The organism is Microcystis sp. (assembly GCF_048564745.1).
Lineage (GTDB): Bacteria > Cyanobacteriota > Cyanobacteriia > Cyanobacteriales > Microcystaceae > Microcystis > Microcystis ichthyoblabe_A.
Map to the genome: position 1 here is coordinate 1 of NZ_JBLZRT010000040.1, position 56,451 is coordinate 56,451.

Annotated in this window: 48 protein-coding genes and 1 tRNA gene; 18 read left to right on the plus strand and 31 right to left on the minus strand. The window is 43.2% G+C overall.

Annotation, left to right across the window (positions count from 1 at the left end; all coding sequences use genetic code 11):
* Positions 1-160 precede the first annotated feature (160 nt).
* Positions 161-805 (plus strand): TIGR02646 family protein, encoded by a 645-nt coding sequence (locus ACOCD9_RS06710; RefSeq protein WP_419546842.1) that lies wholly within the window; start codon positions 161-163, stop codon positions 803-805.
* Between the two features lie 587 nt (positions 806-1,392).
* On the opposite strand, the gene ACOCD9_RS06715 is transcribed toward ACOCD9_RS06710, so the two are convergent.
* The 5 genes from ACOCD9_RS06715 to ACOCD9_RS06735 all read right to left on the minus strand — a co-directional run bounded on the left by ACOCD9_RS06715 (position 1,393) and on the right by ACOCD9_RS06735 (position 8,025).
* On the minus strand, positions 1,393-2,688 hold the full coding sequence (locus tag ACOCD9_RS06715) for a CO2 hydration protein (protein ID WP_287700533.1): 1,296 nt from the start codon (positions 2,686-2,688) through the stop codon (positions 1,393-1,395).
* A gap of 57 nt (positions 2,689-2,745) precedes the next feature.
* The gene (locus ACOCD9_RS06720; protein ID WP_409876734.1) at positions 2,746-4,296 is read right to left on the minus strand and encodes an NADH-quinone oxidoreductase subunit M; all 1,551 of its coding nucleotides are present in this window, start codon (positions 4,294-4,296) and stop codon (positions 2,746-2,748) included.
* A 78-nt stretch (positions 4,297-4,374) separates the two neighbouring features.
* On the minus strand, positions 4,375-5,100 hold the full coding sequence (locus ACOCD9_RS06725) for a carbonic anhydrase (protein ID WP_419546843.1): 726 nt from the start codon (positions 5,098-5,100) through the stop codon (positions 4,375-4,377).
* Between the two features lie 80 nt (positions 5,101-5,180).
* Positions 5,181-7,034 carry an NAD(P)H-quinone oxidoreductase subunit F gene (locus ACOCD9_RS06730; RefSeq protein WP_419546844.1) on the minus strand — a complete coding sequence of 618 codons (1,854 nt, stop codon included), beginning with the start codon at positions 7,032-7,034 and terminating at the stop codon, positions 5,181-5,183.
* 46 nt (positions 7,035-7,080) lie between these two features.
* A complete protein-coding gene (locus ACOCD9_RS06735) occupies positions 7,081-8,025 on the minus strand; it encodes a LysR family transcriptional regulator (protein WP_104396428.1) in 945 nt (314 codons plus the stop codon).
* Positions 8,026-8,316: 291 nt separating this feature from the next.
* Here ACOCD9_RS06735 and ACOCD9_RS06740 point away from each other — a divergent pair, with 291 nt between their 5' ends.
* Complete coding sequence (locus ACOCD9_RS06740; RefSeq protein ID WP_287700524.1) at positions 8,317-9,027, plus strand: Uma2 family endonuclease; 711 nt, start codon at positions 8,317-8,319, stop codon at positions 9,025-9,027.
* Positions 9,028-9,138: 111 nt separating this feature from the next.
* Here the strand turns inward: ACOCD9_RS06740 and grrM are convergent, their stop codons facing one another.
* The 4 genes from grrM to ACOCD9_RS06760 all read right to left on the minus strand — a co-directional run bounded on the left by grrM (position 9,139) and on the right by ACOCD9_RS06760 (position 13,240).
* Positions 9,139-10,299, minus strand: a complete 1,161-nt coding sequence (gene grrM, locus ACOCD9_RS06745; protein WP_419546845.1) for a cyclophane-forming radical SAM/SPASM peptide maturase GrrM/OscB — start codon at positions 10,297-10,299, stop codon at positions 9,139-9,141.
* 78 nt (positions 10,300-10,377) lie between these two features.
* On the minus strand, positions 10,378-11,499 hold the full coding sequence (locus ACOCD9_RS06750; RefSeq protein WP_287700522.1) for a murein transglycosylase A: 1,122 nt from the start codon (positions 11,497-11,499) through the stop codon (positions 10,378-10,380).
* An 83-nt stretch (positions 11,500-11,582) separates the two neighbouring features.
* Positions 11,583-12,914, minus strand: coding sequence for a hemolysin family protein (locus tag ACOCD9_RS06755; protein WP_419546847.1), 1,332 nt, complete (start codon positions 12,912-12,914; stop codon positions 11,583-11,585).
* Between the two features lie 32 nt (positions 12,915-12,946).
* The gene (locus ACOCD9_RS06760) at positions 12,947-13,240 is read right to left on the minus strand and encodes a hypothetical protein (RefSeq protein ID WP_045361837.1); all 294 of its coding nucleotides are present in this window, start codon (positions 13,238-13,240) and stop codon (positions 12,947-12,949) included.
* Between the two features lie 64 nt (positions 13,241-13,304).
* On the opposite strand from ACOCD9_RS06760, the gene ACOCD9_RS06765 reads away from it, so the two are divergent.
* A tRNA-Ile gene (locus tag ACOCD9_RS06765) sits at positions 13,305-13,377 on the plus strand.
* 424 nt (positions 13,378-13,801) lie between these two features.
* Here ACOCD9_RS06765 and ACOCD9_RS06770 read toward each other — a convergent pair.
* On the minus strand, positions 13,802-14,068 hold the full coding sequence (locus ACOCD9_RS06770; RefSeq protein ID WP_287700518.1) for a hypothetical protein: 267 nt from the start codon (positions 14,066-14,068) through the stop codon (positions 13,802-13,804).
* A 254-nt stretch (positions 14,069-14,322) separates the two neighbouring features.
* Here ACOCD9_RS06770 and ACOCD9_RS06775 point away from each other — a divergent pair, with 254 nt between their 5' ends.
* Entirely contained in the window at positions 14,323-14,709 is a 387-nt protein-coding gene (locus tag ACOCD9_RS06775; RefSeq protein WP_287700516.1) for a hypothetical protein, read from the plus strand.
* Positions 14,709-14,894 carry a hypothetical protein gene (locus tag ACOCD9_RS06780; RefSeq protein WP_287700514.1) on the plus strand — a complete coding sequence of 62 codons (186 nt, stop codon included), beginning with the start codon at positions 14,709-14,711 and terminating at the stop codon, positions 14,892-14,894. The genes ACOCD9_RS06775 and ACOCD9_RS06780 overlap by 1 nt, the downstream gene beginning before the upstream one ends.
* 79 nt (positions 14,895-14,973) lie before the next feature.
* On the opposite strand, the gene pstB (ACOCD9_RS06785) is transcribed toward ACOCD9_RS06780, so the two are convergent.
* From pstB (ACOCD9_RS06785) to pstS, 5 genes are all read right to left on the minus strand, one after another.
* Complete coding sequence (pstB, locus tag ACOCD9_RS06785) at positions 14,974-15,771, minus strand: phosphate ABC transporter ATP-binding protein PstB (protein WP_149976845.1); 798 nt, start codon at positions 15,769-15,771, stop codon at positions 14,974-14,976.
* Between the two features lie 90 nt (positions 15,772-15,861).
* On the minus strand, positions 15,862-16,665 hold the full coding sequence (gene pstB, locus ACOCD9_RS06790) for a phosphate ABC transporter ATP-binding protein PstB (RefSeq protein ID WP_287700510.1): 804 nt from the start codon (positions 16,663-16,665) through the stop codon (positions 15,862-15,864).
* Between the two features lie 95 nt (positions 16,666-16,760).
* Complete coding sequence (gene pstA, locus ACOCD9_RS06795; protein ID WP_002749314.1) at positions 16,761-17,654, minus strand: phosphate ABC transporter permease PstA; 894 nt, start codon at positions 17,652-17,654, stop codon at positions 16,761-16,763.
* A 17-nt stretch (positions 17,655-17,671) separates the two neighbouring features.
* A complete protein-coding gene (gene pstC, locus ACOCD9_RS06800; RefSeq protein ID WP_045359649.1) occupies positions 17,672-18,631 on the minus strand; it encodes a phosphate ABC transporter permease subunit PstC in 960 nt (319 codons plus the stop codon).
* Between the two features lie 94 nt (positions 18,632-18,725).
* Positions 18,726-19,847 (minus strand): phosphate ABC transporter substrate-binding protein PstS, encoded by a 1,122-nt coding sequence (pstS, locus tag ACOCD9_RS06805; protein WP_419546851.1) that lies wholly within the window; start codon positions 19,845-19,847, stop codon positions 18,726-18,728.
* A gap of 375 nt (positions 19,848-20,222) precedes the next feature.
* On the opposite strand from pstS, the gene ACOCD9_RS06810 reads away from it, so the two are divergent.
* Positions 20,223-21,257 (plus strand): PstS family phosphate ABC transporter substrate-binding protein, encoded by a 1,035-nt coding sequence (locus ACOCD9_RS06810; RefSeq protein ID WP_419546852.1) that lies wholly within the window; start codon positions 20,223-20,225, stop codon positions 21,255-21,257.
* Between the two features lie 146 nt (positions 21,258-21,403).
* On the opposite strand, the gene ACOCD9_RS06815 is transcribed toward ACOCD9_RS06810, so the two are convergent.
* The 3 genes from ACOCD9_RS06815 to ACOCD9_RS06825 all read right to left on the minus strand — a co-directional run bounded on the left by ACOCD9_RS06815 (position 21,404) and on the right by ACOCD9_RS06825 (position 25,165).
* Positions 21,404-22,945: a ferredoxin--nitrite reductase gene (locus tag ACOCD9_RS06815; RefSeq protein ID WP_419546854.1), complete on the minus strand. Its 1,542-nt coding sequence runs from the start codon at positions 22,943-22,945 to the stop codon at positions 21,404-21,406.
* A gap of 402 nt (positions 22,946-23,347) precedes the next feature.
* Positions 23,348-24,382 carry an anthranilate phosphoribosyltransferase gene (gene trpD, locus ACOCD9_RS06820; protein ID WP_419546856.1) on the minus strand — a complete coding sequence of 345 codons (1,035 nt, stop codon included), beginning with the start codon at positions 24,380-24,382 and terminating at the stop codon, positions 23,348-23,350.
* Positions 24,383-24,637: 255 nt separating this feature from the next.
* Positions 24,638-25,165 (minus strand): GIY-YIG nuclease family protein, encoded by a 528-nt coding sequence (locus ACOCD9_RS06825; RefSeq protein WP_419546857.1) that lies wholly within the window; start codon positions 25,163-25,165, stop codon positions 24,638-24,640.
* 511 nt (positions 25,166-25,676) lie between these two features.
* Here ACOCD9_RS06825 and ACOCD9_RS06830 point away from each other — a divergent pair.
* The 4 genes from ACOCD9_RS06830 to ACOCD9_RS06845 all read left to right on the plus strand — a co-directional run bounded on the left by ACOCD9_RS06830 (position 25,677) and on the right by ACOCD9_RS06845 (position 29,109).
* Positions 25,677-26,267, plus strand: coding sequence for a DUF4433 domain-containing protein (locus ACOCD9_RS06830; protein ID WP_287665469.1), 591 nt, complete (start codon positions 25,677-25,679; stop codon positions 26,265-26,267).
* A 2-nt stretch (positions 26,268-26,269) separates the two neighbouring features.
* Positions 26,270-27,424: a macro domain-containing protein gene (locus tag ACOCD9_RS06835; protein ID WP_287665465.1), complete on the plus strand. Its 1,155-nt coding sequence runs from the start codon at positions 26,270-26,272 to the stop codon at positions 27,422-27,424.
* Positions 27,425-27,709: 285 nt separating this feature from the next.
* A complete protein-coding gene (locus ACOCD9_RS06840) occupies positions 27,710-28,297 on the plus strand; it encodes an L-threonylcarbamoyladenylate synthase (RefSeq protein WP_130757173.1) in 588 nt (195 codons plus the stop codon).
* Positions 28,252-29,109 (plus strand): sensor histidine kinase, encoded by an 858-nt coding sequence (locus tag ACOCD9_RS06845; protein ID WP_287700496.1) that lies wholly within the window; start codon positions 28,252-28,254, stop codon positions 29,107-29,109. Before ACOCD9_RS06840 ends, ACOCD9_RS06845 begins: the two co-directional genes overlap by 46 nt.
* Here the strand turns inward: ACOCD9_RS06845 and ACOCD9_RS06850 are convergent.
* The gene (locus ACOCD9_RS06850) at positions 29,045-29,515 is read right to left on the minus strand and encodes a GNAT family N-acetyltransferase (RefSeq protein WP_287700494.1); all 471 of its coding nucleotides are present in this window, start codon (positions 29,513-29,515) and stop codon (positions 29,045-29,047) included. The genes ACOCD9_RS06845 and ACOCD9_RS06850 overlap by 65 nt on opposite strands.
* A 560-nt stretch (positions 29,516-30,075) precedes the next feature.
* Here ACOCD9_RS06850 and ACOCD9_RS06855 point away from each other — a divergent pair.
* Complete coding sequence (locus tag ACOCD9_RS06855; protein ID WP_419546861.1) at positions 30,076-31,071, plus strand: carbohydrate kinase family protein; 996 nt, start codon at positions 30,076-30,078, stop codon at positions 31,069-31,071.
* 163 nt (positions 31,072-31,234) lie between these two features.
* Here ACOCD9_RS06855 and ACOCD9_RS06860 read toward each other — a convergent pair whose 3' ends face one another.
* The 4 genes from ACOCD9_RS06860 to ACOCD9_RS06875 form a co-directional block, all read right to left on the minus strand.
* On the minus strand, positions 31,235-32,305 hold the full coding sequence (locus tag ACOCD9_RS06860) for a YheT family hydrolase (RefSeq protein ID WP_419546872.1): 1,071 nt from the start codon (positions 32,303-32,305) through the stop codon (positions 31,235-31,237).
* A 65-nt stretch (positions 32,306-32,370) separates the two neighbouring features.
* Positions 32,371-32,739, minus strand: coding sequence for a DUF1818 family protein (locus ACOCD9_RS06865; protein ID WP_419546862.1), 369 nt, complete (start codon positions 32,737-32,739; stop codon positions 32,371-32,373).
* 6 nt (positions 32,740-32,745) lie between these two features.
* Entirely contained in the window at positions 32,746-33,321 is a 576-nt protein-coding gene (locus ACOCD9_RS06870; protein ID WP_419546863.1) for a hypothetical protein, read from the minus strand.
* An 88-nt stretch (positions 33,322-33,409) separates the two neighbouring features.
* On the minus strand, positions 33,410-33,640 hold the full coding sequence (locus ACOCD9_RS06875; RefSeq protein ID WP_419546864.1) for a hypothetical protein: 231 nt from the start codon (positions 33,638-33,640) through the stop codon (positions 33,410-33,412).
* A 115-nt stretch (positions 33,641-33,755) separates the two neighbouring features.
* On the opposite strand from ACOCD9_RS06875, the gene leuS reads away from it, so the two are divergent.
* Positions 33,756-36,308, plus strand: coding sequence for a leucine--tRNA ligase (gene leuS, locus ACOCD9_RS06880; RefSeq protein WP_002775659.1), 2,553 nt, complete (start codon positions 33,756-33,758; stop codon positions 36,306-36,308).
* 366 nt (positions 36,309-36,674) lie between these two features.
* Complete coding sequence (locus tag ACOCD9_RS06885; RefSeq protein WP_016516297.1) at positions 36,675-37,052, plus strand: hypothetical protein; 378 nt, start codon at positions 36,675-36,677, stop codon at positions 37,050-37,052.
* Position 37,053: 1 nt separating this feature from the next.
* Here the strand turns inward: ACOCD9_RS06885 and ACOCD9_RS06890 are convergent, their stop codons facing one another.
* Entirely contained in the window at positions 37,054-40,650 is a 3,597-nt protein-coding gene (locus tag ACOCD9_RS06890; protein ID WP_419546866.1) for a CHAT domain-containing protein, read from the minus strand.
* Entirely contained in the window at positions 40,647-41,978 is a 1,332-nt protein-coding gene (locus ACOCD9_RS06895) for an ATP-binding protein (RefSeq protein ID WP_272077882.1), read from the minus strand. Before ACOCD9_RS06895 ends, ACOCD9_RS06890 begins: the two co-directional genes overlap by 4 nt.
* 260 nt (positions 41,979-42,238) lie before the next feature.
* On the opposite strand from ACOCD9_RS06895, the gene ACOCD9_RS06900 reads away from it, so the two are divergent.
* From ACOCD9_RS06900 to ACOCD9_RS06910, 3 genes are all read left to right on the plus strand, one after another.
* A complete protein-coding gene (locus ACOCD9_RS06900) occupies positions 42,239-42,484 on the plus strand; it encodes a DUF1902 domain-containing protein (protein WP_008203482.1) in 246 nt (81 codons plus the stop codon).
* Positions 42,485-42,682, plus strand: a complete 198-nt coding sequence (locus ACOCD9_RS06905) for a type II toxin-antitoxin system HicA family toxin (RefSeq protein ID WP_002761284.1) — start codon at positions 42,485-42,487, stop codon at positions 42,680-42,682.
* Positions 42,683-43,547: 865 nt separating this feature from the next.
* Positions 43,548-44,276, plus strand: coding sequence for a carbonic anhydrase (locus ACOCD9_RS06910; RefSeq protein WP_419546873.1), 729 nt, complete (start codon positions 43,548-43,550; stop codon positions 44,274-44,276).
* A gap of 49 nt (positions 44,277-44,325) precedes the next feature.
* Here ACOCD9_RS06910 and ACOCD9_RS06915 read toward each other — a convergent pair whose 3' ends face one another.
* The 5 genes from ACOCD9_RS06915 to rimP form a co-directional block, all read right to left on the minus strand.
* Positions 44,326-44,895 (minus strand): low-complexity tail membrane protein, encoded by a 570-nt coding sequence (locus ACOCD9_RS06915; protein WP_419546868.1) that lies wholly within the window; start codon positions 44,893-44,895, stop codon positions 44,326-44,328.
* A 127-nt stretch (positions 44,896-45,022) separates the two neighbouring features.
* On the minus strand, positions 45,023-48,079 hold the full coding sequence (gene infB / locus ACOCD9_RS06920; protein ID WP_287704623.1) for a translation initiation factor IF-2: 3,057 nt from the start codon (positions 48,077-48,079) through the stop codon (positions 45,023-45,025).
* 111 nt (positions 48,080-48,190) lie between these two features.
* Complete coding sequence (locus tag ACOCD9_RS06925) at positions 48,191-48,472, minus strand: YlxR family protein (RefSeq protein WP_002738851.1); 282 nt, start codon at positions 48,470-48,472, stop codon at positions 48,191-48,193.
* Positions 48,469-49,665, minus strand: a complete 1,197-nt coding sequence (gene nusA / locus ACOCD9_RS06930) for a transcription termination factor NusA (RefSeq protein WP_287704621.1) — start codon at positions 49,663-49,665, stop codon at positions 48,469-48,471. Before nusA ends, ACOCD9_RS06925 begins: the two co-directional genes overlap by 4 nt.
* A 126-nt stretch (positions 49,666-49,791) precedes the next feature.
* Complete coding sequence (rimP, locus tag ACOCD9_RS06935; RefSeq protein ID WP_287704620.1) at positions 49,792-50,262, minus strand: ribosome maturation factor RimP; 471 nt, start codon at positions 50,260-50,262, stop codon at positions 49,792-49,794.
* Between the two features lie 213 nt (positions 50,263-50,475).
* On the opposite strand from rimP, the gene ftsH reads away from it, so the two are divergent.
* Positions 50,476-52,371 (plus strand): ATP-dependent zinc metalloprotease FtsH, encoded by a 1,896-nt coding sequence (ftsH, locus tag ACOCD9_RS06940; protein WP_419546870.1) that lies wholly within the window; start codon positions 50,476-50,478, stop codon positions 52,369-52,371.
* A gap of 85 nt (positions 52,372-52,456) precedes the next feature.
* Here ftsH and ACOCD9_RS06945 read toward each other — a convergent pair whose 3' ends face one another.
* Positions 52,457-53,245: a response regulator transcription factor gene (locus ACOCD9_RS06945; protein ID WP_287704616.1), complete on the minus strand. Its 789-nt coding sequence runs from the start codon at positions 53,243-53,245 to the stop codon at positions 52,457-52,459.
* A 1,269-nt stretch (positions 53,246-54,514) separates the two neighbouring features.
* Between ACOCD9_RS06945 and ACOCD9_RS06950 the strand changes: the two genes are divergently transcribed.
* Complete coding sequence (locus ACOCD9_RS06950; RefSeq protein ID WP_287704614.1) at positions 54,515-56,095, plus strand: S8 family serine peptidase; 1,581 nt, start codon at positions 54,515-54,517, stop codon at positions 56,093-56,095.
* The last annotated feature ends 356 nt before the right edge of the window (positions 56,096-56,451 follow it).

Genomic DNA, 56,451 nt, shown 5'->3' on the forward strand with positions numbered 1-56,451 from the left:
TAGACCTCTTGCAAAAGTCTTAAGTCGATCCTTGTACAGCAACATTTTTGAAGATTATCAACTACTAATAAATAATTAACTGAAAGTCCCTCCCATTATTGTTTCTATCGTTTGTTTTCGGATTTATGCAAGAGGTCTATTAGTAAAGGGGCTGAACCTTATGCGAACCATTAGTAAAGGGGCTGAACCTTGTTGTTTAACAGCTTGGAAGAGGAAGAACCCTTATGGGGCATACGATGATTTAGATAAAACAGAAGAAGGGAAAGTCGTTCGGGCAAAGATTCGAGACTATGCTCTTAATGAGCAGTTTTATCTTTGTGCCTATTGCTGCCAGCGAATCGAAAACATTAATGCTTGCCATAATGAGCATATAGAAGCTCAAAAGCTAAATCCTAAACGTACGCTCGACTTTTCAAATATTGTTGCTAGTTGTAATACCCCTAATCAATGCGGTGATGCACATAAATCTCAACACCTACCCCTAACTCCCCTGATGACAGAATGTGAAACAGAACTGCGATTCAAAATTAGTGGTCGGGTAGAAGGATTGAGCGATCGGGCAGCTGTGACGATTCGAGTTTTAAATTTGGGTGACCATGAAAAAAATAACCGTGCTTTGATCGAAAAACGGAAGCGGTTGTCTAATGTTTTATTATGGGAAAATGGCATAAATCCAGATGACGGCTTAGAGGATGATGAAATATTAAATATATTAATCGATGACCTATCACAACCTCAGCAAGATCAAATGGAACCTTTCACTCCAGTAGTAATTAATATCTTGAGAAGTTGGCTCCAAGCTTAAGAGCAACCCTCTTGATAAATCTGGCTCTTCGTTACTTGTTATGGTTCGATAGGGGGGCATAAATCGACTAAATCCTTATGGCAAGAGATTTAATTGATTAGTTCGCTCTAGCTCGAAAACAATTAACAAAAATCGCCAAATGTCTTTCTCTATAAGAGTTTCATGCCTTATAAACCTGTACGTTGCATAAGACAAACCGAAGAACCATAAATCTGCTCTAAATTAAAACCTAAAACAGACAAATAATACCATTTCTCTAAATGAAAACTACACATCGAATTTAAGTCACCCTTTTTAAGGGGGATTTAGGGGGATTAAATTTCTGTAGTCAGACTTTGGAGAATTGGTATAACAACTCATACTAAATCCGCTGAGTAACGCACAGAAAACGGGTTTCTCCGAGAAACCCGTTTTCTACTCATGCACTCATGCAAAAAGGGGAATAAATAATCAGTTTTTAATACCCAGATTTAGTATTAATTATCGATGATGGAAGAAGTGGTCATCTTTTTTGAGGTTGGGTGTCGGTTATCTCATAATCAAAAAAAGGTGGGCTATAAACCCACCAGAAAAGTAACCAAAAAACCTCAACGATAATTAGGACTTTGGATATCTCTAAGACGCGCTTCGGGGCGTTTAAATCTGTCCATTTGTGCCTCAAAGAATTGACGATTTTTCAGTAAATGTTTGGGATTAGGATCGTCGAGGGGATAGAGTAAAGCAGTGCGTAGAGCTTGAATAACTGCTGAAGTAACATTATACATTGATCGCTGGAAACTAATCCCCAATTGAATCAAAATATCATCTTCCCCCCGGCATTGTTGCTGATAGTAATCGATCAGATATTGGGGTAAAAAATGATACATATCATCCATTAACAAAGTGGGAGGAATTCCCGCAGTACCCACGGGGAAAACATCCGCATAAAGAATGCCATAGTGAAAGTCTTTTTGTTCGTCAGGAACCTGTTTTGCTTGGGCATTATAGGACTTTGTACCCCGGAAGGGAGCAGTACGATAAAAGACCGCTTCCACATAGGGTAAAGCCGCTTCATAAAGCCAAGTAAAAGCCTTTGATTTGGGGATAATTTCGTAGCATTGACCATCAATATAAACATGATGATAAATCGGCCGGCCAGCGATGGCAAAAATACCATTAACGAGGAAATTCATGGCATCGGGAACACCTTTAAACCCGCCTTCATCGTAGATATCAGACATCTCGAAAAATACCGGGGCCATCACTTCCCAGAATAGTCCTAAATTAGAGTAGTAGGACATCATCCGCACCTGTTCCAAAAACATATCGGGGAACAGGTCATAAAGTTTCATCATGACGGGATTTTTCTTGAAATAGGCCTTAATAGCGCGGTCGGCATTTTGGCGATATTCTTCTGAATCGAGATAGGCATCAAATAAACCCCAACCCATATCGCGGCCATGCCATAACATGGCTTGCATACAAGCTTCAGCAAATTCCATATTAACGCGGTCATGCCAAAGATGATGGATTAATCTGGGCATTTTTCTGGTTTTACCTTTATCCATGAATTCTAACAATTCAGGGTGAGCGGAACCCGTACCGCGCCAGATGCGTAAATCGGCATTATCGCCAGCGTAATGATTTTGTAGGTCTAGGTATTCTTGGGGTAGAAAATATTTAAAAAAGGGCAAAGGATCGAGGAAAACTCGTTCGGCAATGTAGAGCAGATCTCGCCAATAAAAATCCATTGGCACGGCATAAGCTTTATAAATGCCGATAATTTGCATCAGGTTTTCGGGAGTATCCGGCAACATGGATCCACCCGCTTCTAAACGATGGATAATGTCGGCGAATTCGTGATTAGAAGGGGGAATTTTGGCTTTGATTAATGTCCCAGTCATAGTTTTAGGTAAAGTAATTAGCAGCGGTTACAATAATTCGGAAACAGCAAGGGATAACTAACTATTACTCAAAAATTTACCCCGATTCAACCAGTTGGTTTTTGAGGACTTTTGCGGAGATTTTTTGAAGACAAAACTAGGTTTTGCTTCCCCCGATAAGCTGGCAACCATCGAGTTAGTGGTGGGTTCAATCCAACGGACTAAATAATTGGGTTGAATACCTAAAAAGACGATTAATACCATTAGGACAAAAGCGGGAATAGTTTCCGATTTCAGGACTTTGGGATAGTAGGCAAGTTTATTATCCAATTTGCCAAAACAGGTGCGATTAAGCAGGATAACAAAGTAAACCGCCGTTAAACCGGAAGCGATGATACAGAGAACCGTCTGCACGGGAAAACGGGAGAAACTACCCTGAAAAACGATAAATTCCGCCACAAATCCCACTAATCCGGGGATACCAGCACTGGCCATACCGGCGAGAATTAATAGAGCGCTAACCAGGGGTAAACCGCGAATTGGGTTCATTAAACCGTTTAAAACGTCTAAATCTCTAGTTCCGGCTTTGCGTTCGACGATGCCCACCAGATAGAATAAGAGGGCGAGAATGAGACCATGGCTAATCATTTGCGCGACGGCACCAAGGACGCTTAAACCCGTGCCGGCGGCGGCTGCTACCAGTATATAGCCCATGTGACCGATCGAACTGTAGGCCACCATGCGTTTAATGTCTTTTTGGGCAATAGCGCTCAATGCCCCGTAAATAACGCTAATAACGCCGACAATTGCCAGTCCGGGGGCGATTAAAGACCAAGTTTCCGGGAATAATTGCAGACCAAAGCGAACTAAGCCATAAGTACCGAGTTTAGCGAGGATACCACCTAATAAAATTGCTGTAGCGGGGGAAGCTTCCGTATAGGCATCCGGTAGCCAAGTATGGAGAGGTACGAGGGGGATTTTGATGCCAAATCCCACTAACAGCAGAGTTAAGAGCAGTAATTGGGTTTTTTGGGAGAAATCGGCGGTGGAGAGGGAGGAGTAGTCAAAAGTACCACCATTGAGGAAACCTATACCTAAAAATGCCGCTAGGACTAATAACCCAGAGACAGCAGTATAGAGAAGAAATTTAATCGAAGCATAGCCACGTTTTTCGCCTCCCCAGATAGCAATCATCAGATAAAAGGGGATTAATTCTAGTTCATAGAAAACGATGAACAGCAGCAGGTTTTTGGCCATTAATGCCCCAGAAACCCCGGCGTTAATCAGGAGGATTAGGATGTAATAAAGTCGGGGACGCTCTATTTTTTCTTCGCTACTATAGATAGCTATTCCTGTCAAGAAACAGCTTAAAATAATTAACGGTAAGGACAAACCATCGACTCCGAGGTTATAACTTAAACCGATTGGTTTTGCCCATTCGCGGTATTCAGAAAATTGAAAGCCATTACTGGTTAAGTTATATTGGGTCAGCAGATATAAAGACCACAAGAAGACGGCGGCAACAAAAAAGAGGGTAATTTGACGTAATTTTGCTGGGGCAAATTTATCGGGGAAAAGACCGACGATAATTGCTCCAATTATTGGCAACCAAAGCAGGGTACTGAGCATATTGGTATCGATCGAATTTATAATGACTGGGATGAGAAAAGGATTAGCCAACCGACACGATGACTAATCTAGAATTGACTAAATTAAACTCACTTTGCCGGTATCGAGATCGTAGTAGGCTCCAACAATTTTTAATTGTTTTTTATCTACTAAATCACCCATGACTGGGGACTTGCCTAATTTCTCTACTTGATAGACAACATTGGATTTAATGGCTCGCTCAAGTTTGTTGGAACCGGGTTGTTTTTCAGCCCGATCAACTCCCACCTGTAGGCCATCGATTAAACGACCGATTTGTCCGGGGAAACGACCCCCTTCAATGGTGGCTTTTACCGCTCCACAACGAGAATGACCAAGGACAACAATTACCTTGGCTCCTAACACCAACGTGCCGAATTCGAGGCTACCAATTTCTTCGGAAGTGGCTAAATTTCCCGCTACCCGACAAACAAATAGATCTCCTAATCCGCGATCAAAAACAATTTCTGCCGGCACGCGAGAATCGGCACAGCCCAAAATTGCCGCAAAAGGGGCTTGACTTTCGGCCACTTCTGTGAGCCGAGTTTGATCGCGGTTAGGACTTTTTTGTCTTCGTTCCCAGAAACGTTGATTGCCTTCCATGAGCATAGTTAAGGCCTGGTCTGGGTTCAATCCTTTATTTTGAGCCGTTAGCCATGGCTGGGAATTAACGGCGGTTTGGGCGTTAGTTTTGGACAACTGAGAACCCAAAACAGTGGCGGCTAGACCGGTTCCCAAAAAACCACCCCCATAACGGATTAATTGGCGACGAGAGGTATTGAACATAGGTAATTGTTTCCATTAATCAGGACAAATCCTATTGTCAGGGCCGGGGATGCTAAAGAAAAGCCTAAGTTATCAAATCTTTAACTGAAAACTAGAGAAATTTGTGATAGTAGGGGCCAGCAGATGATAATACCGATCAAAGCGACCCCCAAAATAATCGACAGAAAGTAAAATTGGGTCTGGCCCGAGACGTTATATTTCAAACTCTGACCACCAAAAACCGTGGCTAATCCCACCAGATTAACGATCCCATCCACCAGAAAGGTATCGATCCAGTTAATAATTTGCGAAATTAATCCGACGACAAAAACGATGGTGACTTTATACAATTTGGCTGTATAAAGGTCGTTGGCAAAGAAATCTTGAAGGGCTTTCGGTTGAAAAACGATCGGTTTGGAGATATTTTCATTCAGATAAATATAGGCTGCCGGAATTACGCCCCCAGCAGTGGAAAGCACCAAGAGAAAAGCCACTCCCAGATTTAAGTTACTTGGTAATAAATGCCATTGCGCCAATAAAATCGGCAGATGAAGGGCGAAACCCATGGTCACAGTCATGGGGATAACTAAGGGCCAAAGAGCTTCTGGAGAGCGCAGGGTCATCGGTTTGATTTTACCGCCAAAGAAAACGCAAAATTCTCTAGTGACACTAAAGGCAGTTAAGGCATTGACCAACAATAGCACTAATAACAGTAAACCACTGATTTCTGCGAGGCGATCGCCCATGCGGGCCAATGACCAAAAACCGCCAAAGGGAGGCAGTGCGACTAAACTAGCGGCACCGACGAGATAACAAATACCAGAAACGGGACGACGAGACCATAAACCGCCGTATTGGCTTAAATCTTGGCTGATATTATTCCAAACGATGTTACCCACCACCATGACTAACAGGGACATAGCGATCGCGTATGTAAAGAGTAACACTAAAGCGGTTTCCGTTTGTCCAGTGGCAACAGCGATAAAAATCAGTCCCATGTAGGCGCTGACGGAATAGGAAAGGGAGCGCTTGACATCGATCTGGGCGATCGCAATTAACCCCGCACCGATGGCAGTAACAGAGCCAACAATGATCATCACCTGTAAGGTTAAGGGCGATAATTGTAGCACCGGCTCTAATTTCACCAATAACCAAGCGCCAGTGGAAACGACGACGGTATTCCGCAGAATTGTCGCTGGCATCGGTCCTTCCATGGCCTCATCTAGCCATAAATGCAGGGGAAATTGAGCGCATTTGCCCATTGGACCGGCAATCAGGGCTAAACAGAGTAAATTAGCCACATTGGGGTTTAAATTGGCTGTAGCCGCCCATTCTGCCAATTGGTCAAAGTTCCAGGTTCCCGCCAGGGGTAAAAGGGCCACCACTCCCATCAAGAGGATTAAATCGCCAATCCGTTTGGTTAGAAAAGCATCCCGCGCCCCCGTTACCACCAGAGATTGATTAAACCAGAAACCAATCAGCAGATAAGTGCCGAGGGTGAGAACTTCTAGCACACAATAGCTGAAAAATAGCGAATTACAGATAACGAGGGCGCACATACCCCCTTCAAAGAGAGCGACGAGAGAATAAAACCTTGCCCAACCCCAATCCATTTCCAGATAGGCGATCGCATATACCTGCGCAGCGAGGTTTAAGCCGGTAATTAGCAGTAAAGCCCCGATATTAACGGCCGAAATCTGCACATCTAAAGATATGCTTAAATCTGCGGCATTTAGCCAATTAAATGCTATAGATTGGGGCGGACGACCCCAAACGGCGAGCAAAGCAAAAAGGCTATGCAAAAAAGCCCAGCAGGTCATGATCAAGTTCAGATAACCAGCCGGTCGCGGGCCAGTTTGCCGGATAATACCGGGAGACCAGGGTAGGGCGAGAAGTGCGCCCGCAAAGGCATAAAGAGGTACCAACCAGATAGTCTGGCTGAAGGACTCGAACATATAACCACCTCAAGAAGAAAAATGATCCTGAATTAAAGTTTAAGGTTTAATGGGTCACTAATAGGCTGTGGCCATTTTTTAACGGGGCATGAATCGGGATGGTTTGACTAGCCTCCAGCAGGTATTTTAAAAAAGCATCGGCAATCACGGAAAGTTGTTTTCCGGCCAGGTAACAAACGTACCAATTGCGCTGAATTGGAAACTGTTCCACGTCGAGGATGGCTAATTCTCCGTTTTCCCCTTCCGAGATGAGAGTATGCTTAGATAGTACCGATATTCCCAAACCGCCAGAAATAGCCTGTTTAATCGCCTCGTTACTGCCTAATTCCAAGCGCACCCTAACTTTAATATCGTGGAGATTAAATAATTTTTGTACCGCTTGGCGGGTTCCAGATCCCGATTCGCGCATAATAAAAGGTTGCTGGTTGAGGCACTCAAGGGGGAGATTTTTCTGTCCCACCAAAGGATGATCTCGTCGCGCCACCACCACTAGAGGATTTTCCAGAAAAGACTGAGAACAAAGTTCCACTTCTTCCGGCGGTTGACTGAGAATATAGAGGTCATCCTCGTTGTTTGACATTCGCTCTTGCAGTTTCTGATGATTAGTCACTTGCAGGGCAATGTCAATACCGGGATACTGTTGACAGAATGCCCCCAGTAATCGCGGCACAAAGTATTTAGCGGTAGTAATTACGCCTAAAGTCAGTTTTCCCTGTCTAGTTCCCTTAATATCGGCCACTTTCATCTGAAAGTTGTCCAATTTATTAAAAATCTCTTGACAGGTGAACAGTAATTCCTGACCCGCTTCGGTTAAAAATAAACGTTTGCCAATTTGCTCGAATAGCGGTAAACCCACGGCTTTTGTGAGTTGTTTGACTTGGGTTGAGACGGTAGGTTGAGTGATAAATAACTCCTCGGCCGCCTTGGTAAAGCTACTGTGTCGAGCGGTAGCCTCGAAAACCCTTAACTGGTGCAGGGTTGCCTGTATCAAGTTCTTATCCTCTTCTCAATAACAACTATTTGTCACCATCAATCCTAACGCCTTTATAGATTCTAGTCAATTAACTTTTTGATAAATATAGACTCTACTAGATATAACCGCAGCTTAAGACCTTTTGTCAGCCATCAGCTTTTTTCTCCCTCCTCCCCTCTCCCCCTCTCCCCCACTCCCCCATTACCCCATTCTCCCCACTCCCCAATTCATAATTCATAATTCATAATTCATCATTCATAATTATCTTGCTACAATCAGAAAACAACCATCTATTAAAATTAAAAGACAATGGTTAGTTATCTTGATATTGACGACGATCTTCTTTTCCCCGATAGCGATGGTCAACCGATGGCAGATAATACCGAACAATATGAGTGGATTGTTAAAATTAAGGAGAATTTAGAGATTATATTTGCCGATGACCCTAAGGTGTTTATTGCCGGAGATTTACTCTGGTATCCTCTGCGTTCTACTTTGGTTTCACCGGTTGCTCCCGATGTGATGGTAGCCTTTGGCCGTCCCAAAGGACGGAGGGGTTCCTATCGTCAATGGCAGGAAGAAAATATCGCTCCTCAAGTAGTTTTTGAAATTCTATCACCGAAGAATACAAAAGCAGAAATGAGTCGAAAATTAGAGTTTTATGACACCTATGGTGTAGAAGAATACTATTTATATAACCCGATGCGCTGTCGTTTACAAGGATGGCAAAGACAGGGAGAAAATTTAAGAGAAATTATCCCCATCAATGACTGGATAAGTCCCCGCTTAGGTATGCGTTTTATCTGGGATAAATCTAGTTTAGAATTGTATCGTCCCGATGGAGAGAAATTTTTAACAACTGTTGAGTTAGAGTCTCAAATGCGTCAAGAAAAGAAACGCGCCGATAAAGAAAAGAAACGTGCTGATAAAGAACAGAAACGCGCTGATAAAGAACAGAAACGTGCGGATCGACTAGCGGAACGCTTACAGGCGTTAGGATTAAGTTTAGAAGAAGAATAATACCATGCCATTACTTTGCAAAAATGGTATTTAGATCAAGTTTTTTTCATAAGTTATTAGTAAACAGTTATCAGTTTACTGATTACTGATAACTGATAGCTAAAAAAATCTTTAAACTTCTAATAAATTTTCTAGGCGATCGAGAACGATATCGGTGATACACTTAATCCGGTATAAACAGGCTTTAGTATCTGTGGAGTTGAAAGTGCCATTTTCCCAATATTTGTTACTACCGGCCCCCCCCCCACAAACCCCAAAATAATCGCATTTTTGGCGACATAAATCGACTCCACCGCGCATATCAGCGTAAATTTGTTGAAATTTCTCAGTTTCACAGATAGATTCCAGAGAATCGGTCAAAACATTACCAAAGATAAAATCACCGTAGGGTTGGGTTTTAATCGATAGTAATTCCGGATCAAAGGTGGAAAAATTACCTTGATTATCAAAATTGACAATCATAAAAGGTCGATTCATATCGGTATTTTCTAAGCGTTCATCCGTATAAATCAAACTACAGATCGATTCAAATTCTCGCAGCTTAAATTCTCCTTGTTTGGCCGTGACTAACTCCCAAAATCTGACAATAAACTGGCGATAACGTTGTTCAATACCTAATTTATCTAAGGAAGATTGTGAATGAATACCCTCAGTTTCTTCCATATTAAAAGCCACATCGGTAAGACCATGATCCCAAAAAAAGTTAAAAATTTCGTCGGGATAGTCGAGGGAATCTTCTGTTAAAACAGCGATGATACTGACATCAATTTCATGTTTTTGCAAGAAAGAAATCCCCCGCATTGTAGCAGCATGACTGCCAGTTCCCTTGCGGTTTTGCCGGTGGATATCGTGAATAAAAGCCGGTCCATCAAGACTGACTCCCACATAAACATCATGCTTTTTAAATAATTGACACCAAGCATCGTTAATATAAGTGGCGTTAGTTTGTACTGAATGACGAAAACAGTAACCCTGCTGATTATATTTCTCGCTAACTTCCGCAATTTTAGCAAAGGCACTTTCATAAAAACTGATGGGAACTGCTAAGGGTTCGCCGGCGTGCCAGCAAATGGTAAAATCATTTTGGAGAAAACGACTACTAAAAACCCTCTGAAAAATCGGCTCGATTAAATCTAAGGATAGGGTATTTTTTAAATGGCGATCGGGTAAATAACAGTAATCACAATTGAGATTACAAAAAGAAGTCGGCTGCACGACTACTAAAGTAATTGGACCACAATCCGACCAATCTATATTTCTGTTTTTTTCCATCATTCTATTTTTAATATTCTCACTTAAGTATAATAACTGATTTCGCGAAGTCTATCTTAATTCTACCTATACTATTTCCTATTCCCTCAATAATAAATAATATAATTGACCCGGAGTATTAATTAAACCGGCTCGCTCGCCAGCATTTTTTCCTGTTCCCATAAAAATATCTACCCTGCCGGCACCTTTAATCGCGCTGCCAGTATCTTGATCGAGAACATAGCGACTCACTAATTTTTTATTAAGATTTCCCTGGGGAATTTCTGTCTCAATTACTGCTAAAGCACCGGGGGGAAAAATACTTTTATCTGTAGCGATCGATCTTTCTGGTAAAACTGGAACTCCAATACTACCAGTGGGAGGCGCACCGTGGGTTTCTCGAAAGAAAATAAACCGATTATTGCGGGGGATATAATTCTTTAATTGCTCAGGATTACTTCTGAGAAAATCCAAAACAATTGGTAAGGTTAAACCCTCGGCGGGAAAAATACCATCGGCAATCATTTCTTTTCCCAGACTTGTGTAGGGATGCTCGGTGTTGCCATCAAAACCAATGCTCATAATTTGACCATTAGGTAAACGTAATTTCGCCGAACCTTGCACATGAACTAAATAAGCTTCTAAGCGATCTTTTAACCAGACTAATTCGTATCCCGCTAGACGGCTATTTTCCCCCAGTAAACCATCTTTTCCCTCTAATTCTACCCTAGCTGGATGGGGTTTAGACCAGCGAGAAAAGTTAGCAGGTCGGCGATAGAGAGGATATTTATACTCGGCGTTTTTTTGCCGACTTGCTTGATAAATTGGCTCAAAATAACCAGTAAATTTAACATTTCCCTGGCTATCATTACCCAAAGAACGATACCAAATAAATTCTTTTTTAACTGCCTTTTGTAGAGCTGCGGGAGTGGGATAATTCTGCACTAATTGACGAAAACGTACTAAGGAACGCTGCACTCGCTGACGAGTTATTTCAGGAATAGGATAATTTTGATAGGCGCGGATTGCTGCCGAGCTATTCAGATAACGTAAACTATGATCGATCGCTTGTAGTAGGTTTTTTTTGTCCGTTAGCAGTCGTTCATCGTATCCCGTAGATGTTCCCAATTGTGAGATTTCAAAACGTTCTAGGGGCAAATTTGCGGGGGTGAGGGCAATTAATCCCAAGCTGAGGGGGAGGATTGTCAAAAGGTGTTTCATGGTGACAGGAGTGGGCAGCTATTGACTCGATTAACAATCAAGCAAGAAGGATAAATGAGAAAAGTTATTTCTTGTTTATATACTTAGGATGGTTGTTGACGATAAATCTTAATTTGTTCCAGGCGAGGGCCGACCTTAGAAATGATGGTAAATTCTAAATTTTGGTAATATAGTTGTTCTCCCACCCTCGGTATTTTTTGCCAATGATGGAGGACAAAACCGGCTAGGGTTTGGTATTCATCGGCCAAGGGTAAGCTTAAATTTAATGCTTTGTTCACGTCCTCTAAATTCATTTGTGCTTGTACGAGAAAAGTCGATTCATCGAGGATTTGATATTCTACTGTTCCCGATTGATCCCTAGGGGAAAAAGTTCCCAGAATCTCACCGATTAAATCTTTCAGGGTTAATAAACCGGCTGTTCTGCCAAATTCATCCACAATGATAACCATCTTTAAGGATGATTCCCGCATCACTGTTAGTAATTCATTTAAGGGAGTGGTTTCGGGGAAAAAACGCACAGGTTTCAACCAAATTTTAATCGGGGTTGTTAAATTTAACTGACCTTCGGCAAGGGGTAAAGCTAAATCTTTAAAATCGATCAGACCACGGATATCATCGCTGGAATCTCCTTCCACAGGATAACAAGAATAGCCGCTGTTAACTACTTGTAGCAATAATTCCTGAAAAGTGGCAGTCGAGGGAATAGCTATTAAACGGTTATGGGGAACCATAATTTCTGAGGCAGTGATTTCGCCAAACTGGAAAACATTATTTAAAATTTTCCTTTCCGCCGCTTCTAATCCCGTTAATTCCCCTTCCATGCTGATAATTAATTGTAATTCCTCGGAAGTTACCCGACTAGAACGATGTAGATCCACTTCGGGAATACGGGTTAAAACCAATAAAAAACGAGTTGATTGGTTGAGAATACCGATAAAAGGCTTAAAAATCCTGGAAATAACCCCAATAGGTGCCGCTAATAATCGCGCCATCGGTTCGGCATAAATTAAAGCTAGGGATTTGGGATAAAGTTCCCCAAAAACTATCTGGAGATAGGCCACGATTAAAAAAGCTAAACAAAGAGAGAACCCATGGGAGAGAAGATTTTGCCAGTTTAAAGAAAAGGGTAAAAAACTCAGTAATTTCTTCACAAAAACGGTCATGGTACTCTCCCCGATCCAACCTAAAGCTAAACTAGAAAGGGTGATGCCTAATTGGGTAGTGGAAAGTAAGCGATCGAGACTTCTTTGTAGAGATTGGACCGTCTGCGCTGGCACATCTCCCGCAGCCACTAGCTGACTGATGCGGGTACGACGGACAGACACAAGCGAAAATTCCGCCGCTACGAAAAAAGCATTGAGGACGATTAGTAAAAAGACTAAAATTAAACGAGTCAATAAATCCTGATTATCCATAGCGAAAAGGCAAAATTCGCCTTTTTTAAAGCCTATCCTTTGGTTTCATCCTTTGATTGCGGTTTGTTTTTCTGTTGTTGCATATAAACTCTCACTCTTTTAATTACTTCTTCTTCTTTCACGGGGATAAAAGTTTGATTGCGACCATAACTGGTGCGATCGTTGGTAAACTTTTTAGCGGGGTTGATATCCGGTTGACTGACTCCCTTCAGGGAGGCGATTCCCAATTGATAGGCTACCCAACCGCTACCGAAGCCGGCGGCTACCATGGCTACCATCAAAAGGAGTCCTAACTGCAAGGAGGTACTGATTGCAAATTTTTTCATCTTGGTGGGGCTGGATTTTCACGTTCGGAGTGATTACCGATCTATAATGAGTTAATAGTATAACCCAGGGTTGGCCGAGCGGTTGAGGCAACGAACTCATAATTCGTGCTAGGCAGGTTCAACTCCTGCACCCTGGATAGTTTTAATGGCTTCAAGCGATCAGCTTTGACTGTACTAGAGTAAGTTATAGGTTAATCTTGTTCTTGTTAGTGCAGAATACAATCTTTTTGGGCTGCCGCATACTGATGAGCCTTTCTTTGTCAACTCTTGAGGTTGATGCTTTTCATTTTTGAATTGGCGGAGTTTTTGGGGGACACTCAAAATTCGATGTGACTTTAGCCGAATTGCTGCGCCAGAAAGCCAAGTTTTAGACGGTTAAAATGGGGTGAGATTGACTCACCCTATCAACTTTTATTTATGCCGTGGGAATAAAGCTAAAATACTTGAGTTTGCTTCCCTTTTCTTGAGAAGACGCATTGATCAGCGTTGTATAAAGAATTAATTAGGGTTGATCAAGCTTTTGGCTGGTGATTTGGCTAATATATACCCGTTGGCTGATCTTTACTCCTGATCTGGGGATTGTCCGAAAAGATGCTCTACGATTCGCTTAACTTCTGTACGGATGCCGGTGACTTCGTTGCGGAAAAACTGTTGATCGCTCTCAGCTTGAGTGATAAATTGATTTAAGCACTCGTTGGTTCGTTCAAGACTCCCTGCTATTGTCCTAACTTCACGGGTTAGCTGTGCTATATCTTCTCGATTCTGTTGCGTGAGGACAACGGTAGCCTGTAGTATGCTCTCGATCCGTTCTAATCTTTCATCCGTCATCGGTTACAATCCCTTTAGCGCTTTTTATCTGTCCCTTGCCAATAGTAGTCGTTAAGGGACTATTTTAATTATCGGGGATCAATCACGGAACATGAGGATTATTATGTCTCACGGTCGAGAAACTGTTAGTAACTCAAGGTCAAAATTCTTGCCAGAAGAAGAACATAAGCGATTGCAAAATTAGCCCTATTCCCATAATAACAGAAAAGGTTTGAGTTTGAGTTTGAGTTTAGTTTTATCTAGAAAATTTTGTCATGAAAAATCTTCAACAAACTATTAGATTTACTTTATTATATTTACTTCTTACTGCCAGAGTTCTTGCCGCACCACCTCCCACTCGTATTAATTATTGTTCTAACACTTTTATCCAAGAAATAACCACCGGATTTGATGACGAAGCTGATGCAGAAGCAGTTGTGGTTCTAACCAACGGAGTTGTTCTGTTTTTCTATGTGAAAATTGATGAAGTTCCAGCTTTAAAAACAGCTTTACCCGGCGATAAAGTAAAACTCTGTTTAACTCAAGTGCCAGATGATTGTCCACCGGGTGATGAACGAGGTAAAATTTATAGTGTGTTAAACTATAGAACTCAACAGTATTTTAAAGCGATGAATTCTTGGCATTACTGTGGGGGTGCTTAATGTTAGTAAGCTTATTTTTTGAAGCCATATTTAGTATTAGCCATCTCAAACAAACTAAAGTCTATCAAGAAGCAATAAAAGAAGGTAGAGAAGAAGGTCAACAACGGGGAAAAATACCAGCACAATTAGATTATATTACCCTCGCTACTGCCTTAGACTTAGACAACGTTTTTGCAATCAGTTAAGTTAATCGTTTTTCAATCATTCCAGATGGAAAAAATTAATCTATCCCTGAGTCGTAAATAACGATTAATTATTAATACTTTAACCAAAACGACCGCTAACATAATCTCTAGTGGACTCTTGAGCGGGATTTTGAAAGATAACCTCGGTGCGATCATATTCCACTAAATAACCCACTTTACCACCTTTTGGGGTCGGTTCAGCATTATAAAAAGCCGTTAAATCAGAAACCCGCGACGCTTGTTGCATATTGTGGGTGACAATAACTATAGTATATTGGGTTTTCAATTCGTGAATTAATTCCTCAATTTTTAGGGTAGAAATTGGATCGAGTGCCGCACAGGGTTCATCCATTAAAACAACTTCCGGTTTAACCGCAATAGCGCGAGCAATACATAACCTTTGTTGTTGTCCCCCCGATAAAGCTAAACCACTTTCCTTGAGTTTATCTTTAACATCATCCCAGAGAACGGCTTTTTTTAAAGATTCTTCCACTAATTGATCCATATCGCCGATGTAACCATTTAATCGCGCCCCAAAAGCGATATTTTCATAGATAGATTTAGGGAAAGGATTCGGTTTCTGAAAAACCATACCGATGCGACTGCGTAACCCGATAGGATTAACGGAATTACCATAAATATCTTGACCGCGAAAGGTAACTTTTCCTTCAATTTTGGCACTTTTAACCAGATCATTCATGCGATTAAAACAGCGCAAAACCGTACTTTTTCCGCAGCCAGAGGGACCAATAAAAGCGATCGCTTTTTTCTCAGGAATATCAAGGTTAACATCACGAACAGCGAGATTAGAACCATAGTAAACGTTTAAGTTTTTGGTTCTCAAAACCGCATCGGTAACAACATCTTTACTATACATAATTTTCAAAGGAATAGGTGTTGGGGAAAAGGGAAAAGGGAAAAGGGAGAGGGAAGAAAAAAGCTGATAACTGATAACTGATAACTGGATTTAGCCAAAACGTCCACTAACATAATCTTTAGTTGCTTGTTCTTGAGGATCACTGAAGATTTTGTCCGTATGATCAAACTCGACTAGATAACCAATTTTGCCACCTTTATCGGTGGCTTCAGCGTTATAAAAAGCCGTTAAATCTGCTACTCTGGTGGCTTGTTGCATATTGTGAGTAACAATAATAATTGTATAACGTTCTTTTAACTCGTGCATTAATTCCTCAACTTTTAAAGTTGAAATTGGATCCAGTGCCGAACAGGGTTCATCCATTAATAATACTTCTGGTTGAGCGGCAATAGCGCGAGCAATACATAATCTTTGTTGTTGTCCCCCAGATAGGGAAAAACCGCTTTCTTTCAGTTTATCTTTTACTTCTTCCCAGAGAGCTGCTCGACGCAAGGAAGTTTCTACTAATTCATCTAAATCACCTTTATAACCATTTAATCGCGCTCCGTAAACCACATTATCATAAATGGATTTGGGAAAAGGATTAGGGCGCTGGAACACCATACCGATGTATTTTCTTACTTCGACCGGATCTACCTCTTGAGAGTAAATATCTTGGTTATGATAAAAAACTTTGCCGTCAATACGAAAACCGTGAATTAAATCATTGAGACGATTAAAACACCTGAGAATGGTACTTTTTCCACAGCCAGAGGGTCCGATAAAAGCGGTGACTCTATTTTTGGGAATATCGATCGAAACGTCCCGCACTGCTCGATAATTACCATAGTAAATATTAGCCTTATCCACCTTTAAAACGGTTGCGGTTGATTGGGTAGTGCGATTAGTTAGCATAAATTATTTACCTTGAATTTGGATAATTGAGGAATTGCAAAGATAGATAGATTTTTACTTAAATATCCCTTTTTGCTTTTCACTTTTTCCCTGACTTAATAGGTTTTCTGGCGCGTGGCTAAACGGGATAAAATGTTAGTTACCAACACCAAAAGCACGAGAATTAAAGCACCTGCCCAAGCTAATTGCTGTTGAGGGGCAAAAGGGGCAGTAGCAAAGTTGAAAACTAGGACCGAAAGGGTGGCAATCGGTTCAAAGACACCCCGAGGCCAAAAGTTAGAGAATAATGCCGTAAAAATTAAAGAGGCCGTTTCTCCAGCAGCCCTAGCAATTGCTAAAGTCACACCGGTTAAAATAGCGGGAACAGCAGCAGGAAGGACGATTTTTAGGACGGTTTGGTAGTTATAGGCCCCTAAACCCATGGCCGCCCAGCGGATGTCTTGGGGAACGATTTTTAAAGCCTCATCGGTGGTTCTAATAATAGTGGGTAACATTAACACCGCTAAACCGATCGAACCGGCAAGGGCAGAAAAGCCTAAAAGGGCTGTTCCTTCGCCAAATAAGGGGGCAACTAGCAAACCGTAGGCGAAAACCCCGACAATAATCGAAGGGACACCCGCTAAAACGTTGGTAGCAAAGCGCACACCCTGGGCAAGTTTGTTATCACCGCTAAATTCCGAGAGATAAACCGCCGCTAAAACGCCGATGGGAACTGCGATCGCTGTGGCTAGGGCAACGACGATAATTGTGCCTAAAATGGCGTTAGCGATGCCTCCTCCTCCTAACCCCGGCGGTGGCGGTAATTTAGTAAAGAGATTAGCGTTTAAACGACCCACCCCTTGCACAAAAACAAAGCCTAGGACGGCAAAGAGGGGAATCACGGTGACAGCTAAACATAAAGCCGAGAGAACGGTCATAATTGTCCCCAATAGCGATCGAGGACTACTCGGTTTCTTTTTGAGATTATTGCCTAAATTCGCACTATCCATATCAGTTAAAAGATGGCTTAATACTTAGCTTTGACGCGATTAACGATTAATTCTGCGAAGATATTGACTACTAGGGTCAAAACCAAGAGAACAAAACCCGCATACATGAGTGCCGATACTTGCATTCCCGATGCTTCGGCGAATTGGTTAGCCAATAAGGAAGCGATCGTGTTAGCGGGGGCGAGAATAGAGGCACTAATGCGGTTAGAATTGCCGATAATCATCGTTACTGCCATGGTTTCCCCTAAAGCACGCCCTAAAGCTAACATAATCCCCCCGACAATCCCGGAAAAAGCGGCAGGAATTAAGACTCGAAAAATCGTTTCCCAACGGGTGGCCCCCAAACCTAGGGAAGCTTGTCGCAAATCCGGCGGTAAAGCGGCCAAAGAGTCACGAGAGATAGCGATAATAATCGGCAGGATCATAATTGCTAAAATAACCCCCGCCGGTAACATTCCAGGACCCCCTAAAGGAGTACTAAACAGAGGAATCCAACTAAAATTAGCATTTAACCAGTTACCAAGGGGTCTGAGGATAGGAATCAATACAAAGATACCCCATAATCCGTAAACAACACTGGGAATAGCGGCCAAAAGTTGTACGAGAAAAACCAAAATTGTCCGCGCATTTAAGGGAATAAAATCTTCGCTTAAAAAAATGGCTGAACCGATACCGAGGGGAACGGCAATCAGGAGGGCAATCAGAGAACTAACGAGAGTTCCGTAGATAACGGGCAGAACTCCGAATTCTTCCCGACCGCGCACGGGATTCCAAGCACTACTGGTCAAAAATCCCAGACCAAAGGTTTGAATCGCCGGTAAAGCCCGAATAAAAATAACTAGGGCAATTAGGAGCAAAATCAGCCCAATAGCGATGGCAAAGGCGGTGGTTAATCCAACAAAGCCTTTATCGAGGATTTTTTCCGATTCTGGACGTTCTTTAAAATTTGAGTCGGGTGAAACTGTGGGCGCACTCATGATTAGGGTTTAAATCCAGCTAGTTTGCGGTAGCTAAGGTCGAAATTGGCCTTTCTCCACTATTATTGTAACTTTGAATACATTTTTTCGGCGACTAATCCACCTTGATCGTGTAATCGGGATAGATGACATCGGCAGCGGCGGCTACTCGTTCCCGAACGTTTTTCGGTAGGGGAATATAACCAAGGGCGGCGGACTGTTCCTGTCCCTGATTGAGTCCAAATTCAATCATCGCCTCCATAGCTAAAGCTTTTTGGGGATCGTTGTATTTTTTATAAACCAACATCCAGGTATAGGTGACGATGGGATAGGAATTTTCCCCCGGCGGATCGACGATAAAAGCGCGTAAATTTTCAGGCAGTTCAACGTTAGCGAGGGTAGCAGCGGCGTTGGTTTCATCGGGAATGACAAATTTACCCGCCTGGTTTTGTAGAGCGGCCATCGGCAGGTTATTATTTTTAGCGAAACCGTACTCGATATAGCCAATCGAGCCTTGATTTTGTTGAATTAGGGCAGTTACACCTTCATTTCCTCTACCGCCGAGAAATTTACCTTTTTTGGTCGGCCATTGTACGGCTTTTCCTTCACCGATGCTTTTTTTCCATTCGGGACTAACGGCGCTTAAAAACTTGGTAAAAACTCCCGTTGTTCCGCTACCGTCTGCCCGGTGAACTACGGTAATTTCTTCATCGGGTAGTTTTAAATCGGGGTTATCGGCGGCAATTTTGGTATCGTTCCAACGGGTAATCGTGCCTAAAAAGATGCCTACATAGGCTTCCCTACTTAGTTTCAGCCCTTCTACTCCTGGCAAATTATAAGCCATAACGATGCTTCCCGCCGTCATCGGTAGCAGTAAAACCCCGCGGCTAACTCTGGCCATATCCTCGTCACTCATGGCCACATCGGAAGCGCCAAAATCGATCGTACCTTGGATAAATTGTTCGACTCCCGCCCCGCTACCGGTAGATTGATAGTTAATTAGTAGTTTGGAAAATAGTTGATTAATGGTGACAAACCAGTTTTGATATAGGGGTGCAGGAAAAGAAGCGCCCGCACCATTGAGGGCGACCTCTCCTTGCAGAGGAACCTGGGAGATTCTATTGCTTCCCTCTCCGCTGGTTCCCGCCGTATCGCCGCCACCACAAGCGGTTAAAGTCGCTGTTAGAGTCGCTAGGGATAAGGCTGTTAGTAAATTGGTCCTGTTTCTGCTGGGCATAGGATTAATTTTGATCCGTAAACTGCCTTAAATTTTACGCTAAAAGTTACCACTGCTTGGTAAAGAATAGGTTAAGAAGTGAATAAAAGAACGTAATGTATTGTCAAGAAAAATTTTCTCGATAACTAGACAAAAATCTCAACTTCTTTTACTATCTATTTTGACTGAACATTAGTTTTAAGTCGCGGGTAAAGCCGCTAACTTTTCCTGTCTAAATAGGGGTTTTTTCTTTCCCTACCATTATAGTGACGTAAAAACAACAAAGAAAAGATTAAGGTTTTTATCCATCATCCCCCAGCTTTTTTCTTCCCACTTCCCCACTGATAACTGAAAAGTCTCCCCAATATCCGTTTTTACTTTCTCCTTTTGACACCTATGCTAGAAATTTTTACTCAGCTATCTCGTCCCACCAAAGTAGTGGCAATTGTCCTGGGTACTGCCCTCATTTTACCCGCTTGTGCCAATATTTCCACTCAAGACCTAAAACCAATTAAAATCGATGGTTCGAGTACCGTAGCGCCAATTACCGATAAAGTTCTCGAAGATTTTAAAGCTAATACCCCTAACAAAGTTTTGGCTGATGTTAAAGTTGACGCTAATATTTCAGGAACCGGCGGCGGTTTTAGAAAATTTTGTGCGGGAGAAACAGATATTAATAATGCTTCTCGGCCAATTTCTGTGGAAGAATTAAAAGAATGTGATGCTAATAAGGTAAGATTTATCGAACTACCGATCGCTTTTGATGCTTTAACCGTGGTAGTTAATCCCCAAAATAACTGGGTTGATGATATTTCCACCACAGAATTAAGAACTATTTGGGAACCAGCGGCCGAGAATAAAATCAAACGTTGGAATCAAATTAATCCCGCTTGGCCCGACCAACCGATTACCCTTCACGGACCAGGTAAAGACTCTGGAACCTACGATTTTTTTAGTGATGTAATTAACACTAAAGATGCCAGTCGTGGGGACTTTAATTTTAGTGAAGATGACCAAGCTTTAGTTAATGCCGTCAGTCAAGATGCCAACGCTTTAGGCTATTTTGGCCATGCTTACTATGAACAAAATCGGGATAAATTAAAAGCTTTAAAAGTTAACGGTATTGAACCAACTCGCGGCAATGTCGAGGATAGTAAATATCAGCCTTTATCTCGTCCTTTGTTTATTTATGTTAATGCCCAAAAAGCCCAAGAGAATCCCGCTTTAGAGAAATTTGTCGAACATTATCTCGATCGAGTTCCCAATTTATTAGATAGTATTGGTTATATTCCCCTACCCGATGAGGCCTATCATTTGGCACGGGTACAGTTGCAAAAATTTGAGGTAGGAACGGTTTTTAATGGCCGACCTCAACCCAATTTAACCATCGGGGAATTACTTCGCAAACAAGCTCAATTTAAAGCTAAGTAACGATTCCCATCTGGAAGGAAAATATATAGGAATTTTCCTGCTCCTATCTGCCTCCTAATATAGCAAGAGGTTTGCCAATTTCACCCAACAGAGATACAGAAAAAAAAGAGGGGATAAACCCCCCAGCGTATCGAGAAACTTGTTAATTAACCTTTCGGTGTCGCCCCAAATTGTTCGATGAGGATAGAGGTTAACAGCGATTTTAGATCTTCACAGGGAATCCCTTTTTGTACACAGCTTCCCAGGTGAGCATCTTTACCCACTTTACCCCCCATGTAGAGGTCAACTCCCTCCACGGTTTTGCCGTCTTTGCGTGCTTTTGTCCCCATCAAACCGATATCGGCCACTTGGGGTTGTCCGCAGGAGTTAGGGCAACCAGTCCAATGGATCCGCACACCCCGGGGGATATTTAATTCAGCATCTAACTGACTAATCAAGTCCACAGCCTTATTTTTGGTTTCAATCAGGGCAAAATTGCAGAATTGCGCCCCCGTACAGGAAACGAGCGCTCGTTGTAAAGGAGTGGGATTGGGGGTAAACTTAGCCAGTAAAGGCTCGGTTAAAAGAGTCGGCATATTTTCAGCCGCTATATTGGGAATAATCACGTTTTGTTCCACGGTTAAACGTAATTCTCCGCTGCCATACACTTCGGCAATCCGGGCCAAATCGAACATATCATCGGCAAATAGACGACCAACGGGAACACAAAGACCGATATAGCTCAATCCCTCCTGTTTTTGGGGAAAAACTCCTAAATGATCTCGTTTTTCCCAGTCAATAGCGTCTTTTTCGGCTGCCGTTGCTAAGGGATAACCCAGGTGATTAGCCACCCGAGTGCGGAATTCCTCAATTCCCCACTCATCAATTAACCACATTAAACGGGATTTTTGACGATTGGCACGCAATCCGTTATCGCGGTAAACTTCCAAAATTCCTCGGCATAAATCCACCACCTCCTGATTCGGTCTCACCCAAACATTCATGGGAATTGCCGCTTCACAGCGTTTAGCCGAGAAAAAGCCACCTACTACGACATTAAAGCCTAATTCTCCCTCTTTATAGGCAGGAACAAAGGCAATATCGTTAATTTCCGCATGAACAGAGTTATCCCGGCCCCCTTCGATGGCAATATTAAATTTGCGGGGCAGATTGCTGAATTGATAATTACCTTGACCGTAGTTGGTAATCATATCTTGGACTTTTTGGACTAATTCCCTGGTGTCAATTAATTCATCTGCGTCTAGTCCCGCCATGGGTGAACCGGTAATATTTCTGACATTATCCATGCCCGATTGTACCGAAGTCATACCCACGGATTTTAGTCGTTGGAAAATATCAGGAATATCTTCGATACGAATACCGCGTAATTGTAGGTTCTGACGAGTAGTAATGTCGGCATTGCCATCATCGCCGTAACGCTGCACGATTTCCCCTAAAACGCGCATTTGCTCACTGCTGAGAATGCCGTTAGGAACCCGCAAACGCATCATGAATTTGCCCGGGGTGACGGGACGATAAAAAACTCCCACCCATTTTAAGCGATGTTCTAAATCGGTTTTATCCATCGCTTCCCAACCGATTTGGGCAAAATGCTCCAGTTCATCTTTAATGGCTAATCCGTCTTTCTCGGCTTTAAATTTCTCGAATTTATTGAGAGTTGTGCCATCTTTTTCAGCTGCTTGTACCACGAATCTATCTCCTTCTGGTTTGTGGGTGTAATTGTTCTAGTTGGTGCGGGTTAGAAATGAAGAAATCCGGATTTAACAATAAGTATTCTGTAAAATACTGTCGTCATTAGCAAAAATTTAGTAATTTACCTAGTCTCTATTTGTTATTTAATTCTTTTTAACTTGGGTGATTTTGTATTGTTTGTAACAGAAATCCTCTAACCATCGTGTTTAGGCATTTATATCATGCAGTAAGTGCATTGAGGTGGGGAGGTGGGGAAGTGGGGAGGTGGGGAAGTGAGGGTGTGGGGTGTGGGGAAGTAGGGAAGTGGGGAAGTGGGGTGTGGGGTGTGGGGAAGTGGGGAAGCTGTCTCATCACCCTATCACCCCAAAACCCTATCACCCTATCTCCTCTGAATTTTCTTAAGCGAGAAACTTAACCAACTCCTCTAATTTTTGCCAAGCTAACCCACTGGCTAAAATCTCGCGTGCGAGGGCGAAACCGGCAGCATGGTCGCCAAAAGTGACTTTTTCTGCCACCTGTAGGGCAAGAGAGGCATTAATCGCCACAGCATCCCGTTGAGCCGGCGTTCCCCCCCCTTGCAGGACATTTTTGAGGATTTCGGCATTTTCTGGCACTTCCCCGCCTTTAAGGGCATTTAAACTGGCTCTGGGGATAGCAATTGACAAGGGATCGATCGCCGCAGAAATCACCTCGCCATTATTTAATAAAGCCATATCGGTCAGATCTCCTAACCCTACCTCGTCGAGTTTTTCCCGGCCGTGAACAATAATCGCCTTTGGGGTTCCCATTTGTGCCAAAGCTGTGGCCATGGGGGTGAGAAATTGCTGGTCATAAACCCCGATAACTTGACCTGTGGGACGGAGAGGATTAACTAGAGGGCCCAGAAGATTAAAAACCGTGCGAACTTTCAGGGTTTTGCGGAGATTAGCCACACTTTTCAGGGCTGGATGCCAACCGGGGGCAAAAAGAAAGGTCACTCCCACCCCATCTAAAGCCGCCGCTACTTTCTCGCTAGGGGCGCTCAAATTAACCCCAAGATATTCTAGAACATCGGCCGAACCGACCTTGCTGGAGGCCGAGCGATTGCCGTGTTTAGCCACTTTTACGCCCCCGGCGGCCGCCACAAAAGCCACAGCAGTGGAAATATTAAAGGTTGAAGCCCCGTCACCGCCGGTGCCACAGGTATCGATAACGGGAGTGGTATGGGGTTTAGGGTCTTCTAAGCGAGATTGTTGCCGTAAAACTCCGGCCATTCCCGCTAATTCGGCGGCCGAGACTCCTTTTGCTTGCAAAGCCGCTAAAATCGCCCCCGATAAAACTTCCGGAATCTGGCCGTTTAACCATCCGGTCATTAATTCTTCAGCTTGGTTAAGGGAAAGGGATTTTTGATCGAGTAGTTGCTGCAGTAGGTTTGGCCAGTCTTGAGTGGTCATCGCTGTTCCATTGCTGTGGGGATGGGGCGATATACTATCATAGCGGTTTGTCTGGAGAATCGATCGCTCCTAGTAAGTAGCTGGTTATAATTAAATTAAAAATGAATTTTAGGTTCGATCCCCCCTGCCCCCCTTGATAAGGGGGGTGCCGATCCCCCCTTAATCCCCCCTTAATAAGGGGGGTGCCGATCCCCCCTTAATCCCCCCTTGATAAGGGGGGCATCTGATAACTTTTAACGCCTACCTACTTAATTTTTACTTTAAATCGAGCAAACCCTGTTCTTTTAACTTGGGATTAAAACGAATTTCCATCTGTACTCCCCGTTTTTCTAGAGTTGATAAAATATCGTTTTCTACTCGTCTGGATAGCTGTTTTAATAACTTGATTTGCCCTACTTCGTCAGCACTTTGATAAATTTCTTTTTCTGTCTCAGTCATGGCTAATTTAGCATCAATTGGTTCTGTCCAGAGTTTTTCATTGTCGATTACTGCCTGACTTTCTCTTAGCCAAGCTTGTTTAATCGATTCGAGAATAGTCCGATTGGGACGCTCAATCAACTGGATTTTTAGCCAATAACAAGCTTGAGGCTGTCGGGCAAGATGTTGTTTTAAACTGAGATAAATATCACGAGAATAGCCGACAAAATCTAGGACTTGCTCTCGATTAAAAATGGCATAAACCCCGATTTTTCCCTGGAAATCAGCAGAGATATTACCCGTGGTATCTAGGTAGGGAATATATTCTAATTGTTGGAGATTAGCAAAAGTATCAGGCTCATTCATAATTAATCGTCGCTCATTGGTTGGAGATAGCTAAATTATACCTAAGTAAGTAGTTATAATTAAATTGAAGATAGATTTTGCCTCTGATCCCCCCTTAGTCCCCCCTTGATAAGGGTAGGGTCGTTTCATTCTCTCTTATGTCATTCTCTAAAATCCTTATCTGGCAACGTTTTTAGTCGATTTCTCGGAAATACATAGCTGAAAATTTGTCAAAACGTCGTGCTTTGTAGGTTGATTCATGAATCAACCTACTATGAGAGCAAAAACCTGTACTTCCCTGCTCCCTAGCTTACCTCATAAGCGATTAAGGGTAGCAAAAAAAGAATTAGATTCGGAGAATGAATCAGTCCTACCTTGATAAGGGGGGTATCTGACAACTTTTAACACCTACCTACCTAAGTTTGAATTTTATATTGCGGGCTGTGGCTAACCTAGTATGGTAAACTAACAGTTGCCCTGCCGTTAGTCGCAGGGAACAATAAGCAAGTGAGCATAGCTGAGGTTCCTCCGTATGGATATCTTTCAGGAGTACGGTATTGAGTACCTGTACCACATGACTTATATAAATAACCTTACCTCTATCATTACGAATGGATTGTTGTCACATAATGAAGCCTATAGGAGAGGATTAATAGAAGTAGATATTTCTGATCCAGATGTTCAAGATAGAAGAGCTAATCGAAAAATTGACGAAATACCACTACATGAATATGTCCCGCTGTATTTTTCACCCAGAAATCCAATGCTGTATAGTAGGAAACAGCATCAAGATGACATTGTTATTTTGGGAATTGAGCCACAACTTTTATTAGAAACAAATGTTATCTTTTCTGATGGAAATGCAGCGGCAGGGGAGACTCGGTTCTATCGGGGTGCGCAAATGCTTAACCAGTTGCCGTGGAATGTAATCTGGGCGCAATACTGGAATGATTTCGAAGATGGCAAGCGCATGAAGTGTGCAGAGATACTTGTTTACCCGACGGTAGCGCCCAATAGGATCAAAGCAGTATTTTGCCGTTCCCAGAAGCACAGCAACGTTATCCTTGCAGCTATACAGAGAACTGATATTATAGGAATGGTAGGTCCAGGTTTATATTTCTAGTCATGCTACATTACACAGATACCACAGTTTTCAATGTCAACACGCAAACGATTGTTAACACAGTTAACTGCGTTGGTGTAATGGGTGCTGGCTTGGCTCTAGAGTTTCAGCTAAGATTTCCAGAAATGGAAAAAGACTATGTAGAGCGATGCAGGAAAAAAGAGGTTAAAACTGGAAAGCCTTATCTTTACAGAAATTATGGGAATGTTTGGATTCTTAACTTCCCGACAAAGGATCACTGGAAGTATCCCTCTAAAATTGAATGGATAGATGAGGGACTTAAGTATTTTTCCATTAACTATCAGAAAGGCGGCATTACTTCGATCGCTTTTCCTAAGTTGGGATGTAGTCATGGTGGACTTGATTGGGGTGATGTATCCCCTTTGATGGAAAAATATCTGGGAAACCTCGATATTGATGTATTTATTTGTTTAGATCAAGAAAAGGAAGCAACGGGTGTAGAGGGTTCAATGGTTAGTTTGGTCAATAATATTGAGAGCTTTGGATGGGATAAAGAACTTAATCTCAGAGCTGATATCAGAAAAAAAATAATTCATGCCTTACCAATTAGAAGATTTCGAGAGTTAGGAAAAATTGAAGGTGTTGGTAAGCAGACATATAATGATATGTTTAGCTTCTTATATCAATCCGTAAAGAAATTTGAGTTTGAGAAAGATAAGCCTAAATCTGCTAATACATTGCAACTTCAGATTCTGGACACAATTACTGAAGAAGAGAACTGGCAAGAATCTACCAATCAGTTAAGTTCTCAATTAGAAGCAGTAGGTTTTTATGAAGAACGCACTGAGATAAACACTACTCTTACTACAGAGGAGAATCTAGGGGCTTCTGCAAGTCAGTCAAGTTCTCCGTTACAAGCGGCATCTACTACTGAAGAACAGAGAATTATGGGTGCTTCTTGCAATGAAAATTATGATGCTTTCCTGATAATTCTGCCCTATATAGAACAAGCACTTAGTACAGAGCGCACAAAAGATGAAATTTCTGAAATGTTTAAGCTTCCTAAAAAGTTGGTAGGTGAGTGGTTGGAAGCGGCAGAAAAACTTGGTAAAGTTAAAAAGCTTACACGTCCTGTTAGGTATGTTGCCACATCGAATCAGTTGCAACGGCAATTAGAGTATGAGTTTGCGGTATAAGCTGTAAACAGGCTAATAACCGTGTTGCATAAGCTGTTAACTATCTATCTAAATTAATCGTTTACCGCAATATCAAATTGAGACAGATTCTGTTAAAACGACAGGTTGCGTCAACTGTGATGAATCGATCAAATTCCGATTCTGGAAGGGTAAGAAGTTGACCATTTTTGACAAGAGGCACTAGGAGCAAGTGTTAGTAAAATTAATCTTGATCAACTGCTTGCCCTTTAAAATTGTACCAAAAAGTTTTAGGCTAAATTAGTCCCCAAAAATGATCAATTCTCAATGCCTACTGCTTCTCTTAACGAAATTGTTCACGCGGCCCTCAGTGGTCAAGTGGTTTCTTTTCCCACGGATACAGTTCCCGCTTTAGCGGTTTCTCCCCCCTATGCTGCCTTAGTTTTTGCCGCTAAAAAACGGACTTTTGATAAACCCTTAATTCTCATGGCGGCCTCAGCAGCAGATTTATGGGATTATGTCAAGGGAAATCAGGAAGAAAGGGAAATTTGGCGGCAAATGACCGAAAAACACTGGCCCGGCTCCCTAACTTTGGTTTTACCTGCTTCTGAAAAAGTACCAAAAGTTCTTAACCCGAAGGATCCTAGCACGATCGGGATCCGAGTTCCCGCTCATGCGATCGCAAGAGAAATTCTCGGTCGAACTGGTGTTTTAGCGACCACAAGTGCTAATCTGTCAGGACAAGAGCCTTTATTAACTCCAGAGGCGATTATGACTACTTTTCCCTCGGTGACGGTCTTAGCACCCACAGAAAGGCAAGCATGGGGAATAATCAATAGTGGACAACCCTCCACCGTCGCACGTTGGCAATGTCAAAGATGGGATATCTTACGACAAGGGGCAGTTTTTCTGTAAATATGGACGATATTGACGCTTTAAAACGGGAATTACAGCAAACTCGCCTCGCTTATCACCTGGCCGTGGCAATTAATCACCTCAAAAGCAGTTTTTTAGGACGGGTTGCCCACGAATTGCGATCGCCATTGAGCAGTATGATCAGTCTCCATCAAATGATTCTGGCCGATCTTTGTGAAAGTCCGGCCGAGGAAAGGGAATTTATCGCCCAGGGACAACTGGCGGGCCGTAAACTGATGGCAATGCTCGATGAGATGATTAATCTCTCTAAACTAGAGTCTGGTACTATACCTCTCGATCAAGAAATTTTTTCTTTAACTAAACTCTGGCAAGATTGGGCAAGTTTAACCTATTTACAGGCAGCTAACCGCAATATTCAGCTTAAATTTAGCCCTTTAACCGATGATATTGCTATTATTGCCGATTATCAGCGTTTATACTCCGCTCTTGTCCTTCTAGTCGATGCAGCGATCACCAACTTAACGAGCGGCTCTATTTGTATATCGGTAAGCGCCCTTGGCGAGAAAAAAGTCACTATTGTCCTAGAATTTCCGGGGGAAATCGCTCTCTGGCAAATGCCAGAAATTTCCCCCTTGAGTTTAGAATCAAAGCCGGAAGAAGTCAAACAATTTACTCAAGCTCTCGGTCTTTCTCCCGGTCTTAAATTTCAGTTAGCGAAAGGCATTATCGAAGTCTCGGGGGGGGAAATGAGCTTAGATCAAATCGATAACAATAGTCAGGACAAGCTCACACGGATCGTTTTTTCTTTACCTCGATCGCCGGATAGGCAAACTCCTCGGGATAACGATTAAATAATACCATCGTCGTGGTGGCGTTGCTTTGGAAACCAATGCGCTGGTAAAAATTTTCTTGATTAGTAGTCATCAAATAGACTCTTTCCACCCGATTTATTCGGGGATGGGCCAAAACTGTTTCTACTAATTTACGCCCTAAACCGGCTCCCTGATAATCGGGATGAACGATCACATCCCAAATAGTGGCCCGATAAATGCCGTCAGAAATGGCGCGAGCAAAACCAATTAATTGCCGCTCATTCCACACCGTCACCACCGGATCACTATAGTCAATTGCGGTTTCTAAATCTTCTAAACGGCGATCAATTGCCCAAAATGCGGTTAAATTAAATAATTCTCGTAGTTGCAATAGATCTATCTTGCTTTTATCCTCGTCAAACTGAATCCGACTACAATCAACCATGATATTTCCTTAGTCTAAGACTAAAAAATAAAAGAGGATTCACGCTCGATCGGGCTGATTTATGAGCAATTTCCCCTAATCTATGTGTTTGATTATACTAAATGTCTAAGATAATCTCTAGTTTATTTATCGTGATTTCTTGACAAGTTATTAATCAGTGATCGGGAGTCAGGAGATAGGAGTCGGTCGTCAGGAGATTATTTTTATTTATTCTTCCCACACCCCACACCCGTTCGGCTGAGCTCACGGCCGAAGCCCACACCCCACACCCGTTCGGCTGAGCTCACGGCCGAAGCCCACTTCCCACACCCATTACCCCACACCCCACACCCCACATCCCCACACCCCACACCCCACACCCAAAACCCCTTCGGCTGAGCGCACGGCCGAAGCCCACACCCCACACCCGTTAGGCTGAGCTCACTTCATAAGCCCTCTTCACACACCCAATACCACACCCCCCACTCCCGACTTACCAACACGCCACACCCCACACCCAACACCCGTTCGGCTGAGCTCACGGCCGAAGCCCACACCCCACTTCCCCACACCCCACACCAATGCTTAACAATCAAAGATATTCGCCGGTGTCTGTCATTTGTTTAGGGGAAATCCTCTATGATCTAATTGCCGATCAAAGCGATCGCGCTATAGAGCAAGTAACTTCTTGGACAACCTACGCCGGGGGTGCGCCGGCAAACGTGGCCTGTGGATTGCGAAAATTGGGCATAAATTCGGCTTTTATCGGTTGTGTGGGCAAAGATCAACCCGGAGAACAGTTAATCGCCTTGCTAGACGCTCTCGGAGTCGATACCACTGGTGTACAGTATCATGCCACCCTACCCACCCGACAAGTTTATGTCACCCGCGATGCTGGGGGAGACAGACATTTTGCGGGTTTTGGCGGCATAAAAACGACGGATTTTGCTGATACTGCCCTTAATGCTGACCTATTGCCCGAAAATCTCTGGAAAAATGCCGATTATCTAGTGATGGGAACCCTAGGGTTAGCCTATCCCCTTTCCCGCTGGGCAATGCAACGCGCCCTCGAATTGGCTAAAATTTACGCGGTGAAAGTATTGATCGATATCAACTGGCGACCGGTTTTTTGGCCTAATCTTGAGGCTGCCCCTGATATCATTCGAGATTTTATCGTCCAGGCCGATTTGCTCAAATGTAGCGAGGAAGAAGCATCATGGTTATTTGGCACTGATACCCCTGGAGAAATATCATCACAATACCCCAATTTAGGGGCAATTCTGGTTACGCGCGGCGCAAAAGGTTGTAAATATCATTTAGGCGAAAATAGCGGCAATGTGGAGGCTTTTCCCGGGGAGGTGGTGGATACAACCGGGGCGGGGGATGGCTTTGTGGCGGGTTTTTTGGCTCGTGCCGGTCTTGTAGGCGATAAAATCGGAGAAAATGCCGATTTAGCGCGTAATGCGGTGATTTATGCCTGTGCGGTGGGGGCAATGGTGACAAGAAGAGCAGGCGCGATCGCATCCCAACCGACTCGGGAACAGGTGGAGGAGTTTCTAGCAGCCTTTGACTCCTAGAAACTAGCCCTTATATACTAAATCCAGTTATTAAAAACTGATTATCTATTTCTCTCTTTTGCCTCTTGCCTCTTGCCTTTTGCCTTTTGCCTTTTGGCTCTTGCCTCTTGCCTTTTGTCTTTTGCCTGTCCTGATATATAGCCTATACTCAACTGATTTAGTATTATTTGCCAGTTTTTTGGTCAAACCAGTCTAAAACCCGATTCCATGCCCACCAGCGATCGCTATCGCCCCACTGACGCTGACAGGATAAACTGCTGATATAACCCACATGACCGCCATGGTTGGTTAAGAGTAGATCCACGTGGGGATTATCGGCGATCGCTGCTTGCAGATCGGGAATAACTGCGGGGGAAAAGAGGGGATCATCGGCCGCGTAGAGGATAAAAGTGGGTTTAGTTAAATAGGGTTGAAAGGGCAAGGGACTACTAGCGGCATAATAGTCAAAAACTGTCTCAAATCCTAGCTTTTTAATCACTAATTCTCGATCGAATCCGGCAATCGTGGTGGCGCGAGTAATTGCTTCGGGATCGATATGATCGGGATGAGCTTGATGGATGCGTTTGGCTAACTTGCGTAATTCCCTGGCGATCGCTTTTTCCAGATGTTTCCCCCAGGGATCCCGGACGAGATAGGATAAGGAACGATTAGAGTCTAAATTAGGACAAATTACCGCCCCACCGCCGATATGGGCGGGATCGATCCCCATATCTTCCTGATTCTCTGCCGATTTAATTCCCCAGAGGGCCAATTGTCCCCCCAGAGAGTAACCTGTGAACCAAAAAGGAGCAGGACAGCCCATTTTTTGAGCTTGGGCGGCAATATGAATGAAATCTAGCCCTTCATAGATGCCATCGGAGGTGAGAGTCGGGGATAATTCGGCTGTCTTACCGTGGGCCCGCCAATCGAAGAGGACGACCGCGTAGTCTCTCGCTACGGCTTTTCTGCCTAAAATCCTTAAAAACCATTGATTATCTAAGTCTCCCGTGATGCCGTAGGTCCCGATAATTGTTCCTTTCGCTTGCGGGGGAATGGAAACAATCCCGTAGATGGGGACGGCATTGGCCCCGGTGAAAATGGTTTCTTGATAGACTGGTTCGGGAATAGCGATCGTATTTTGCCAGGTTTCTCGCGCTTTTAGGGACACATAGAGAGTCATGGCAAAACCGTTTTTCAGCAATGGGGGCGGGGTGTAGGTGAGATTATCGGTCTTCGTCCTCGGATGGGCAATCATGGCAGCACAGGGGAATCTAAAAGTCAAGAGGGGGAAACAAAAATTAACTTATGTCCACCGCTTTCTTAAAAATTGTAAAGCAAATTGTCCCAAGCGGCGAGCAACTCTGGCAGGGCAGTGGCTGACCAATTGCCCTCACAACCGCGACCTTGATAGAGAATCAATCGCAGGGAATAATTATCAGGAAATCCTGCCGCTTCTAACCATAAAAGCTCGCTTTCCGCTTCACAAGCAATACTTTCTTCATCCATTAATTCTGTGGCCATGGCCGCCATAGTTGCGGTCAATTGTGATAGTAACCGACGCAAATCTTGCCACTCGGCCTCGGTTAATTCCATCGCCCAATCATCGCCACCAATTAATCCTTTATAAACGGCTGCCGTAGGATTCCAACCCAGGCGCCAACCCGAACCATATTTTAGAATTTTTTCCATAATTTTCTAGAATTTTAATAGGTCAGCATCTCCCGGTTTTGATAATGATGGACGAGGGGGAGAGGGACTAGGAGAAGGACTAGGATTGGGGGTTTCTTGGGGGAGAATAGCGGGGTTATAAATTTCGACTAGAAGGGTGACTAACTGCTGCCGTTGACGACGATTAAGACTGTTCATCGCTTTGATATCGGCAGCCATGGGATTAACGGTAAGGGTTGCTTGTCCGGGATAGTTTTCTTCGCTGATTTTCTCGTTCACTCCTAGGTAATCCCCTAGGGTTAATTGCCAATCAAAACGGATGAGAGTAAATCTTTTTTTGGTATCTTGATGATAACGAAGGAAGCGACTGATTAAAGTATTATTCGGATCGATCGCTCCTGTCTCTCGACGGATATAGTTGTTTTCTTTCGGTAAATCTGGCATTGCTTGGTAAATTTGTTGGGCAACTGTTTCGGGTCGTTGAATTTGGCTCATCCCGGTGGATTGCCAGGATAACCACCAGACAAATACTCCTATTCCTAGGCAGAATACTAATAATATTAGTCGCTTAATTTTCAGGTTTTGAGGTAATTTTAATAGCATATTGATCAAGAATAAATTGAGCGGAACCTTTTTATAAATAGTGTCACACAAAGATTGCCATTCATCGCGGCTAGATTTTCCGAAACTTTTAGAACACTTGTACTAAGCTGTCCAGCCAAGTTTTCCACCATACTGTAATTCTTGGGCTGCCCATTTCTCCATTTTTTTGCTGACCTCCACCTTGATTCTTTCTTTCAAAACTATAGCTATCAATCGTTTCCCCTTTTTTTAAGTTTCTTCTCTTTTTGTTAAGAAAGATCTGACTAATCGATAGGGGGGATAGAACCCAAAATCTATCTTCATATTTAATTAGAACCACTTACTTAAAACCCAGAGGGTTTTTGCTAGGGTAGATAACCCCAAGACTGGCAATCGCCCCCAGCCGGCTGCTGTAAAATAGGAAGGATAGATAAAACTCAGGAGAAAAGACCCCAGTGCCGTACAACCCCGCAGAAATCGAACAGAAGTGGCAGAAGATTTGGCAGCAAATGGGATTGGACAAAACCCCAGAAAACGCCGATAAACCGAAATTTTACGCCCTCTCCATGTTCCCCTATCCATCAGGCAACCTGCACATGGGTCACGTTCGTAACTATACTATCACCGATGTGATTGCCCGTCTGAAAAGAATGCAGGGTTATCGCGTCCTGCATCCCATGGGGTGGGATGCTTTCGGATTACCCGCAGAAAATGCCGCTATTGAAAGGGGAGTTCCTCCGGCAAAATGGACTGATCAAAATATTGCCCAGATGAAACGGCAATTACAACAGTTAGGATTATCTATCGATTGGGAAAGAGAAGTTGCCACCTGTTCCCCGGAATATTATCGTTGGACCCAATGGCTATTTTTACAGTTTTTTGAATCGGGATTAGCCTACCAAAAAGAAGCGGCAGTGAATTGGGATCCTATCGATCAAACTGTCTTGGCCAATGAACAGGTAGATAGTGAAGGAAAATCTTGGCGATCGGGTGCTAAAGTAGAAAGAAAATTACTCCGGCAATGGTTCCTAAAAATCACCGATTATGCCGAACAATTACTCACTGATTTAGATAAACTTACCGGTTGGCCAGAACGGGTTAAAACCATGCAGGCCAACTGGATTGGTAAATCGGTAGGTGCTTATTTAGAATTTCCTCTTGTTAACTCCACAGAAAAAATTGCCGTTTTTACCACTCGTCCCGATACGGTTTATGGAGTCACTTATGTGGTACTTGCTCCCGAACATCCCTTAACTTTACAAGTTACCACTCCCGAACAAAAATCGGCCGTAGAAACTTTTATTCAAGAGATAGCCAGCGAAAGCGAATTAGAAAGAACTGCCGAAGATAAACCCAAACGCGGTATTAAAACCGGAGGACTGGCAATTAATCCTTTTACTGGTGAAGAAATTCCGATTTTAATTGCTGATTATGTCCTCTACGAATACGGTACTGGTGCAGTAATGGGAGTCCCGGCTCACGACAGTCGCGATTTTAAATTCGCTCAGGAAAATAACCTACCAATTAAGATAGTTATTACTCCAGAAAGTGGCGAAATTGAGTTAAAAGAGGCCTATACAGAAGCAGGAATTATGATTAATTCCGCTCAATTTAATGGACTGAATTCTACAGCAGGAAAAACCGCTATTATTGATTATGCCACTGCCCAAGGTTACGGCAAAGCTAGAATACAATATCGCCTCCGGGATTGGTTAATTTCCCGTCAAAGATATTGGGGTTGTCCGATTCCAGTTATCCACTGTCCTAACTGTGGAACCGTACCAGTACCTATCGATAATTTACCCGTTACTTTACCGGAAAATGTCGAATTTAGCGGTCGAGGTGCTTCTCCTTTAGCCAAATTAGAAGACTGGGTAAATGTGGATTGTCCTCGCTGTGGCACTCCCGCAAAACGGGAAACCGACACTATGGATACTTTCATCGATTCTAGTTGGTATTTCCTCCGTTATACCGATGCTAAAAATGAAGATATACCCTTTCAATTCGAGAAGGTTAATGATTGGATGCCCGTGGATCAATACGTCGGAGGAATCGAACACGCTATCCTACATTTACTCTATTCTCGTTTCTTTACCAAAGTTTTAAGAGACCGAGGTTTAGTTAATGTCGATGAACCTTTTAACCGTCTATTAACCCAGGGAATGGTACAGGGATTAACCTACAAAAATCCCGAAACTGGCAAATATGTCCCCGCAGAAAATGTTATCTATAAAGAGGATAAATATTGCGATAAAGACACGGGAGAAGTTCTATCTTTCTTCTTTGAAAAAATGTCTAAGTCGAAATATAACGGCGTTGATCCTCTGAAAGTCCTGGAAAAATATGGGGCCGATACTGCCCGAATGTTTATACTTTTTACTGCACCCCCAGAAAAAGATTTACAGTGGGATGATGCGGGGGTAGAAGGACAATTTCGCTTTCTTAATCGGGTGTGGCGTTTAGTCAGCGAATATATTGAAAATAAACCCAAGCAAGTCAAAAAAATAGAAACTTTCTCGAAAACTGACAAGGATTTAAGACGGGCAATTCACACCGCTATTAAAGAAATCTCCGAGGATTTAGAAGGAGATTATCAATTTAATACCGCCATTTCCGAATTGATGAAACTCAGTAACGCTTTAGGGGATAATAAGTGTTTTGCATCCCCCATTTATCGGGAAGGAATCGAAACCCTATTAATCTTACTTTCCCTCTTTGCTCCCCATCTTAGCGAAGAATTATGGCAAGCTTTAGGCCATAGCCAATCAATTCACCTGCAACCCTGGCCAAAAGTTGATCCTACTGCCCTGATTGTGGACGAGATTACCCTTGTCATCCAAATTTTGGGAAAAACCAGAGGCACGATACAAGTTCCCGCTAGTGCCGATAAAAGCACCCTAGAAACCCTCGCCCTGGAATCAGAAATCGCCCAACGTTATTTAGAGGGCAAGGAAATCAAAAAAGTGATTGTTGTCCCGGGCAAATTAGTTAATTTTGTCGTGGTTTAAATGACAGCAATTATCACAATGGTAGGGAATTAAGAACCTTTTCAGTTATCAGTAACCAGTTAGATTAACACTTTCTATTAAAAACTATCAATAGAGGGCAAAATAGAAACTATACAATTAGCATTGTCTGTAAATAGGGTTTGCTGAATAAATATGAAATGTAGGCGAGGTAAGGACTTTAGGGCCTTTCTCGCAAAACCTTGCACCTGTTTTGCGAGAATCGTGGTTCAAAACCTTGCCTCTTCATCAGCGATCCCATCCTGTAGGGGCGAAGCATTCGGATAGGAAATCTAAGGTTTCAGCGATAGGTTATTGCCCGAATGCTTCGCCCCTACTTTTTCAGCAAACCCTAAATAAGAACAACCTATGAATATTGAATCAACTAAAGTAACCCCCGAAGAAATTGCCCAGTTTCGCGCTGAATTGGCAGAGGATTCTAACGCATTAGGAGATATTGACGTGATTGAGCGTTGTGATGGCGATTTGGAGTATGCTGCTATTAGATTAGCAAGGCGTTCAAATATTGATACAGTGAGAGCAGATGAAGATAATTTTTGGCAACAAGCTATCACCCAAGCACGTCAATTAATATGTCATGACCGAGTTAAAGATGATTTAGCACCTAATATATTAGGCGGATTAGTTGGTTTACTTGCTACTTCTGGTAATCCAGTTTTGGTAGTGGTAGCAACTCCTCTCGCTATTCACGTTTTTAGGGAAACATTAGACAATTTTTGTGATTAGTTTAGATACCTGATGCGGTAAAAGCAGCCCAATAAAAAGGGTTATTGAACAGCTTATAATTAAGTTCAAACCCTTTTATTCTAATTTGTTCATCTTCAATCATATCCATCAATCGATTAAATTCTTTTGATGTGAATTTTTGTTGCATTGACTTGACAATTTTTAGGCAACTATCCAACTGATTAAAGTATTCTTGTACGGTTAAATTCTTTAACCAGTTTTGAGCTTGTTTTAAAGCAACTGGTACAGAAACTTGCTGATTCTCATCAAATAAAATCTCATATAATTTAATCATCAAGAAGGAAGTTGACAGGTCATTAAGTGTCCATAAACTACTGACAACACTGGGACTTCCTGCAAACAGAAAACCACTGGGTAAACCGATATATTCATCGCTGATAGAGTTTAAATCAATTAAGCCAGTTTCGCAGGCAGAAAGGGTGATAAGGCGACATTTATTCAAGCGCAGTTCAAAGATTTCGCCTAATGTTAGGGGTTCCTTATTGGCTAAAAATAAGGCGGATTCTAGGGGATTATCGGGGTTAAAGCTTCCATGACAGGAGAAGTGATAACAGTGGTTATCTGAGGATTTGAGATGGGGAAGAACAGCGTTTTTAGTGGCGTTATCTTTAGCGATAACTTGAGATTCAGTAAAGAAAGTTGAGAGGATATTAACTTCTAAGTCAGTGTAAAATAAGTCTTTGGTGGGGTTTTGAATGGCGAACAGTTTATTAAAGTCGGAATGGTGAGAAGTTTGGGTAATTTTTTGCAAGATTTGACAACTAGGGGCATATTGTATATTGTATTTGTCCTGCAAAATTTGGTTTTTGTTAATCGGGAAAGCGTGAATAGGGAGAATATGCAGAAACCAATGGGGGATAATAATTAAGCGTTGACAAGTATCGGGAATAAGGGCAAGAATATCATTAATATGCAGAGTATCAGCAAAAGTATGTAAGAGGTTAGACAGTTGATTTCTCCATTCTTGCTTGCCATTTTTGGAGTAGTAAAGCTGTCGATAATTATTGAATGTATCCAAGAATTGATTTTTATCATTTTCGGAAGATTGCCAAACTTTAACCTCTCCCTCAGCAGACACCACAAAAGCGAGTATTTTCTCCCCTGTAATGTACCATTGCAGCAGACAAGTTTCAGCATCAGTTAAAGCCTGAATCTCTGTAAATGGGATCGGCTCAACTTTTTGAGTGAGGCTAAAGAGAGGATCTTTAATTTCTCTTGCAATAAAATTATCTAAGTCTTGTTGATATTCTTTCAGATAACTATGATCTTGAACGTAGGGAGTTAGGTTATCACTACGCATTAAATTCTGATTAATGCTTTGATGTTGTAAGCGAATTTGTTCATTAACAACTCTTTGCTTTAATTCATTTAATTGGGCGATAATTTCTTGACTAACTCCTTCGGGGTGTAGATTTTTCTGGGTCATTAACTCCACCAGGTTACGCCCTTTACTGCGTTCGATATATTCTAAAGCTTTCTCAGGCTGATTGAGGTTAAGATGCGCTTGCACAATGCGATGGAAGACATCAATAGCATTAGATAAAACTTCTTGGCGACTTTGGGGGTTTAATGCTTCTAAGCGTGCATTTTCGACGGCTTCAATGGCGATATGATAGGCTTCTGTGGCAGGTTGCCATTGTTCTTCGTTGTAGTGTAGGTTGGCTAAATTGTTAGCAGTTTGTAAACAACCGAGAGGATCAGCTTCTTTTGTGCGGATTTTTAAGGCATTGTGATAAGAAGCGATCGCTTTTTCTAAATTCTCTGCTTTATTTCCTCTGATTCTATCTGAGTAAGCAGTAGCGAGATTATTTTGTGTCATTGCCCAATCCTGAGGAAAAGCATCAAAAGTATAAATTTTCAAGGCTTCTGTGTAGAAGGCGATCGCCCTTTCTAAATTTTCGGCTTTATCGCCTCTAATTCTGTCACGGTAAGCATTACCAAGATTGTTTAGAGTTTCTGCCCAATCATAAGAAAAAGCATCAAAAGTTCTCACTTTTAGCGCTTCTTGATAAAACATAATAGCTCTTTCTGAATTCTCAGCTTTCTCTCCTCTGATACGCTTAAGGTAAGCAGTAGCAAGATTATTTTGAGTTTCTGCCCAATCATAAGGAAAAGCGTCAAAAGTTCTCACTTTTAGTGCTTCTTGATAAAACATAATAGCTCTTTCTAAATTTTCAGCTTTATCTCCTCTAATTCTGTCAGTGTAAGCAGTACCAAGATTATTTTGTAAAGTTGCCCATTCTTGAGGAAAAGCTTCTAAAGTATAAACTGTTAAGGCTTTATAATAAAAAGTAATAGCTATTTCTAAATTCTCAGCTTTATCTCCTCTAATTCTGTTAATATAGGCAGACCCTAAGTTATTCATTGCTATTGCCCAATCATAAGGAAAAGTCTCAAAAGTTTTAACTTTTAGTGCTGCTTGACAATGATAAGTTGCCCTTTCTAAATTTTCAGCTTTATCTTCTCTAATTCTGTCAATGTAAACAGTAGCAAGATTATTTTGTAAAGTTGCCCATTCTTGAGGAAAAGCTTCTAAAGTATAAACTATTAAGGCTTGACAATAGAAATTAATAGCTATTTCTAAATTATCAGCTTTATCTCCCCTAATTCTTTGACTATAAACTATCCCTAGAAGGGTTTTAAGTCTTGCTGATCGTTCAGGGAACTGTTCAAAAGAATAAAATTCTAAGAGAGTAGTTAAACCAGCAAGAGCTATTTCTAAATTATCAGCAATGTTTCCCAAAGAAAATTGGCTTATATCAATGCAAAGATTTTCTACTAATCCACTAATTAAATCTTGTTCTTCTGGTTTTAGCCCCACAAAAATATGCAGAATCCATTGCTGAAGTAATTTAGCAAAATTCTCATCTAATCTACTAATTTTTTTTTGTAAAATAGAATGGATGAGAGCAGAATCGCTATTACTTTCAAATTCTGCCTCTAATATTTCTTGAAGAAAAGTTAAATAAGCTTCAGGTATTTCTGCTAACTCATAATTAGGAGTTTTGAATTCCGTTTCTTGATAAGAAAAAAGATTATCAGAACGTAATAAACCAATTTCTTTGCTAACAGGAAATTTAAAAACACCAGAACGCCAATCATAAAAATCAGGCGCATGACGAACTAAATATTTTAGAATGTAATCCCGGACTAAAAATACTAAACACAAGTTAAAATCATCTCTAAATCTTTCTCTTTGCCAATTAAGATGTGCTAATAATGGTGGAAAATAATAACATTTATGCGAATTTTTATGATTACTGATGATAAAATTAACATGATTTTTTAATGGTTCTTCTAATCCTTGTATTAATAAAATATCAATTTGCTTTTCTTGGGTTTTAAAAGCGATTAAATCATACAGATTATCAGTTGATTGTTTTATCTCTAAAATATCAATATTTTTTTTTATATCTTTTTTCAGTTTTTCAATAATCCAATTTTCTTGCAAAGGAGTACATTGGACAAATAAAATCCCAAAACCATCTCTCCATAGCAAATCTCTACAGAGAGTCAAATATACTTCTCGTTCATCTTCTCTAATATTTTTATCATACTGAGTTAATAACTTCGTCATGGCTTAATTATTTCTAATTTTTTGATAGCTTCTTGAAACTCAGAAGTTCCTTCTAACAAAGGATGGACATCATACCAACGAACAGGGTTTCTGTTTTGATCAAAATCTCGATATTCTAATATACAACGACGAAACAATAAACTTCTGTATTCCTCCTCGTTAGGGATATTTTTTGACTGAAAAACTTGTGCTAATTTTTGCCATTCATCAGAATCAACAGCACTTCGATAAGTAGCATCCATTGCTTCATTTGTAGCACGATTAACCGCTCTTTCTGTAATAGGTAAAATCCCAGATTGACGCATAGCAGTTTGCATCAAAAGCATCAGTTCACGAACATGACCGCCTGTCATCTTACAAAGATTAATACGAGTTTCTTTATTTTCAAAAACTTGATTATCTATATTAATATTAGAGTCAATTAAATGAACTCTTGCTTCAATAATTTCTTTGAGTTTATTTAAACCATTTCCATATAACTGATTATGGCGATCTTTAACCATAATCATCGGTAATATTTGGGGACTAGCATAGATATTGCGTAATTCTGTAGCTTGGCTAGAATATGCTAATGAAATAGGGACAGTATAAACGACATGACAATTTAGAGAGGTTAACTGACTACTGTAACCGATAAAAATTTCATCGTGATTAGTCTTACCCTTCCCTTTTTCAATAGGCACAATTCTATCTAAATTATCAGCAATTACGACTAATTTAGAATTATCATTGGGTAATTTTTTCTGAGCATCGCTAACAAACTCATTTAAGGCTTCAATTAAAGATATACTATGCAAATCAACTTGTTTTCTGATGGTTTCACGGGTACTAGGAATCCTTCTTAAACTAGCAGTTAATTTAGTAAAAATATTAATCTGAGATGTAATCGAAAGTTGACTAAATTCAACATCGGACAAAGCTAAATCTTTTAATTCTCCCCATCGAGATTGTAACCATTGTAATACCGAGTTCGGGGTAGAATAATTTTTAAGTTTTTCTAAAATATTACGGGTACAGGCTAATATAATATCAGTATAGTGAACATCTATTTCATCAATATCTCCTTCAGTTGCAGGGAAATAGATAACAGAACAACCATTTTGCTTTAAATATTCCTCAAGACGCAACAATTCTGTAGATTTCCCTACCCCTCTATGTCCTGTATAAAGTTGACAAGTGGGTTGATCTGAGAGCAAGATGGCATTACCAATCTCACTGAAAATATTTTCATCTCCTCTCACCTCACTACAACTCACATAGGCGCGATCACCGGCAGGCAATGGTTGAAATGGATGAAAAGCGTTATAAACTTTGTGAATCAGTGTCATAGAGGCTTCCTGCTATCTGAATGAATAAAAATCGAGAATCCAATATATCCATAGATTATACTCTGTCAAATGGGTTTAGATAAGCTTGGGTGCGTTGTTCATTCATAGCGTGGTAGATGGTGGCGGTTAATTCAGTTATAAGCGATTCATCGGCAATCATCAAGAGTTGGGGATTGGTGGTAAGATTGTCAGAAAAGCGATCGCACTGTATAATCTTGATTGATAGATAAGCTAATTCTACTCACTTGAACTAAATCATCATGAATCAAAAACCGTACCAAGTAGAAGCATTTTGGGATCGAGAGGCGCAAGTTTGGGTAGCAGAGAGTGAAGATATTCCTGGATTAGTCACCGAAGCTGATACCATCGAAGCTTTAACAGCTAAATTACGACAGATGATTCCAGAATTATTACAACTCAATCATCTAATTACTCTTGAACCTCAAGCACCGATAACTTTTGAACTAATTAGTCATCGTCAAGAATCAATTGAGTGCGCTGTTTAGATGGCTACTTCTTTAACACCTGCATTAAAAAAACTGCTCTCAGCAGCTGGATGTTATTTTGAACGTCAAGGTAAAGGAGATCATGAAATTTGGTATAGTCCTCTGACAGAAAGAAGATTTGTAGTTGATAATACTATTAAATCACGCCATACTGCCAATGCAGTTTTGAAACAAGCCGGATTATCTAAAGCCTTTTGAACGCTGTAGAATCTTCATCCATTAATTAAACTACATAGGATTCTATGCTTTTATCACCATTCTAGCATGGCCTAAACATTGGTCGGGGTAGGGGATTGAATGGGGAGATTATCAGAATTCTATCGCAGGGACGATAGCCGAAAAAAATAATAGTCAATCAAACAATCAAAAAAAATCATAGTTTAGACGGTATTGGGTGCGTTGTTCATTCATAGCGTGGCAGATGGGGAATTGATGGGTAGGGGCGAAGCATTGGGATATAAAATCTAGGGTTTCAGCGATAGATTATGCACGAATGCTTCGCCCGTACAGGGATTTAATGGGGAGATTATCGTAATTGTATCATCGGCATAATAGGCGAAGGTTATTGCCTAGAGTAGGGTCGTTTCATTCTCTCAAATGTCATTCTCTCAAATTCTTATCTGGCAACGTTTTTAGTCGATTTTTAGGAAATACATATCTGAAAATTTTTCCAAACGTCGTGCTTTGTAGGTTGATTCATGAATCAACCTACTATGAGAGTTGATTCATGAATCAACCTACTATGAGAGCAAAAACCTGTACTTCCCTGCTCCCTAGCTTATACCATTTCTCTAAATGAAAACTACACATCGAATTTAAGTCACCCTTTTTAAGGGGGATTTAGGGGTATTAAACTTCTGTAGTCAGACTTGGGAGAATTGGTATTACCTCATCAGCGATTAAGGGTAGCAAAAAAAAAGAATTAGATTCGGAGAATGAATCAACCCTACCCAGAAGCGGCACAATAGGAAGAAAGCCGCAAAATTAGCGGCTAAACTGCGGGAATTGGGCATAAATCCCCAAGAAAATTGCTAATTATCTGATGATTGCTGAATTTAATCCCATGTATAGACGAGAATTACTGCAATTTATAGGCTCTCATGCTCTTTTTGGAGCTATTAATCCAGAATTTGCTTGGAATTATCAAAATATTGACCATTGGGGCGAATTATCAAGGAATTATCGCCTCTGCAGCACGGGAAAGCAACAAACACCGATCGATCTGAGTATAGTGACTGAAAAAGAGCTATACCACCCCACCTTTAATTATCGTCCTGTACCCCTAAAAATTCGCCATAACGGTCGTACAATCTTAGTTCAGACCGAAAAAGGTGGAAATATGAGTTTTCACGGCGAAAACTGGGATTTATTGCAGTTCCATTTTCATCACCCCAGCGAACATCGGATTAAAGGTCAGTCTTTCCCTCTGGAAATTCATTTAGTGCATGGGAATGATAGGGGAAATTTAGCAGTTGTGGGTATCTTAGCCGAAATCGGGGCAAATAATCCCTATTTACAAACGATTTGGGATTATTTGCCCCGAGAACCTTCTCCTGAAATGATTATCCCCGATACTTGGGTCAATGCTGGGCTTTTACTGCCAGAAAATAGCGATTTTTATGAATATCGCGGGTCTTTGTCCACTCCTCCCTGTAGCGAGGATGTTCTCTGGTTAGTCTGGCAAAATGCGATCGAAATTTCTCCCCAACAACTGCAACAATTGGCCGCGATTTTTCCGCGTAATGCGAGGAATATTCAACCCTTAAACGGGCGATCAATCTGGCATTCCTAGTGGACGGTGAGCCTGTCGAACCGCAGAAATTGTCGGCATTTTGGCTAATTTAGATAATTTTATTAACTTTTAGACCAACAATGGTAAATAACTCAGGAATGCGCTCAATAACTAAAGCTTCGGTGGCTGTCCAGTCACTTTCCTTCGTGGCTAAAACCCCGAGAACACTCAGAGGAACCTGTAGAAATAGGTGACTTAAGAGGAGAGCGATCGCAGCGATGACTAAACCTAAAAGCCGCCATTGGGGGAGATAGGCGGCCACGGCAGCCGCTAGAGGGGCAAAATTATAGATGGGCCAAGCGATGAGAATTAGGAGGACGACTCCCAAAAGAGTAAGAAGACGATGGCGAGGACGTTTAAAAAGAGAGAGAATTTTTAACTGTTCGGGGGTGAGTTGACTAGGTTTTAGGGCAACCAACAAAAGACTAAAGATATCAAAAGGTTTTGTCCACTGCATCCAAAAGACGGGAATGATAGCGATCGCTCCCAGAAATAGCCATTCTAGCCAAAGAAAAGGCAAGGGATCGCCCACAGCTAAACCAATCCAAGCGATTTGTAAAAAGATTGGCAAACCCGCTAACCCTGCCAGATGAATCCACAAAAAAGGTTCTGATTTCATAGAGGGAAATGAGAATTATAAATTATAAATTATGAATTATGAATTATGAAGTGGGGAGATGGGGGAGTGGGGGAATTATGACTGATAACTGATAACTGACTCCCGACTCCTGACGGTTCAAGTGTAATTAACTGGATAAAGTGCGACGTTTCATGACCATTTCGTAGGCTTCGATAATATCGCCTTCTTTCCAGTCATTGAATTTAGAAACACCGACACCGCACTCGAAACCGGTGGCCACTTCCCGGGCATCTTCCTTCATCCGTTTGAGGGAATCGAGAACTCCCTGATAAACAATTTCCTTGCCGCGACGCACGCGCAGGAAGCGATTCCGCACCAGTTTACCAGATTGGACATAACAGCCCGCCACGGCCCCACGACCGACGGTGAAGACAGCACGCACTTCGGCGAAACCGAGGTGTTCTTCCACTTCTTCGGGGTCGAGAAGACCTTCCATCGCCCCTTGAATATCATCGAGAAGCTTGTAGATGATATTGTAATCGCGGATATCGACTCCTTCCCGATCAGCGGATGCTCTGGCTCCACTGGCAAGGGTGGTATTAAAGCCCACCACCACCGCACCACTAGCGGCGGCCAGATCCACATCGGTTTCGGTGATTTCCCCCGGAGAGGCGAGGAGAACCCGAATCTGCACTTCGTTTTGGGGTAACTGTTTGAGCGCACCGAGGATAGCCTCGACGGAACCTTGCACATCTGCCTTGAGGATGAGATTAAGTTCCTTGAGTTGTCCTTCTTGCGCTTGGATAGAGAGGGTGCTAAGGCTAACGCGACGGGAGGAGAGGGCCTGTTGTAAACGGGTGTTGCGTTGTTCGATCGCCCGTTGATCGGCAATTGATCGGGCCTCTTTCTCACTTTCATAGACATCGAATTCATCGCCGGCGGCTGGCACATCACTAAGACCGAGGATTTCCACGGCGAAGGAGGGGGTGGCCGCTTCGACTTTTTGACCGCGATCATCGATCATCGCCCGAATTTTGCCGAAAACGGAACCAGCGACGATGCTATCACCGACGCGGAGAGTGCCATTCTGGACGAGCAGGGTAGCCACGGGGCCTTTGGTGCGATCGAGGTTAGCTTCGATCACGGTTCCCTTAGCCAAGCGATCGGGGTTAGCGACCAATTCCTCCACTTCTGCCACCAAGAGGATCATTTCCAGCAGATTATCGAGATTTTCACCCCGCAGGGCGCTAACGGGAACCATAATCGTCTCACCGCCCCAATCTTCGGCCACCAGTCCCTGTTCGGTCAATTCCTGTTTAATCCGGTCGGGGTTAGCCGAGGGTTTATCGACTTTGTTAATCGCCACCACGATGGGGACTTCCGCGGCCCTGGCGTGACTGATTGCCTCTTTCGTTTGGGGTTGTACGCCGTCATCGGCGGCTACCACCAGCACCGCTATATCGGTGACTCTCGCCCCGCGGGCGCGCATAGCGGTAAAAGCTTCGTGGCCGGGGGTATCCAAAAAGACAATCTGTTCCGGTTTGCCGTTATGTTCCACATCGACGTGGTAAGCACCGATGTGCTGGGTGATGCCGCCGGCTTCCCCCTGGGCGACTTTGGTTTTGCGGATCGAGTCGAGGAGAGTGGTTTTACCGTGGTCAACGTGACCCATAATGGTGACGACGGGGGGACGACGCTGGAGACTTTCCCAGTCGGAGACATCGATCATTTCCGTGGTTTTGATCGCCGCCGACTGGGTGCTGGGGGTTTCCACGGCGATCTCGAAGTCCCTGGCGATCATTTCGATCGTGTCCACGTCGAGAGTTTGGGTGATATTAACCGCCATCCCTTTAAAAAATAGGGTTCTGATGATCTCGGTTTCGGGGACTTTCATCAATTCCGAGAGGTCGCGCACGGTGAGACTGCCAGTGACGACGATGCTTTCCGGACGTTTTTCCTCTTGGGGTTCTTGGCGCTCGCTTTTCGGGCTGCCGGTGTGGGCGGTTGGTTTACTGGGGCGCTTAACTTTGACTGCTGTTGGGGTGCCGGGGGTGGCAGCTTTAGCGCTGGGCGGTTTGGGGGGACGAGCGGTGGAAAGGGTAAAACTGGGGGTATTGATTAACCCGGATAGTTCCGATTCTAGATCATCGTCATCTTCAAAGAGGGCTTGGGTGCGGCGTTTGTTTTTGCCAGCAGTTTTGGCGGTTTTAGCCGCTTTTTTCTCTTCTTCTTCTTCTTCTTCCCAGGTAGATTTTTTGGCCATGCGAGGGGGCATGGTCGGTCGTTTGAGTTTTTTGGGCCCGTCTGCTCCGAGCAATCCGGTATCCGTATCGATTTCTGTGCCATCAACACCAGATTTCTTGGTGGTGTCGGTTTCTTCCTCGCCGGTAGCCGAGATTTTAGCGGGCATACCGGGGCGAACTGGGCGCTTCAATTCCACCGTCTCCCGCACTTCTCTAGCTGGTTCCCCCAGTTTCGGGCTTTTTCCGTCAGGTTTGCGGTGGAGGGTCGGTTTTTCTGGTTTAGCCAAGCCAGCCCTGCGCTCAGGATTAGGGGCGTTTTCGCTCTCGCCGCGCTCGCGTTTTTCCCCCCCCCTTCGACTTGGCTCAGGGCAAGGGGGCCTGTCGTTACTGCCGGGGGCATTTTTAGATCGGGGTTCTGGCCGGCCCGAGGCGCTTTCAGGGCGTGGTTTCGGGGTGAGGGAAGGTCGATTAGGTGGGGCGATTAAGGTGGAGGATGCTTCTGGCACTAGCGGGGTTTCGGTCGGGGTTTCTTTAAAACTGGCGGACTGAGATGGCATCTCTGCAGCGGTGGGGGGAGTTTTTTCGGCCGCACCGTCGCGCCCTGGGGCAGCAACGAGGGGTTTAACTGGGGGACGGGGAGGACTGATTAAAGTCGGTTTAGCTGAGGAACCAGCAGGCCCGGGATAGATTTCCCCTTCTTCGCCAGTTTCGGGGCGGTTGTGTTTATGCAGGGCTAAAATCTTTTGTTTTTTTTCTTCGGCAGGACTAACCGATTCTCGCTGACCCGTGCTATTTTTGCTGGTACTCGAAACAACTCCCTTCGCAGCAATTGCCTTGATGCGTTGGGCATCCTCTTCGCTGATCGTGCTACTGTGGCTCTTGTACTCGATGTTCAACTGGTCACAGATGTCCAAAATGTCTTTGTTGTCTAGATTCAATTCTTTTGATAAATCGTAAATTCTGACTTTCGCGTTACTCATCCATTATCCCCCGGCTAAAGTGTTAGTGATCCTATAAGTTGGCTGATTTTTTGATCCTGTCAGGACTGCCCCCTTTCCATGGTAACGATTTTGTGGCTATGATCGTCAATTTTAATCCTGATTTGGACGACCTTGCTTGGCAGTCCCGAGGCGCTCTTGCAAGGATTCATAGAGCGTTTCGGGAATATTGGCTTTTAGGGCCCGTCCGAGACGATTTTTTTGCCTGGCTAATTGCAGGCAGTTAGGTTGCGGACAGATATAGGCAGCTCTTCCCATTCCTTGATCTAATTGTATCTGTCCGGACGGGTGTAGTCGGACAATTCGCCAAAAAGATTCTTTCGGGGCGAAGAGACGGCAGCTAATACAGCGTCGATAATTGACGAAGGGGTTCATTCTTGGTCTAAATCCTGCGCTTCTGGGTCGGTTTCATCGGTTTTTACCTCTTGTTCTCCTTTATAAAGGGCGATATCCTTAATATCGATTTTCCAGCCCGTCAGACGGGCGGCTAGACGCACGTTCTGTCCTTCTTTGCCAATCGCTAAACTCAATTGATCCTGGGCAACCAGTACCAATGCTTGTCTTTCTTCGGCATTAGTGAACAAAACTTGGTCAATACGGGCGGGACTAAGGGCATTGGCGATGTAGGTGGCTGGATCCGGAGACCAGCGAATCACGTCGATTTTTTCTCCCCGCAATTCGTTCACCACGGCTTGAATCCGCGAACCTCTGGCCCCAATACAGGCCCCAACCGGATCCACGTCTCTTTCTAGGGTATCGACGGCGATTTTTGTGCGCGAACCAACGTGACGGGAGGGGGGATTGGCTTCTCGAGCGACGGCGACAATACGCACGATTTCCTCCTCGATTTCGGGAACTTCGTTAGCGAACAGATATACTACTAAGCCCGCCGCCGCTCTGGAAACGATTAATTGCGGGCCGCGGTGAGAACCTTCTAGGACTTTTTTGAGCAGCACTTTAAAGGTGGCGTTAGCCCGATAGTTATCGTTGGGCAGCTGTTCCCGTTTCGGTAGTTCTGCTTCCACTTCTGGTTGACCGTAGGTGCTTTGTACCATGACAATAGCGGCCTGTCTTTCAAAACGGACAACCCGGGCCTGTAAAACGGTTCCTTCCAGATCTTGGAACTCCTCTTGAATCAATTTACGTTGGTTATCCCGCAGTTTTTGCAGTAAAACCTGTTTAGTTTGAATCGCCGCCATGCGACCAAATTCTTTTTGGTCGGGGGTGACATCAAGAACTACTTCATCCCCTAACTGGGCCTCATCGGCTACTTCTTGCACTTCTTTGAGACCGATGTGATGGTCGGGATTGGTCACTTCTTCCACAATAGTTTTAGTCGAAAGGATGCGAAAGCCTTCTTCTTCTACGTCTAATTCCACATCAAAGTTATTGAAATAATCTTCATGAAATTGAGCAGCTTTTTCTAAACTTTGGGCGCGTCGATAACGTTCGTAACCCTTGATTAGGGCTTCACGCAAGGCTTCCTGTACGGCATTTTTGGGCAGATTATGTCGTTGGCTAATTTCTTCGAGCATTATTTTTAAACCGGGCAAATTAACAGTAGCCATAATTATTTTTTCTCCTTACTTTTGAGTTATTAGTTAGAACTTGGAATAGGCAATAAGGAACAGGCAATGGGCAATAGAGAGAATAAATAAAAGCAGTCTCCTGGCGACCGTCTCCTGTCCTTTTTTTTACTTTTGATCCCGCCGCTCATCTAAACGGACGCTGATGACGGTAGTGCGATCGATGGTCAGGGAGCGACCTTTTTGGTTAAGATAAATAGATTGCTGGTCTCTACCTTGCAGTTTTCCGCGCCATTCTTGCGGTTTTCCCTGGCTATCCTGGCCGGTAACGATGACGGGAAAACCTTTAAAAGACTGAAATTCGCGCTCACTGCTCAGTTGTCGAGAAATGCCGGGGCTAGATATTTCTAAAACGTAGGCCCCGGGTAAGATTTCTTGACTGTCGAGGGCGGTTTCTAAGGACCGACTCATCTGCTCACAGTCCTCTAAACCAGTATCTCCCGCAAGATTGCGAATATCGACGCGCAGGACGGGAGGCCTTTTATTGGTTTGGAAAACGATATCGACCACTTCTAGCCCCAAGTTTTCAGCGATAGGGGTGGCTAGGTGCAGCAGGTCGGGGATGAGCGGATGGGTCATGATTTAGACAATAAAAAAAGCGGGCGAAACCCACTTCCCTAAACTGTTAGTGATTGGGATAGGCAGTGGTTAGACTACCTAGCTGAATACAATATAGCAAAAAACCGTCATCACTATTTGCCCCCGGGGTTGTGCCTAAGGGAAACAGAACAGTGGTCACGATCGAGTCGATCTGTCACAATGAATACAGGGTAACTAGATATAGAGTCAATTATGGATCAAAAATCTCCACTCACCGTAGTTAGAGCCAAGTCAGCCAAGAATCGTGGTCATCGGCCAGTATGGAAAGGGATTGTCACCACTTGGATGATTCTGCAAACCTTTGGCCATGTCACTCCTGCTTGGAGTCAAAAAAACCAAAATACCCTCACCTACGGTGAATTGTTAGAGAAGATCGACCAAGGAAAGGTAAAAAAGGTGGAAATCAATCCTTCTTTGCAGCAGGCAGCAGTTACCCTCGTCGGTCAAACGGACAAGGATCCCCCGAAAGAAGTCAATTTATTTGACCAAAATCCCGAATTAATCAAGAAACTCGATGCTAAAAAAATTGAGTACGGCATTCTCCCCAGCACTGACAATTCAGCCTTGATCAATGTTCTCACTAACCTGTTAGTGATTATTATCGTCTTGGGATTATTGGTGTTTATTATCCGTCGTTCTGCTAATGCTTCCGGTCAAGCGATGAACTTCGGTAAATCAAGGGCGCGGTTTCAGATGGAGGCGAAAACCGGCATAGAATTCGATGATGTGGCGGGTGTGGATGAGGCCAAGGAAGATCTAGAGGAAGTGGTAACATTCCTCAAACAACCGGAAAAATTTACGGCTATTGGCGCGAAAATCCCCAAGGGAGTCCTGTTAATCGGGCCCCCAGGGACGGGGAAAACTTTACTGGCTAAAGCGATCGCAGGAGAGGCGGGAGTACCTTTTTTCAGCATCTCCGGGTCGGAATTTGTGGAGATGTTTGTCGGGGTTGGTGCGTCGCGAGTGCGAGATTTGTTCCGAAAAGCCCAGGAAAATGCCCCTTGTTTGGTTTTTATCGATGAAATTGATGCCGTTGGTCGTCAAAGAGGGATCGGTTATGGGGGAGGTAATGATGAACGGGAACAAACCCTGAACCAATTATTGACGGAAATGGACGGTTTTGAGGGAAATACTGGCATTATCGTCATTGCCGCCACCAACCGCCCTGATGTTTTGGATTCGGCCTTGCTGCGTCCGGGTCGTTTTGACCGACAGGTGGTGGTGGATTATCCAGATTCTAAGGGACGTTTGGCCATTTTGGAGGTCCATTCTCGCGATAAAAAGGTGGCTGCTGATGTGGCTCTGGATGCGATCGCCAGGCGCACCCCCGGTTTTACTGGGGCAGATTTGGCGAATATGCTCAACGAAGCGGCGATTTTTACCGCTAGACGGCGCAAAGAGGCGATTACTATGGAGGAGGTCAACGATGCGATCGATCGGATTGTGGCCGGTATGGAAGGGCGAGCTTTAGTGGATAGTAAAGCCAAGCGTTTGATCGCCTATCATGAAGTCGGCCATGCGATTGTCGGTACTCTCTGTCCCGGTCACGATCAAGTGGAAAAAGTCACCCTGATTCCCCGGGGGCAAGCGCAGGGGTTAACTTGGTTCACTCCTGATGAAGAACAGGGTTTAACCAGTCGTTCCCAGTTATTAGCCCGAATTGCGGGATTATTAGGGGGACGAGTGGCGGAGGAATGTGTCTTCGGTAAGGATGAAGTGACTACCGGGGCCGGTAATGATATTGAAAAAATCACCTATCTGGCCCGACAGATGGTAACGCGTCTGGGAATGTCGGAATTGGGATTGATTGCCCTAGAGGAGGATGGTAATTCCTATCTCGGTGGTGCTGGTGCTGGTTATCATGCCGACCATTCTTTCGCGATGATGGCGAAAATTGATGCACAAGTGCGGGAACTTGTCAAGCAATGCCACGATTTAGCAACAAAACTTATCCTTGACAATCGTGTGGCGATCGATCGCTTGGTGGATATACTGATTGAACAGGAAACCATTGACGGCGACGAATTCCGACGTTTATTGACGGAATTTCAGCAACAAGCAGATCGGTCAATGGTGACTACGGTTTAATTTGCCCTTCGTCTCCTCGCTTCGATTAAGTGGTTAGGAGACGATTTCAGCAAAAAATCGGCTAATCAGTCGGACAAAGCCAGAATTAACGACTAACATTGTGAGCAGGAATTTTACTAATGGAATGGCCGTTATGATTGCCTTTGGTGGGGGCAATAATATTAGCTTCTAAAGCTGAAGTCATCTCGGCCAACATTTCTAGATTGAAACGATAGCCGACGTTGCGGACGGTTTGAATTAAATTAGGTTGTCTGGGATCGGTTTCGATTTTTTTCCGCAGAGAGAGAACATGAGTATCGATTGTCCGGGGATTATCAATTTCCTCGGGCCAAGCGCGACGCAGTAAATCGGCCCTTGATAGGGGTGTTCCCTCCGCTTGGGCTAAAACGTAGAGTAGGCTAAATTCTTGGGGCGTTAATTCGATATATTCCCCGCGAAATTGTACCCGTCGTTGGGCTAAATCTATTTTTAATTCGCCATAATCCAAGTGTAGGGGAGCAGCCCTACTGCCTAAACGACGAGTTAACACTTCTACCCTAGCCATAAATTCTTGCATTCCAAAGGGCTTTCTCAGGTAGTCGTCGGCCCCCGCTTTTAAACCATTGACCACATCTTTTTCGCCATTACGGGCCGAGAGAATCAGTATTAAAGACTGTTTTTGTTGATAAAGCCAACGGCAGAGTTCGATTCCATCCCCATCTGGCAAATCGGAATCGATAATTGCTAAGGTTGGTTGACGATGAAGGAAAGCTTGACGCGCACTTTGCAGGGTTGCCGATTGATTGACCAAATAACCGGCCTGTTGCAGATGCCAAGCTAATAGCGATCGCAAGTGCGGGTTGCCCTCAACAATAGAAATATGGATCGATACCACTTGAGTTTCTGCCCCATTACTGCACAGATTGACACATTGTCAGGGTATCAGAATTAATGTCAAGATGTTGTAACAATCGTAACATTCGTTAGCTGTCAGACTTCGGCACAAGCTCAGTAGTTCGACAAGCTCACTAACACGAACGCTTTTTTCTCCCTTCTCCCTGCTTCCATCACCCCATCACCCCCCGCAATGGCTCGACTGAGCTTCGCCGAACGTCCGAACGTCGCGCACGAAGTGGTCTGCCCACTTCATAATTCATAATTTATCCCACTTTCCGCACTTCTTAACATTCAATTGGTAATTCTTACCAATATATTGCTTAAAATCCCTTGCCAGTAGTGACTATAGCTACAATAACGGATGTTGATCAAGGTGAAGAATTGTAATTTTTTTTCTCATAAAAAATCAATTATTGAAAATGTTCTCAATAGTAGTTTCTACAATCAAGGTTTTTCCTCAAAACATCTTGGGGAATGTAAAAATATATAAAAATATATGAAGATGTGCGGAATGTCGTTTACAATTTATGATTCATAATTTCATCACCCCACTCCCCACTTCATAATTCATAATTCATAATTTGTAGTTTGTAATTCATACTTACCCGAAAATGTCTTGACTATCAAACCCCATTTAAGGTATTCTATTGAATGATGTCAGAGGTGGTGGAATCTGGGAGCATCTCACCTTTGTAACCCCTAAATCAGGTTTTTATGTCAAGCTGTTTTGAAAGCCTTGCTAGAAACCAGTTTTATGGATAAGTATAATTACTGACTTGCATAAATGAGATGCTCCCGTGGAATCCAGATTTGAATTGGCGTACAAACTCGGACAGTAATGCAATTCAGATTTGAATTAGCCTACTCTTTGTGGGACTTACCCAAAAGCTCACAAATATTCTCTGTCTGCTCATATCTTCTTGATTGTTATCTCAGCCATCTAACCACTAAAAAACGACTAGAACACCATGATAGATAACTTTGTCGCCAACGACATCTATAACTATATAGATGGTCTAGATTCCTCATGTTTTGAGAAATTTTTGGCGGGGAATAAGTCATCAATTTTTCCCACCATAGCCACTAACTGCATAGCATTAGATCGCACCCCCAGTATATGTCAGTCAAAGTTTTCACCTGACTTATACACTATACGACGGTAAAGGGAGGGCGGAGATCGAAATAACCCCCAACTCCCCAGAAATAAGTATCGACAGTTAGGAACCAACCCCTGACCTCACATCTGAAGCACTCAAGGAGAAAAAATATGCTTGACCAAAGTTTCAACCTATCAGACAGCAATGTTTTAGATGATATCTTCCAGTTACCAACCCTTGGCGTGGGATCAGGTTTGGGACGCTCCGACTTGATTACCCCTGTTTTCCGCAAAAGTCTCCAGGGCATGGATTCTGGCTTTTTAAGCAATTCTGTGGAAGAATCCCAGCTAGGACTAGAAAATCGCTGGCAATCATCCCAATCCCTTTCCTCTTGGCTTAACGGCGATGATTTTTTAACGGGTCAAAGTAGTTTTGTGGGTCTTTCCAGTTCCGTTGACCTAGCCGGCAATACCCGCGCCAATGCCAGAGTGATTACCGTCGGTTCCAGCACCACCAGTTACACCGATTGGGTAGGAAGCACCGACACCAACGATTACTATCGTTTCACCCTCGCTAATTCTAGTAACTTTAATCTCGGTCTAACTGGAATGACCGCCGACGCGGACGTGCAACTGTTAAATAGTAGCGGTTCTCTCATTGCCTCCTCTATTAACGGTGGTACGACTTCTGAGAGCATTACCCGTCAGTTGAGTGCAGGCACCTACTACATTCGTGTCTATCCCTATAGTGGCAATACCAACTATAATCTCGCTGTTTCGGCTACCACAGCCCCAGTTGTACCCGGATATAGTGCCATTTCAGGATACGGTTTAGTTAATGCCGCGAAAGCCGTCGCTGGAGCCTTGAATCAAAGTCCTTTTGCCAACGTTCCCACTTTTGGTGGTGCTAATGACTGGGGGGTTAACTTAGTTAATGCTCCCGAAGCTTGGGCAAGAGGTTATACAGGACAAGGAGTAGTCGTTGCTGTACTAGATACAGGAGTTGACCGCAATCATGCCGACTTAGCGGGCAATATTTGGACGAATGCGGGCGAAATTGCCAATGATAGTCTTGATAACGATGGCAACGGTTACGTTGATGACGTTTATGGCTGGAACTTTGCCAATGGCAATAATAACACTTTAGATGGCAACCGCCATGGCACCCATGTGGCGGGAACCATTGCTGCCCGTAATAATGGTTTCGGAGCCACTGGTGTGGCCTACAATTCCAGAATTATGCCGGTGAAAGTTTTGAGCGATTCTGGTAGTGGCAGCTATAGTGGCGTTGCCCAAGGCATTCGCTATGCTGTAGACAACGGTGCTGATGTGATTAATATGAGTTTGGGCGGTGGTAGCACTGACAGCGCGGTTCAATCAGCCCTCCAGTATGCCAGCAGTCGTGGTGTTATCGTGGTTATGGCCGCCGGTAATGAGGGGGCAGCTCAACCCAGTTATCCCGCTTCCAGTGCCACCTCTTGGGGTCTTGCCGTAGGTGCCGTTAATAGTTCTAACCAGATGGCTTCCTTCTCCAATCGTGCCGGCTCCAATTCTTCGATGAGGTATGTCACCGCTCCAGGCGTGCAAGTGTATTCTACTCTCCCTAATGGTGCCTATGGTTTCTTGAGTGGAACCTCCATGGCAGCACCTCATGTAGCTGGAGTGGTAGCCCTAATGTTGAATGCCAATCCTAATCTGACCGATGCTCAGGTACGTCAAATTATTACGACCACAGCAGGTAATGTCGCCTAAAACTTGGCTGTTTTTCGGCCTCAGATTTCTTATCTTCAGGCATCAGCTTTTCGCTGATGCCTGATTCCTGTATCTCATTATCTAAATCACTCGTTAAGATTGCAGGGGAGTGCCGGAGCTGCGGAGCAGGGAGAGGCAGTTCGAGCATTTGTACTAAAATTTCCAATACTCGGCAATTCCCGTGCATGGTTAATTAAGAAAAATAAACTGTAGCCAAATATACTGTTTTTCCCGTGTTCTAATGGGGATAGATAGGGGGAAAAAAATCATGTCGAAATCACTCTTTACCGATGCCAGCAGTCGCCTAGAACGGGCCCTTAAGTATGTCTCCATTTCCGATGATGCGATCGAGCGGT

Bases quoted from the DNA above. Each gene is read 5' to 3' on its own strand.
- ACOCD9_RS06710 (WP_419546842.1), top strand. From the start codon at position 161: ATGCGAACCATTAGTAAAGGGGCTGAACCTTGTTGTTTAACAGCTTGG.
- ACOCD9_RS06715 (WP_287700533.1), bottom strand. From the start codon at position 2,688: ATGACTGGGACATTAATCAAAGCCAAAATTCCCCCTTCTAATCACGAA.
- ACOCD9_RS06720 (WP_409876734.1), bottom strand. From the start codon at position 4,296: ATGCTCAGTACCCTGCTTTGGTTGCCAATAATTGGAGCAATTATCGTC.
- ACOCD9_RS06725 (WP_419546843.1), bottom strand. From the start codon at position 5,100: ATGTTCAATACCTCTCGTCGCCAATTAATCCGTTATGGGGGTGGTTTT.
- ACOCD9_RS06730 (WP_419546844.1), bottom strand. From the start codon at position 7,034: ATGTTCGAGTCCTTCAGCCAGACTATCTGGTTGGTACCTCTTTATGCC.
- ACOCD9_RS06740 (WP_287700524.1), top strand. From the start codon at position 8,317: ATGGTTAGTTATCTTGATATTGACGACGATCTTCTTTTCCCCGATAGC.
- grrM (WP_419546845.1), bottom strand. From the start codon at position 10,299: ATGGAAAAAAACAGAAATATAGATTGGTCGGATTGTGGTCCAATTACT.
- ACOCD9_RS06750 (WP_287700522.1), bottom strand. From the start codon at position 11,499: ATGAAACACCTTTTGACAATCCTCCCCCTCAGCTTGGGATTAATTGCC.
- ACOCD9_RS06755 (WP_419546847.1), bottom strand. From the start codon at position 12,914: ATGGATAATCAGGATTTATTGACTCGTTTAATTTTAGTCTTTTTACTA.
- ACOCD9_RS06760 (WP_045361837.1), bottom strand. From the start codon at position 13,240: ATGAAAAAATTTGCAATCAGTACCTCCTTGCAGTTAGGACTCCTTTTG.
- ACOCD9_RS06770 (WP_287700518.1), bottom strand. From the start codon at position 14,068: ATGACGGATGAAAGATTAGAACGGATCGAGAGCATACTACAGGCTACC.
- ACOCD9_RS06775 (WP_287700516.1), top strand. From the start codon at position 14,323: ATGAAAAATCTTCAACAAACTATTAGATTTACTTTATTATATTTACTT.
- ACOCD9_RS06780 (WP_287700514.1), top strand. From the start codon at position 14,709: ATGTTAGTAAGCTTATTTTTTGAAGCCATATTTAGTATTAGCCATCTC.
- pstB (WP_149976845.1), bottom strand. From the start codon at position 15,771: ATGTATAGTAAAGATGTTGTTACCGATGCGGTTTTGAGAACCAAAAAC.
- pstB (WP_287700510.1), bottom strand. From the start codon at position 16,665: ATGCTAACTAATCGCACTACCCAATCAACCGCAACCGTTTTAAAGGTG.
- pstA (WP_002749314.1), bottom strand. From the start codon at position 17,654: ATGGATAGTGCGAATTTAGGCAATAATCTCAAAAAGAAACCGAGTAGT.
- pstC (WP_045359649.1), bottom strand. From the start codon at position 18,631: ATGAGTGCGCCCACAGTTTCACCCGACTCAAATTTTAAAGAACGTCCA.
- pstS (WP_419546851.1), bottom strand. From the start codon at position 19,847: ATGCCCAGCAGAAACAGGACCAATTTACTAACAGCCTTATCCCTAGCG.
- ACOCD9_RS06810 (WP_419546852.1), top strand. From the start codon at position 20,223: ATGCTAGAAATTTTTACTCAGCTATCTCGTCCCACCAAAGTAGTGGCA.
- trpD (WP_419546856.1), bottom strand. From the start codon at position 24,382: ATGACCACTCAAGACTGGCCAAACCTACTGCAGCAACTACTCGATCAA.
- ACOCD9_RS06825 (WP_419546857.1), bottom strand. From the start codon at position 25,165: ATGAATGAGCCTGATACTTTTGCTAATCTCCAACAATTAGAATATATT.
- ACOCD9_RS06830 (WP_287665469.1), top strand. From the start codon at position 25,677: ATGGATATCTTTCAGGAGTACGGTATTGAGTACCTGTACCACATGACT.
- ACOCD9_RS06835 (WP_287665465.1), top strand. From the start codon at position 26,270: ATGCTACATTACACAGATACCACAGTTTTCAATGTCAACACGCAAACG.
- ACOCD9_RS06840 (WP_130757173.1), top strand. From the start codon at position 27,710: ATGCCTACTGCTTCTCTTAACGAAATTGTTCACGCGGCCCTCAGTGGT.
- ACOCD9_RS06845 (WP_287700496.1), top strand. From the start codon at position 28,252: ATGTCAAAGATGGGATATCTTACGACAAGGGGCAGTTTTTCTGTAAAT.
- ACOCD9_RS06850 (WP_287700494.1), bottom strand. From the start codon at position 29,515: ATGGTTGATTGTAGTCGGATTCAGTTTGACGAGGATAAAAGCAAGATA.
- ACOCD9_RS06855 (WP_419546861.1), top strand. From the start codon at position 30,076: ATGCTTAACAATCAAAGATATTCGCCGGTGTCTGTCATTTGTTTAGGG.
- ACOCD9_RS06860 (WP_419546872.1), bottom strand. From the start codon at position 32,305: ATGATTGCCCATCCGAGGACGAAGACCGATAATCTCACCTACACCCCG.
- ACOCD9_RS06865 (WP_419546862.1), bottom strand. From the start codon at position 32,739: ATGGAAAAAATTCTAAAATATGGTTCGGGTTGGCGCCTGGGTTGGAAT.
- ACOCD9_RS06870 (WP_419546863.1), bottom strand. From the start codon at position 33,321: ATGCTATTAAAATTACCTCAAAACCTGAAAATTAAGCGACTAATATTA.
- ACOCD9_RS06885 (WP_016516297.1), top strand. From the start codon at position 36,675: ATGAATATTGAATCAACTAAAGTAACCCCCGAAGAAATTGCCCAGTTT.
- ACOCD9_RS06890 (WP_419546866.1), bottom strand. From the start codon at position 40,650: ATGACGAAGTTATTAACTCAGTATGATAAAAATATTAGAGAAGATGAA.
- ACOCD9_RS06895 (WP_272077882.1), bottom strand. From the start codon at position 41,978: ATGACACTGATTCACAAAGTTTATAACGCTTTTCATCCATTTCAACCA.
- ACOCD9_RS06900 (WP_008203482.1), top strand. From the start codon at position 42,239: ATGAATCAAAAACCGTACCAAGTAGAAGCATTTTGGGATCGAGAGGCG.
- ACOCD9_RS06905 (WP_002761284.1), top strand. From the start codon at position 42,485: ATGGCTACTTCTTTAACACCTGCATTAAAAAAACTGCTCTCAGCAGCT.
- ACOCD9_RS06910 (WP_419546873.1), top strand. From the start codon at position 43,548: ATGTATAGACGAGAATTACTGCAATTTATAGGCTCTCATGCTCTTTTT.
- ACOCD9_RS06915 (WP_419546868.1), bottom strand. From the start codon at position 44,895: ATGAAATCAGAACCTTTTTTGTGGATTCATCTGGCAGGGTTAGCGGGT.
- infB (WP_287704623.1), bottom strand. From the start codon at position 48,079: ATGAGTAACGCGAAAGTCAGAATTTACGATTTATCAAAAGAATTGAAT.
- ACOCD9_RS06925 (WP_002738851.1), bottom strand. From the start codon at position 48,472: ATGAACCCCTTCGTCAATTATCGACGCTGTATTAGCTGCCGTCTCTTC.
- nusA (WP_287704621.1), bottom strand. From the start codon at position 49,665: ATGGCTACTGTTAATTTGCCCGGTTTAAAAATAATGCTCGAAGAAATT.
- rimP (WP_287704620.1), bottom strand. From the start codon at position 50,262: ATGACCCATCCGCTCATCCCCGACCTGCTGCACCTAGCCACCCCTATC.
- ftsH (WP_419546870.1), top strand. From the start codon at position 50,476: ATGGATCAAAAATCTCCACTCACCGTAGTTAGAGCCAAGTCAGCCAAG.
- ACOCD9_RS06950 (WP_287704614.1), top strand. From the start codon at position 54,515: ATGCTTGACCAAAGTTTCAACCTATCAGACAGCAATGTTTTAGATGAT.